Here is a 57,671-nt window from a genome sequence, read left to right as displayed (position 1 = left end):
TTAGATATTGCTATGGAGAACCCTGATGTCTAATCTCAATCCTTGAGGTTGTTATTGTGTTGCAACGGATACCGTTTAACATCAATCTTTAGCCAATTCACCATATTAAGTGTTATCAAAATACTATCTAACGAGATAAAGCTTATACATAAATGACTATCCATCATTTATGTATATAAAGGCTATCGACCTAAGTTGAATATACTTGAAATTTTTCTAATGTATTAGTTTCTTTATCAGTTATTGATAAACTGCTAATCCATGCGGTGAAAAGTTACTAGGGCTCGCTTATCTTTCAAGATGATTTTTGAGGTGCAGAGTGTGGGATTTCATGCAAGACAGAGCTTATGACATGCAGCGCGATCCTACATAAGATATTTATAACGAAATATAAATACGTCACAAGCGCTACCCAAAGAGTTCTGTTAAACGGTCTTTAATTTATTTTGTTGAATCGGTTTGTTGCAAATTAATAGCGTATTTAGAGGCTTCTTCTATAACGCTTTAGTCCATTTTATTATATAAAAAACCAAACTATTTATATTGAACGGATTTTAACCACGGAAGAAAAGCTGGCCCTGATAAATATACAAAAAATAGCCGGCAAAATGCAGACTATTTTTATTCGGTGAGTTTACAAAAACTCTAATATAACGAGTCTTACAATTCTTACGCAGCTTTTACATCAGTCTCTTCTGAGTGTCTAATTAAGTAATCAAACGCCCCCAATGATGCCGTTGCACCACTCCCCATAGCAATAATAATTTGCTTAAACGGAGTATTTGTTACATCACCAGCTGCAAATACGCCAGGGATAGAAGTTTGGCCTCGTTCATCGACAATGATTTCGCCGCGAGGAGTCATATCAACAACCCCTTTTAACCACTCGGTATTTGGTACTAAACCAATTTGCACAAAGATACCTGTTAACTCAACTTTATGATTGTCGCCTGTTGCACGATCGGTGTAAGTTAAGCTAGTAACACGTGTACCGTCACCTTGAACTTCTGTGGTCATAGCTTGAGTAATAATAGTGATATTACCCATTGATTTAGCTTTTCGCTGTAATACTTCGTCAGCACGTAACTTACTATCAAACTCAAGTACAGTAACGTGTTCAACAATGTTTGCAAGATCGATAGCGGCTTCAATACCTGAGTTACCGCCGCCAATTACCGCTACGCGTTTGCCTTTAAATAGTGGCCCATCACAGTGCGGGCAATATGCTACGCCTTTACCGCGATACTCTTGCTCACCTGGGACGTTCATTTCTCTCCAACGTGCACCTGTGGCCAATACTATCGTTTTACTACTTAAGGTGGCGCCACTTTCCAAGGTCACATCAAACAGACCATTTTTAGCGAGACTCAGAGCGCGCTGATTTTGCATAATATCGACGTCATAATCGTTAACGTGGGCTTCTAAATTGGCAACCAATTTAGGGCCTTCGGTTTTAGACACTGAGATAAAGTTTTCAATACCGACAGTCTCAGCAACTTGACCGCCAAACTTATCGGCCACAATACCGGTATTTAAGCCTTTACGGGCAGAGTAAATTGCCGCCGCCGCGCCAGCAGGGCCACCACCAACCACTAACATATCAAAAACTGACTTTTGGTTTAATTGCTCGGCTTGTCTGCCCGCGGCATTTTTATCTAATTTATTCAGTACTTCAACAACGCTAATGGCACCTACAGAGAAGGCTTCGCCATTTAAAAATACTGATGGAACTGACATGATGTTGCGATCGCTCACTTCCTGTTGGAAAAGCGCACCGTCGATCATCACGTTAGTAATATTGGGGTTAATAGCTGCCATCATATTCAGTGCTTGGATCACTTCGGGACAGGTTTGGCAACTCAACGAAATATAGGTTTCAAAATGGAATTCACCAGGCAATTGACGGATTTGTTCAATGATATCCGCATCCAACTTAATAGGATGTCCGCCGCTGTGTAATAACGCCAACACCAGTGAAGTGAATTCATGGCCCATTGGCAATCCAGCAAAAGTAATGTTGGTTACTGCTTGTGGGTTAATCACACTCATGCTTGGTGTACGCTGGCCTTGTTGATACGTAACTGACACTAAGTCTGATGAGTCAACAATGTCTTGGGCTAGGCTGGTTAGTTCTTTGCCTTTGTTTGAGTCATCTGCAGATACGACAAGTTCAACTGGGCGCTTGAGGTTTTGCAGATAGGTTTTCAGTTGATTTTTTACATTCGCATCTAACATAACAACTCCTAATAGGGAAAATGGTGAATAAGTGTGGGAAGTGTTAGTCGGTGCAGGGGGAGCGCCGACCAACTGGAGATGATATTACTAACCTAAGGGTGAGCTTAGTGGTTAGATTTTACCGACTAGGTCAATTGAAGGAGCGAGAGTTTCTTCACCTGGTTGCCATTTAGCTGGACATACTTCACCATCGTGTGTAGCAACATATTGTGCGGCTTGAATTTTACGAACAAGTTCTGAAGCGCTACGACCAATACCTAGATCATGGATTTCAGCAACCTTAACTTCGCCTTCAGGGTTCATCACGAAAGTACCACGAAGTGCTAAACCGTCTTCTTCAATCATCACACCGAAGTTACGAGTGATTGCGCCAGTTGGGTCACCAATCATTGGGTAAGTAATTTTACTGATAGTGTCTGAACTTGAATGCCAAGCTTTGTGTGTAAAATGCGTGTCAGTTGATACTGAGTACACTTCAACGCCCATTGCTTGTAGCTTTTCGTAATGGTCAGCCATGTCACCTAATTCAGTAGGACAAACAAAAGTGAAGTCTGCTGGGTAGAAAAAGACTACTGACCACTTACCTAATAAATCTTGCTCGGTAACGTCAACGAATGCACCGTTGTGAAATGCAGTTGCTTTGAATGGCTTGATAGTACTGTTGATGATAGATTGTGTCATGTCATGCTCCATTGATATTAAGATTAACGTTTAACCCGAAACCAATATGGTGTCGGTGATGTTGAACAATGTGTTCGTCATCTGATGTGAATCATAATAGCGATGGAGTGACATTAAGTATAACGGATAAAAACTATCATCCTAATCGGTTTTTTATATTAATCAATTTAATCGAACGCCGGCCTTAAGCTTTCACTCATACATCGAGTAATCGGATTAACTCATTAAGGTTATTCCCACGCACCAAACCGTGTTAATACACGGCTAATGTTGGTATCAAGCTTTTGCGATAACGCTTGTAATGCTTGTTTATTGTTAGCCGCGCCAAAGCTATTAATGCCATTGGTGGCATAAACAACCCAGTTACCGCCTCCGGTTAAACAAGCATAAACATGAGTAAAGTGACTATAAAGTGTGTCTCGAAGTTGTATATCGCGACTGTGTTCTTTCCAACAATTAAGCACTAAAAAACCATCAGCTTTAAGCAGTTGCTTTGCTTGACCAATAAATAATGTCGATAACTGCTGCTTGTCTACACCTTTGTTGCTGTATATATCGGCAAAAATCACATCGACTTTTTTGTGCTCTGCTCGTTGTAAAAATTCATTGGCATCTTGATGAACTAAGTTTAGCTTTTTACTCAAGGGTAATTGAAAAAACCGCTTGGCTACTTCTATTACGCGTTCACGTAATTCAACTGCAGTAATTTTAATTGCAGCATCAACATGTCGAAGCGAATGCACTAATGCTCCGCCACCTAAGCCTAAAATAATCACACTTTTGGGTTGAGTAAATAACAATACCGCAAGCATGGCTTGAACATAAGTATGTTGCGGCACGTGTGGTTGTGCTTTATACATTTTGCTTTGCTCGTCGTTATCACCAAAGGACAATAGTCTAAAATCACCATCGTCGAGCACACAAAAATCACCAACACTATCACTGTCGACATGCAATACTTTATAATCGGACATACTTTACTCTACGGGGAGGCTTGGCTAATTAAGTTAACCAACAACAAAACCGTATTGTACCCCAAATGAAAGTATCAAGTCTGGGCGTAATTACACCAATTAGCGCTATCGACTCGAATATTTCTATTCATTATCTGGCAGGGAATTAACATGTTTTATCAGTTGCTGATGTGTGTTTTATATTTAGCGGTATTCTTATTTGCACAGCGCCAAGTCAAAAATTGGATAAAACTGCATGCGCAAAAAAAGCAAGTTAACGAGGTACGCAGTCGTTTAGTCACTCGGCTTATTTCTTACTTTATGTTTTTTGTTACGCTGTCGCTTATGGCTGTATCACTGGGGTTAGGTTACCAAGACGTCTCACTATTTGTATCATCTGCTTTTGCCGTATTAGGTGTGGCCTTGTTCGCCCAATGGTCAATTCTCAGTAATATTACTGCTGGAGTGTTGATCTTTTTTGTCTTCCCGTATCGCATTGGTGACCGAATTAGAATTGTCGAAAAAGACGAGGATATGTCTGGAGTGATTGTTGAAATCGCATTATTTCACATTTTAATTAAACGCGAGTCTGGTGACGTGATGACATACCCAAACAGCCTTTTATTGCAAAAAGGCGTGGTCAAACTATCTAATGACCAACCGTTAAAGAAAAAGCCACTTGTAAGACGGGTAATACCTAAACGCCATAACTAATGTAAAGAATTAATGTAAATAGCTAATATAAATAACAAGCATAAGCCATTAAATTAAAGGGTTTTAGGCATAAAAAAGGCGCAACATGCGCCTTTGGGGATCATATCTTGGTTGTAAGAATCAATTAAGTACCCGATGAAAAAATGCCACCGCCTGTAAATACATTTGCAAGGCTAAAGCGGCATCGTAACGTTCACCTTCATCTCGCATAAACGCATGCTGAGCATTCACCTCAAGCCAAGTAAAGTTTGCATTGGCCTGTTCAAGCTTTTGGTAAATAAGTTGACGTCCTTCTTTGCTGACATGTGGGTCTTGTTTGCCAAATACCATCACTAATTCACTTTTCATATTATTAGTACAAGTAAGAGAGTCATTACCTACATCACAAGGTAAAGTATTTGAATGAATATCTGTGGGATATAAACAAAAAGCGCCACTAATGTCTGGATTAAGTGCCGCTCGATAAGCTAAATGCCCACCAATACATACACCCATTGCACCTAATTTATCACTGCAAAATGGCTGTGCACGAGCAAAATCAACTAACGCGCAAGTATCACTGTCATGATGCTCTAAAGGCTTAGCCCACTTGTCGGCATTTCCTTTATCTTTACCTGCATCATCATACGCCAACACGGTGCCGATAGGATTGAGTTCATGAAACACTTCTGGCACTAATACTACAAAGCCATGGCTTGCTAAAATAGCAGCTGAACGAGCTATTGGTGCGGTTTGCTGGAATATTTCTGAGTAAAAAATGATTGTTGCAAATTGACCTCTAATATCCGGACGATAAAGCGTGGTTCGCATTAAGCCTGTGGCCGTTTTAACATCGTGGATCTCAGTTGTTGTAATCATAATATTCCATTTATGTTTCACTAAATCTCAAACTTTTTAAGTTAGACCATAGTGTAGCGATTGTTTGTGCATAAGCACCCGTCTCAATATATATGATTTAAATTAGTTCATTTTTACAAGCTTGCCCAGTAGTCAATTGAGTTACATTAGTTAATGTGGTCAAGGCAATTGCGTTTAACGCTTCTTCCGTTAAAAAGGCTTGGTGACCAGTAAAAATTACATTGTGACAAGCTGACAAGCGACGGAAAACATCATCTTGAATAATTTCATTTGATTTATCTTCGAAAAATAACCCTTTTTCATTTTCATACACGTCTAAACCTAATGAACCAATTTGGCCGTCTTTTAACGCTTCCATGGCATCAAATGCATTTAATAATCCACCTCGACTGGTATTAATTACCATCACGCCAGGCTTCATTTTATGAAAGCTGATTTGATTGAGTAAATGTTGGTTATCTTTGGTTTGCGGGCAATGTAAGCTAATGATGTCGCATTGAGGATACATAGTCTCCAATGAAACATATTCAATGCCAAGATCAATAACCGCTTTGTTTGGATAAGGATCATACGCGAGCACTTTACAGCCAAAACCTAATAGAATTTTAATGGTTGCCAAGCCAATTTTACCTGTACCTATCACCCCCACTGTTTTACCAAACATGTTAAAGCCAACTAACCCTGTTAATGAAAAATTGGCGTCACGAGTACGTTGATACGCTTTATGAATTTTACGATTAAGCGTTAACATTAAAGCCACGGTATGTTCAGCAACTGATTCTGGCGAGTAAGCGGGCACATTCACCACTTTTAACCCTAACCGTTTTGCGGCAACTAAGTCGACATTATTAAAACCAGCACAACGCATGGCAATAATTTTTGTCCCGCCTTTTGCGAGCTCGACTAACACCTCTTCACATAAGGAGTCATTTACGAATGCACAGACAATTTCATAACCTTCGGCTAGTTTTACGTTTTGCATGCAAAGGCGATAATCAAAGTATTCAATACCAGCATTAAAGCTTTCATTCATACGATTAAAGTGACGGATGTCATAAGGCTTTGCACTAAAAAATCCAATTTTCATAAGTATCCAAATTTGTTAATAACGGATTGATGAGCAAATCATCATGATCAGCCCGTATATAGATTAATTGTATGTGAATTAACAGATATTGTCGCCAATATCACCTTGGATAAAGATGAAATTTCGATCTAATTTGATTCTGATCAATACCTATTTAGATAGATTACTTGGAGGATAAAAAATAAGCCTTTTGACTAAAACACATCACTATAAAGAACTCAAATCATCTTAAATATTGAGCTTAAATGACATTTTTATAGTGACATGTACTATCTTTGTGATAAAACCCAATATTGCCAAAGCAAACACAAATTTGGCTGGTGTGTTGATTAGCAGATTATCACCTCTCGCGGCTAAAAAAATAAAGCAACCCTAAAGAATAAACGATAAGCAAAACTCTTCAATAAAAATCTTTGATATCACATAGCGTGAACATTACTCAATGCCTAATCAATATTGTCGAAGGTATAAATAAAGAAAAACTGTTGTACACATCACTGTTTGCACACACTAAAATTGTTAATTTAATGTAATTTCATCGACGAGTAAAAGTATGAATAATCAAAAGCAATCATCGGTATCAACCCGTCGATTTTGGATTGAACGACTAAGCAAAACCTCACTTAGAGCATTACATATTATCGGTGTTGTCGGCAGTGGTGGTGGTATTATCTTTAACCTAGACATGTCTATTTGGTTAAATTATTGGATTATAGCAATATGTTCAGGGGTGCTATTGATGAGTTGGGAGATAGTGCGAGACTGGCGCTGGCTTATCCAACTAAAGGGCGTACTCACTCTATTAAAAGTCATATTATTAGGTTCATTTATTCAAATAAGTGAATATAACTCTGAATTAGTCATCTTTATTATTTTATTATCTGTTATGGTGTCCCACGGACCGGCTGGATTACGCCATTACTCTGTAGTACATCGTAAAGTGATTCAAAGCCGAAAAGAAGTAAAAGGCTAACATGCCTTAGTAGATGATTTTAAGGATATTGGATGTTCCCTTACCCAGAACAATATCGCGTTGCATTACCCCCTATAACCACTGGATTTATGGTTATTTGGGCCATTCTAAGTCACGCTATATTTGTAGACGCAAGTCCTTTTGCTTTATACCCGTTACTTTGCTTATTCCCTGCCGCCATTGGGGTACATTTATATTTAATTTTAATCGCTAAAGGTATGAGTCGCCTTGACCAATGCTTTTATGCATTGGTCCATATTCCTCTCGCGTTTGTGGTGTGGACATTCACCATAATGCACGTCAACGGCCACGCTTTCTCTTAACCGCATATACCAACACTTGCACATCGTTATCCCTAGCGGTATCGTTGCCGCAAATTGACACACGAAAGTAACCATGGCTGATTTTATTTACAACCCACCGACCACTCCTTGGCTTGATATTTTGTATCAAGACAAAGATATTATTGTACTCAATAAGCCATCAGGATTACTGTCGGTCCCTGGAAGGGAAGCCATTTACCATGACAGTATCTATTCTCGAGTATTAGCTCAGCACCCTAATGCACAAATAGTGCATCGTTTAGACATGGCGACATCAGGGGTTATTGTGGTCGCGTTAAGGCGCAATGCTGAGCGGGAATTAAAACGCCAATTTCGTGAGCGTGAAACCGCTAAAACCTATTTTGCTCGCGTAGCAGGTCATATGAAATCAACCGTATCAAAAGTCGATTTACCCCTGATTTGCGATTGGCCAAATAGACCTAAACAAAAAGTCGACCATACTGTAGGCAAACCTTCGGTGACATTAATTGAAGTGGTTAGTTATGGTTCTAAATCAACGCTAGTTAAACTCACTCCAATTACTGGGCGTTCACATCAGCTCCGAGTCCACATGATGGCGTTAGGGCACCCTATCCTTGGTGATGGATTTTATGCTGACCCTTTAGCAAAAAGTTTATCACCGCGATTGTTATTACATGCAGCGGCATTATCGATAACGCACCCATACTCACAACAAGCAATGCACTTTGAATCTCCAGCCACATTTATGACCCCAATAATCGGACAGTAATGAAAAATTAAACATTGTTAATAGCCATGCTAATTTTAGTAGCTATTATGCAATGAAAGTCGTAGATTTATGGTCAATTACTGGTTTGGTAGGTTTAATATTGTGGATAGCTCATTTCAACGCGATGATTTAGATAATCAAATTCTTACTGCACTGATGCAAGACGCCAGAACACCTTTTGCCGAATTAGCTAAACGCTTTAGTGTGAGTGCTGGCACTATTCACGTTCGCGTTGAAAAAATGAAACAAGCCGGCATTATTACCGGCGCGCAGATCACTGTGAATCCAAAAGCACTCGGTTATGATGTTTGCTGTTTTATCGGCATTAATTTAAAAAGTGCAGGCGATTATCCAGCTGCTATTGCCAAGTTAAATGAATTAGAAGAAGTAGTGGAAGCGTATTACACCACTGGCAATTACTCAGTATTTGTAAAGGTAATGTGCCAATCTATCGATGGATTGCAGCATGTGTTGATTAACCGCATCCAATCTATTGATGAAATCCAGTCCACTGAAACACTTATTAGCCTACAAAATCCCATCGTAAGATCGGTAAAACCCTAAGCTATGGAGGGCTAAATAGCCCTCTAATTCAGTATCCGCTTAAGAATTATAAACGCCCACCACTATCTCTTACGACATAAGTCACAAACCCGCACATACTTATTAACAATTAATTGCAATTATTTTAAATTTTAGTGTTACTTTTGTTAACTACCTGTGCTAAAAATGTTTGTGACGCACCGTAGAGTGCAACATAAAAGCAAAAAACAATTCAAACACCATCACTCAACATTCATCGCATAAGCGATGCCCCTACATTATTGGGTGGTTTTTAAAAACAAGGAAGAAGTTGTGAAGACAAAAATAGCTCTAGCCATTTCGGCTGCATTACTAACTAGCAATGCATATGCCCAAAACAATAACACTATCAATCAGGTTTCTATTCAACCAACAAGTGCAAAAAACCAAGTTAATCAAATGAGCTCTATCAGCGGTCTACAAGACCAACAAGATAGCGTTACGGGTAAAACTACGTTTCAATGGGCTAAGCATGATCGAATTACACCAGATGTAGGACCTTTAGAAGCTAAATACAAACTCAGTTTTGCTGCTGACTTTTATTTAAATCAAGTTGCCGGCATTTCTACTAACAAAAATACTAATCTAAAGCCTGTACTCGCTAGCGTACACGAAAACCGTTCTGGTACATTCATTGCGAAATATCAACAAGAATATCAAGGTGTTGAAGTATTTAACCAATCCATGAATATTTTAATGGATAGAGATTACAATTTAGTAGCCTCTTCAGGTCGATTCGCTTCGGCCAATAGTAATCAACTTATCAGTGAAAATTTTGGATCTGCATCTAGTGCCGTAAAGTCGGCATTTTCTGCGATGGGTGGTAACGACCTTTCAGTATTAGAAAATGACACCAATTTTAAATACACCAGCTTTACCGTTACAAATACTGATGACAAAAAATTCGTCAAAGGAACGCCGCGAACTAAAAAAGTCTTCTTTGAGCATAAAGGTAAATTAGTTCCATCATATTATGTTGAACTTGAAGTAGCTGATGCTGAAACGGTTGATTCTGAATATTACAGCTTCGTCATTAACAGCGAAACAAACGAAGTACTATTTAAAAACAATTTAACCGCGCAAGACTCTGCCTTTAATTATCGAGTTTATGCCGATGAGACTGGTGTCCCTTGGGATGGTCCTTTAGGTAATGTTGTTCCGGCAACAAGTAAAGATCAAGTTGATACAACTACTTATCTAGATGCACCAATGGTTACAATCAGCTCTGGTCCTATCAGTACAGAAGATCCATGGCTCGCTGAAGATGCGATGACAACATCGGGAAATAACGTCTTTGCTTATGTGGATGCTATCGCACCGGATGGATTTACGAATGGCGACTACACAGCTGAAACCACTGCCGCAATGACTTTTGATTACAAGTACAACACTAACGAACTTGAAAGCTCTGTCAATAATCGCAAAGCAGCAATTGTAAACTTGTTTTACATCAACAACTACTTACATGATGTATTTTACGATCACGGATTTGATGAAGCATCAGGTAATGCACAAGCGCTTAACTACGATCGCGGTGGGGAAGAAGGTGATGCAATAAAAGCAGAAGTTCAAGATAACTCAGGCTTTAACAATGCCAACATGAGCACTCCTGCAGATGGTAGTTCTCCTCGTATGCAAATGTATTTGTGGGATAGTAAAGATGCTGTCAACGGCGAAGACTATGGTGTAACTATTACATCTGATGCGAGTATCGGTTTATTAGACTCAACACAACGTGCAAGCTTTGGGCAAGGTCAGTTTGATGTTGCTGGTGATGTTGTTCGCTTAATAGATGATACAGCACCATTAAATGATGGTTGTACTGCTGCAACAAATCCTGCTGACTTAGCGGGCAAGATTGTTATTATTGACCGCGGAGTGTGTGCATTTACAGACAAAGCTCTTGCAGCACAAGATGCGGGTGCAATTGCTGTACTGGTAGCTAATAACTCAGGTACAACTGAGCCTGCTCCTATGGGGGGTACTGATGAGGATGTGAAAATCCCAAGTATGGGATTATCAAAAGATGACGGTGACAAGATTTATGCTCAATTAGACGCAGATGTAGCAGTATCTATCTCTATGTTTAACAACAAGCCATACAAAGCAAGCTCTTGGGATAACGCCATTGTTGCTCATGAATGGGGACATTATATTAGTAACCGTTTAATCGGCAATGGTTCAGGTCTTAGCAACCAACAAGGCCGATCAATGGGCGAAGGTTGGGGAGATTTCCACGCATTATTGTTAATATCTGAAGCAGATGACGCAATGATTGCTGGTAATGAGATGTTCCAAAAACCCTATGCAGCAATTACCTACGTAGCGTCATTCTATGAAGGCATTCGTAACTATCCATATAGTACTGATATGGAAATTAACCCTTTAACATTTGCCAATGTAGAGCTAGGTAATGGCACTAGTGAAGATCAATATGGTGCTGCAGAGGTGCATGATGCAGGTGAGCCTTGGGCCGCAATGCTTTGGGATAGCTATGTTGGCTTAATTAATGATGAGCGCCACACGTTTGAAGAAGCGCGTAGCCTAATGATGGATTATTTAGTTGCTGGCTATAAATTAACACCTAATGCACCAACTTATACAGAAGCTAGAGATGCACTTCTTGCGGCAGCATATGCTAATGATGTTGAAGATTATCAAATTATCTTAAACGCATTCGCTCGTCGAGGTATGGGACTTGGTGCAGTGTCACCAGAACGTTCTAGCACCAAACATGAAGGTGTTGTTGAATCATATGAAACTACACTGGCAACATTTGCTGTAACTAAGAGTGTACTTGATACTGATTACGAAGGTATGACCGTTGGGTATTGTTCTCGTGATGGTATCATCGATAAAGGTGAAACAGGTACTGTTAGTTTTACCGTGATGAACAAAGGCAGCGAAGCATTTGAATCAATTGAAGCTTTAGTCGAGGTCACCAGCGGACAAGATGTGACATTGGCAAATGACGGGAAGATTACATTTGAAGCTGTCAGCTTATATGCAGAAGCAACCAGCTCTCCTATTGAGTTCACACTAAATGAAGCTGCTATAGCAGATACTCTAGAATTTAAAATTTCATTCCCTGATTTAGCCGAAGACGTCCAAGCAAGTGAATATTCGTTCTCAACAGTTGTTAATATGGACTTTAATACCAAAGCCCCAGTCGGTAATAGTTCAACCAGCGATATGGAAGATCAGTCTGGTGCTAAAGACTTTGTGGAAACTATCTACTCAGGTGGTGATTTAGCTATAAACACAGGTAATTTAGAATCACAATATATCGATTATTTTGATGTAGGCAGTCAATATCTTCGTATTAACAACAATGGATTTGAATCTGATGTTGCTTACGAAACAAAAGCTGTCACTGTCGGTTATGCGGGTGATTTTGTCGTAAGCTGGTTCCAATATTTCGAAATCGAAGAAAATTGGGATGGTGGAGTTGTCGAAATCAGCGTTAACGGTGGCGATTGGGCCGATGTTACAGAGATGGGGGGAACCTTCGAAGGTGATGGTTACTCTGGCGAACTAGAAAATTTACTTCCTGGTCGTGAAGCATTTACAGGCTTTAGTCCATGGCCTGGTGGGATGGAAGCGGTAAACTTTGGCACTGCACTTAATGGTAATGAAGTACGCTTTAGATTCCGCATGGTAACTGATACTAATAGTAACGAGTTTGGGTGGATTGTAGATAATATTAAACTATCAAACATTGCTACTCCTGTATTTCACGAACAAGTAGCTGGTGATACTTTTGCATGTGACAACAGACTACCAAGCGTATCTATTGAAGCTAATGCAACCGAAGTTGAACAAGGTGACACGGTTAGTTTCTCTGCAACTGCCGTTGATGCAAATGCAACCGACACGCTAACCTATATGTGGTCTCAAACATCTGGAACAGCAGTAACGTTAGCAGGTGCAGAGAGTGCAACGGTAAGCTTCACAGCTCCAACCATTAGCACGTCTTCTGAAACATTAGAGTTCTCGTTAACAGTGAATGATGGTGTAGATGATGTGGTTACACCTATGTCAGTGCTAGTGAATGGCACACCAGCAGAAGTAGCACAACCAAAACCTGGTTCTGGTGGTTCAATGGGTTGGTTAGGATTACTATTATTACCAATAGCAGCACTTCGTCGCCGTAAGTAATAATTAGTAAATTTTAAATTAAAAAGCCACAGTAATTAATACTGTGGCTTTTTCTTTCTATACAGTTTCAAACGAAAAATTAATATGTTTGGAGACTATTCTTAGGGCTGTAATCAAGTTCTAATTCAACGACACTATACTGAGAATCACCAGATAATTTTTTATACCAGTAATAAAGATCTTGGTCAGAAGATTTTATCGTTAATTTATAAGTGTCTTTAGCAATTTTATTAATATCAAAATCTTGCACTAAACCCTTGGGGTTAGTTGATGAAACAATAACAATTGAACCTTTTACCACAGCAAAACTATTAATATCCACATTATAAATAGACTGATTAACTTTTAAGACTAAATATTTTGTTATGAACTTATGATTATTTAATTGGATTGTATATTTAGATGAATTAATACTATTCATATTTTTTTCAGGTTTAGTTTTAATAAAATCATCACTATCATTGTTCATCCCGTGAGATTTATTAGTATCATCAACAGCTAAGGTTGCCAATACAGGTTTGACTAAAGCTTTATCATTATCAGCTGACTTTACAGTCTCATCAGCACTGCATCCGTTTAGTGTCATAAAAAAACTTAACATAATAATTTTTTTCATGTTACTCCTTTAAAAGTAAATAAATTAATTTTATATAAATCATAGTATTACACTACCAAATTTTCAACCAAACAAGGTTTGTTTACCAAGTGATAGTGGATTTAACAAAGACACAATTCCACCCTCCCCTAATTCAGTTCGAAAGTTGGACATTATAGAGCCTCATGTTATCCAGGACTCGATACCTGTTCTAGTCAGCGATATGTTCAACATTCACCAAATCACTCTATAATTAACTACGTGAATCGTTTTTATTATAACGAATAATGTTAAAAATATCCCCGTCAGCGTAATTATATTTTTAAAATATTCATGTTGATATGTAAAATATTAGTGAGGAATAAATACCTATTAAATTTAATAAAAGATTATTAATATGTAATTAAGGCTAAATTATAGCGTCAACACCAAAGTGTTAACCAAACTTAGTTTCAATTAATTTATATACTACATAACATCATCAGATTATATACTACATAACATCATCAGAGCTAACTAAGTTCATTATTTATACCTATAAATTTGAAGTGCCAACTAATATGCAGGAACGACTCGAACTTTATCATTTTCCATACGTAACAGTTTAAACAACTACATATAAATAACTTAAATATTCGCCGAGTTACGATCAATAATAATTTTTTTGTGACCCCTAACGCTTCAACACTTCAACACTTCAACACTTCAGATAACATTATTGATTGTTATCCTAATATAAATCAATAACATAATGTCATTAACATTAGCTTTCTGGTACTTAGCTCTGGTCATTTCAAGGGCTAAAGCTGGCCAGAGAGTAATGAACTCGAAACATTTAACCTGAAGTGACCCTGCTAACATCGCCTTTTTAGCAATAATATTCAAAGTTAGCAGAGTTTTTAGGGGGTTTTCAAACTATGTCGACTTGATGCACTGGTGAATTAGGCTAATGAGCAACGAATTAGAATAGGAACATCTTCCATAGTCATCGACGAAATAAAAGAGTGAGCCAAAGCTCTCTCAAAAACGACTCACATCTTTAGATTTAAAATAGGAGTGACTGACATTTAACGCGCTTCGCATTCAAACACAAACACTTGTTTATACAATAAAAGAAGGTGGTGATTGGATTTTACAAGTCATAAAAATCCTCCCAAACTCTACAAGACTTTACAGGCATCATTTGCTCACAACAAAAATGCCATTCGCTTTAAGTGATTGCTACTAGTTATTATCAGCACTTTTTGGCTAAATAAATGAAACGTGATGAGCTTAATTATTCATTTTCATCTGACTCATCAGCATGAGCAGAGGCTTCAAATTGCTCTACATCGGCTAACTTTCCGAACCAAAAATCTGAGCTGATCATCTTAAACTGACGAGATAAGCCTTCACTTGATACTGATTCTAATTGCCACAAAATCCCTGTGGCTTCAGGAAATTGGGTACCTGTAAGTTGATCTTCATACAATCGATGTAATAATGAATCTGGAGATAACCCTGAGGCCAAAAGACGCACCATCGATGCATGCAATGACTCGTCAAAAATAGTTAAATCATCTCCATCTGTTGCAGTTACATTAACCGTAAATTCAATCCCAGTAGGCTCGGCAAAAACACCATTAAATGCTTCTCTCAATAATGCATAAGCGCTAAAAAAACCTTCATGAAGTAGGCAATCAGAATATTCTTCCCATAACCTATCTCCAACCATATCGTTACTTACTTGATCAATTTTACCCTCTGTTAATTCTGTAAATAAATGAGTCAAAACGATTTTAGCAGCTTCATTTACCTCTAAATCATTAAGGGACATCATGCACATCTCTCTAAGCTCAGCAGCATCCATGCCTTCTAAACCATCATCTAAGCCCATAATTGCCATCAATTGAAGGTAATCTTCATTTGACCAAGCATTAGGGATCTTATTGATTTTACGAAAAGAACCAATTTGCACATTAAATTGCGTTTGCATGGAAACTCCTTCTTATAAGCGTCAAAACATGACTAATACAGATAAACCTAATTCCTCACTTATACAATCGCAATACTGTATAAGCGTGAAAACGGTATGTAATACATTACACCACCCCAAAATAATATTAATGGGTTGATAAATATAAATTTATTTAAAACATATAATATTAATAATTACATTAAACTTTGTTTACATAATATGAATCTAGTCTACACATCAAACAAATCATATTTTGAATGACAACCGCTGACAGAGTCGCCACTCTGCACATGCTGAAACTGCAATGATCCCCTAAGCAATTATTATGAACTTTTATTTTAAAGGTGTGTTTACCAATGTAGGTTTTATAAATTGTGTTGCCTAAAATCACTTCACACATAAATTGCCAATATAGTATGTGATACCAATGCCAATAATTAACTGGTCATTCAGCGGGAGTTCTGCGCTTTCTAGGCAAATATAAGATTGTAGGCATAGTTGTTCTCGACACAGCTCCTGCGTTGCTTTATCTCCTGCATCTGACTGCCATAGATGATGAGAATGTCTTACTTTTTATGGAAAAAATAGACCATGCAGTCGTACGTCAAAATAATATTAAGCATCCTAGAATACTGCAGAAACCCGCCCTTCGGGAGCGACTCAGGCTTACCATTTCGTTGTCGCATTGTTTTACAAGGGAACTACCATTCTTGCAACAATGTGCCGCAAACTGAAATACCTGAGTAACTCTGATTGAACACCTAATTAATGGAATTGATATAAGATCGGCTTACTTGAAACTATTACCCGTTTGCATCGTAGCTAGAACACAACGCGCAGTAGACAAAGATTTTAACTCGTTGTAGTTTGAGGTCAGCCATTTTCTGTTAATTGATTAATCTTATGGCGGCCTATAATGATAGGTTGAGATCGTATTGATAAAGCTAGTAGACACAGAATCAATAAATTAGAGACATAAAAAAACCCCGTTCAATTAAGAACAGGGCTTTCAAATAATGGTACCGGTGGTCGGACTTGAACCGACACGACTTTCGTCAACGGATTTTGAATCCGTCGTGTATACCAATTTCACCACACCGGCAAAGACTTATTAAGCTATATTTAACTTTGCAAAGTAATCTGATTTAGCCAAATATCTTTGCAAACGTATAGTACAATTACTTAATTTACATTGTCACAATTAAGTGGTGGCGATTATACCTTTGCATGTAATAATCGCAAGCCCTTTACCTATTCTTTTCTTTAAAAAACACTCAATTGCTCAAAAGTTATTCATAGGAACGAATTAAAGTAGGGTAAAGACTTTTTGTGAGCTAATAGACAATTTTACAGAAAGATAACATTACCAAGGCCGAAAATTGATCGAGATCAGTATTGCCCCCTAAATACCCATTTACTATGACCTCGGTTTTACAATAACAGAGGATATACATCATGGCATTTTGGTTAGATTTAATGTTTGGAAATCCAATCGGTTTACTGTCCATGATCGTTATTTTCAGCACGATAGGTATTATGTCTTACTTATCGTGGATGTTTATTGTGAAATCTGCACCTACTAAGTGAGTCTCTTATTAGGCCAAGTTATTTTACTGCTTATTATTCATAGTTAATATGAAAACTTCCTTGCGAAATATACAAAGGCGACTAAACACTACGGTGTTTTTATAGCCAGATTTGGGGGGCTACTTTATTTGCCCCCAATTTTTTATTCACATCAACTTAAATTCAAAATACAGCTAAAAATACTGCTAAGGGTGACTAATCGCACCTTATACACCGCTATATTGCATGCTTACGCGATTGAACCAATCCATTAATAAAATGTGGTCGCGTCTTTATCAGATAACTCATTTCTTCTGCACTCGGCTCACCTGCTGGTAAACGTAATACATCACGATTTAAATAATTACGTGCTTGCATGGAGATTTTGTATTCCGCTGTTGGTCCTTGTATAGCATAGTGACGCTCATTACCTAGCATTTCTAGGATGCTTGTCTGGACTAAATTCTTAACCGCTAATTCGTTTTGTGGCAGCGTTAGTATTGTTTGCCCTTGCAAAAAGAATTCTCGTAGCAAGGCTCTTTCAGCAGGATCAAGCAACTTCACTTTGGCTTCAATGGTTTCTACGGTACGTTTTTGACGTAAATAAATGATGGATTCATCGACAACAAAGGCGATAATTTGGCTTAAAAAATATGCCACACCAATAATTAACCCTAAGCCAATAAACTGACTGTATTGATTAACAAGTTGGTCTAACGATAAAACCGCCAATAAATGTTTGGGCACAAAGAGCAAACTTGTACATGTTACTACAATCCACGACATTACACTTACAAACAAGTGTTTTCTATTCAATAACTTGATAGATCTAATTTTCATTTTCATTATAACTTACCCGCAGTGTCAGATTTTTGAACCTACTACGATAAAGCAATATATATGCCAGAAAAATAATAGATACATCCAACTTTATTGATGTTCATTCCTCTTTATCGGGTTTATCTGACTACGCCTGCACGTAAAAGTATTCCGTTGGAAATAAAGTCATATATTTAACATCTGTACTAAGGGTATTTAAGCCGACTTAGCGGCTAATTTGGTCAGCACACGACTGACCGCAACAAAAGCAAATGTGCCTGTAACCATTGTTATTGCACCAAAACCAGAAGCACAGTCCATCCGCATGCTACCTTCTGCCGTAGCTTTGGTGTTGCATACACTGCCGTCTGCTTGTGGATATACTAGATGTTGACTCGAAAACACCGCATCTACAGCAAAGCGACGTTGGAGGTTTTTGGTAAAATGATAATCACGACGAAGTATATTGCGCACTTTAGCCAATAAAGGATCTTGGACCGTTTTCGCTAAGTCAGTAACTTGAATTAAGGTTGGATCAGTTTGCCCACCAGCACCACCAATTGTCACTAATGGGATTTTATTGCGTTTACACCAAGCGATTAATCCCGCTTTAGGCTTTACGGCATCAATACAGTCAATCACATAATCGATGTTGCCGTCTTGTGAGACTGGCTTAAAATACTCAGCAAGATTATCTAAGGTAATAAAGTCTTCAATTTCATTAACTATGCATTCTGGATTTATGTCACGAATACGATTTGCCATAACTTCAACCTTCGACTGACCAATGGTTGAGGTTAATGCATGGATTTGACGATTGGTATTAGTGACACAGATATCATCTAAATCAATGAGGGTGATTTGACCAATACCACTTCGCGCTAACGCTTCAGCAGCCCAAGTACCGACACCACCAATACCAACAACAACAACATGAGCTTTAGAAAATGTCGTCAATGCAGCTTGACCATATAAACGGCCGATACCAGCAAAACGATGAGTATAAGATTCTGACAACATTTGGTTACGCCCTAGATTAACAACTATTTTCGCGGCCAATTTTATACGATTTATCACCAAAGCTAAATGCTTGTCACAACAGGTTTTATATGAATCTTGTTATTGTTAGTTTTAACTCAATGAGCTGCACCAAATCATCACAGTTTTTGATTAGATTGATATTGATATTAATATTGATAATAAAACATTTATTGTCACAATAATCTCAAGCAAAATTCATTTATCAAAAAACGTTCCAAATATGTACAATTTACGGCTTAATTAGACTAAAGATATGTAATTAATCATAAAAAATTCACAAAAGTTAAATTAACATGCGCTAAAATAGTGCGATATAACTCACTTAGAGATAGGAAGCTTATTTAAAGCAAAATAGGAACCCCCCTAAAGAGGTATATGCAACCCACATTGTCTCTTAATTATACAAATGGTCGCTGTTATCACAGATTTAAATACAAATTTCTAAGTAGGGCCAATTTATTTGATCTAGGCCACACTTTGAAGGTGCCAAATCTGTGAAAATCTGCACCAGATTGTTGCAGAATTTAATCTGCAATCAACTTCACTAACTAAAACCATGAAAAATGGAATATAGAACATAACGTTCTAGGGAGCATGAAAGATGAAAAAGACATTAATCTCTGCATCGGTAGCATCTGTACTTACATTAGTTTCTTTCGCTACACTTGCTGAAGGCCCAAGTTTCTATGGTCGTTTAGATTTATCAGTAACTAACTCTGATGAAGGCACTACGACTCAAAACGGTAAAGACGGTACTGTATTAGAAAACAACTTTTCTAACTTAGGTGTGAAAGGTAGTGAAAAAATCAGCAACGGTATTGAGCTTTTATACCAAATGGAATTCCAAGTTGAAAACACTACTCAAACTAAAGATAAGAGTGGCGATGATGTGGTATTTAAAGCACGTAACACATTCTTAGGTTTGAAATCTGATATTGGTACAGTGTTAGTGGGTCGTAATGACACTGTATTTAAACAAACCGAAGGTGGCGTTGATTTATTTGGTAACTCAAATGCCGATATGGACCGTTTAGTTGATGACCAAGACCGTGTTGCTGATGGTGTTTGGTACTACTCTCCTATGATTGGTGGTTTAGTGACATTAAATGCGACTTATTTAATGGATGACAACTACGAAGGTTCTGATGAAGACCAATATGCATTAAGTGCAACTATTGGTGATAAAAAATTCAAAGCACACAACTACTACTTAGCTGCTGGCTACAACACCATTAATGGAACAGATTCTTACCGTGGTGTTGCACAAGCTAAATTTGGTGACTTTAAAGTAGGTGGTTTATTCCAAAATACTGAAAGCCAAACAACTGACCAAGAAGGTGATTCTTTCTTCGTTAACGTATCTTACAACCTAAATGGCGTAAATTTAAAAGCTGAATATGGTCAAGATGATGCAGGTTTTGGTAAATACTTCACAAATAGCGTAGACACTATTGGTACTGACATTAATGTTACCCAAATTACTGTAGGTGCTGATTACCGTGTATCTAAGTCAACATTAGTTTATGGCCACTATGCTATGTATGAAGGCGACCATAAAGTTGAGTTAGCAAAAATTGATTTAGAAGATGACAACATCTTCACTGTTGGCGTACGTTACGACTTCTAATCATTTAGGTATAAGCTTCAGCTTAACACCTTAAATGAATAAAAAATGCCAGTCTTTATAGACTGGCATTTTTGTATTTATCATTTTTTTGTTATTGTTATTACTATCATCAATTTGAATATGTTGGCTCAATACTGCTTAAGCAATGACTTGATTAAACACTTCAACATGATGTGATTCAACTAACTCAGGCATCACATTATGAAAATAGTGTTCAATGGCATCTTTGGCACAATGTTGATCAAAAGCAGCCCTATCAACAAACTTTTCTACAAAGGCAACTTTATTATCATCTTCAATACTGACATTTAATTCATAACGAATGCAGCCAGGTTCGCGATGGGTGTCGGGGAGCAAACTCGCCAATGCTGCCACTAAGGCATCACGCTTGCCCGCCTTTGCCACAAATTGGGCCACACAAACAATCTGTTGGGTGTTAATGGTGTAATCTGACATTATTTTTCCTTAAATGGTCAACCTCAATACATATCAATAAGTAATCGACTCAGAGTATAAGATCTCCGCTGAATTAGGTCTTACCGATGCACATTAGTTATTATAAATTAATAACATATCAAGATGCTCAATACCGTCTTCAAGGTATACATCTGAATTGACAACAAAACCAAGTTGTTGATAAAACTGGCGCAAATAATCTTGCGCCCCAATTTGGATATGGTCTTCAGGCCAGCGATGTTTAGCAATAGCTATTGCTCGTTGCATTAATTGATTTGCAACCCCCTGACCTCGCGCAGATTTAGCAACAGCAACACGGCCAATACTCGCTTGAGGGTAACTCATATCGGGTGCTAACACGCGGCTATAAGCCTCTATACTGCCTAGTTCATTCACCCCCAATATGTGCCTTGTTTGCAGGTGCTTATCTTTGCCATCTAATTCAGGATACGGACAATTCTGCTCCACCACAAAAACCTCGACTCGTAATTGTAATAACCCGTAAAGCTGTTCAAGCGTCAATTCAGAAAAACCAACGTCTAACCATTGTAATATCATCAAAAACCTTATTTATATCTCCCAGACTTAGGGCATATTAACATGATTAATCCACTTCATTTAGTTCATCAGATGGGCTTTTTTCAGGTGATTTTCGGATAAATAAAACCGCGATGACAGCAGTAAAAAGAAAACACGCCATGATAAAAAATACATCATTGTAGGCTTGAATATACGCTTGCTGTGACATATTTTTAGCAAGCAAGGCATAAGCTTGAGAATTAGCACTGACTGCATCAGAACCCGCAATTTGCAATAGGGAACTGGTATGCTCTATATAGTTATAGGCTTGTGCGCTAACGGCGGGCAACGTTTCTTTAATATGTGCCAAATGTCCCCGAGCCAAGTTGTCTGTAAGGGTTGCCACCATAGCAATACCAAACGCCCCTCCTAAGTTACGCATGACATTTAATACCGTCGAAGCAGAGGCATTTTCGTGCGGTTTAAGGTGCATAGTTGCTAAAATACCAATAGGAACCAAAATAAACGGTTGTCCTAAAGCACGCACAATTTGCGACGCAATCATTTGATCACCCGCGTAATCAATAGTCATATGGCTATTCATATAATAGCTCGTCGCAAATAACGCAAAACCAAGCGCTGCAAGATAGCGCGGATCAAATTTTTGCATTAACTTTGGCACAAAGGGCAATACCAATAATTGTGGAAATCCCATCCACATAATCACCTTACCAATTTCTAACGGGGTATAATCATGAATTTGGGATAAGTACAGTGGGATCATGTAAATAGCACCAAATAGAGCCATACCCAATAAAAAGTAAGCCACTGTGGACAACGCAAAGTCGCGCTGAGCAAGCAAACGGATATTCACTAATGGCTGCGCTTTACGTAACTGGATCCAAATAAATAAACTGATATTAATCGCGGCAATTATGGCGAGATTGCGAATAAGATCAGACCCAAACCAATCCTTACGATTGCCCTCTTCTAACACGACTTCTAAACAGCCCATGCCCAATGCCATGGTGACAATGCCAGAGTAATCGGCATCTCTTAACTTATCCCAAATAATCGATTGGCGCTCTAAACCATAAGCCAACATCGCCATCACTAATAAACCTGGCGGAACATTGATGTAGAATAAATAATGCCAGCTAAATTGTTCGGTAAGCCAGCCTCCTAATGTTGGGCCAATAGACGGTGCAAATGTGGCCGTCACCCCAAACAACGCCATCCCCATGGCGCGCTTATTGTCAGGTAAAAACTCAAGGATCAGTCTAAATGCCAATGGAATTAATGCCCCGCCAAAGAACCCTTGCAAAGCCCGAAAAGCGATCATCGATTCAAGGTTCCAGGACATTGAACATAATACCGATGCGACAATAAAAGCTGCTGTGGTCCACAGTAAATAACGACGAGTAGATAATCCTGTACTCAACCAACCTGAGAGCGGGATAGCGATCATTTCAGCCACTAAATAAGCCGTGGCAATCCAACTACTTTCTTCTAGCGTCGCCCCCAAGCTGCCCTGAATCTCTTTCATCGACGCGTTGGTGATTTGAATATCCAAAATAGCCATAAACGCACCAATTAATCCACCAATAACCGCTACCCAAGATCGAAAACTTCCCCGCTGATAACCTGTCGGTTTGTTATCTAAGGTATTATTAGGATGAACTTCAGAAGTATTTACCTCTGCAGCTGACTGGCTCATATTTAGTGTCCTGCTGTCACAGGTGCTTGCAGGCCAACTGATGACTTAGCTAGTACGTGTGATTGGGTCGCAGATTCAGTATCAACTTTAACCACGGCACTTAATCCAGGCAAAATACGCCCAACAGTTGATAATGGTTGATCGCGCTCAAGACGAATACGGACCGGAATACGCTGAACAATTTTAGTGAAATTACCGGTAGCATTCTCAGTGGGTAACAAACTAAATTTAGAACCTGACGCAGGTGCTAAACTGTCAATAAAACCATTAAAAACATCATCAGGATAAGCATCTAAACTGACTTTCACATGTTGACCAGGTTGCATATGCTCTATTTGAGTTTCTTTAAAGTTAGCCGTTATCCACACTTGTGAGTCTGGTACTAAACTGAACAGGGCTTGTCCTGGCTGTACATATTGGCCCACTAAGGCACCACGTTTACCAATAATGCCGGAAAATGGTGCCGTAATACGTGTATCAGCTAACTGAATATTAGCCAGCTCTACACTGGCTTGGGCTTGATCAACATCAGCATGAACTTCCAACAACTGGGCATTAAATACCGACAATTCACGCTGCTTCGCCACAAGTGCAGCTTGCGCTTCGTCTACATGAGCAGAAGCCGAGTCAAAGTTGGCTTGCAGTTGATCAACATCATTTTGCGAGCTGTAATTACTGGCTTTTAGTTTTTGTGAACGAGCAAGTTGCTGTTTGGCAATTAATTGTTCAGACTGAGATGCCACAACAGCTGCCTTAGCTTGGTTAATTAATGCTTGTTGCAAATCAACTTTAGCTGCCAGAGTTTGTAAGTTAGCTTTCGAGCTGGCTAGCACCGCTTGGCTTTGTGCTAGCTTGGTGACAAACTGGCTGTCTTCCAGCTGTGCTAATAATTCACCTGCATTGACATGCTGATTATCAACCACAGTAGACTGCACAATATAGCCTGGTACTTTGACACTAATGTTAGAAATGTCTGTCTCGACATAGGCGTTATCCGTTGACTCGATATAACGAACTTGTGACCACCAATAAACGCCTGCAACAACTAACGCTAAAATAATACTTGGTACTAACACTAACCGCTTATTGATAGACATGTTTGACTCCTAATTTATTCTGCTCTAGTTTACTACTGTTTCCTCTATTTTATTAGATAGTAAAAATTCAACCTACTGTTCCACAGGTGTAACAATATGGATCTCAATCGTGTTCAAATATTCTCGCAAGTTGTAGAGCAAGGCAGCTTTACTGGTGCAGCTAAAGCACTTGGGATAACCAAAGCGACGGTAAGCCGTAAGGTGGCAGACTTAGAAGCCGATGCAGGTGTACAGTTGTTGTTTAGAACGACAAGGGCGTTAAAGCTCACTGAAGCTGGGTCGAGTTATTACCATCGCATCAATAAAATTTTGCAAGATTTACAAAATGCTCAAGATCTTCTCAGTGCTAGCCAACAAGACATTAAAGGCAATTTAAAAGTGATTTGTCCTATCGAGTTAGGCCAATTATTTTTAGGTCGTATTTTTGCTCGGTTTCTGGCGGCTTACCCCAACATTACCATTGATGCTGAACTGACAAATCGAAAGGTAGATGTAATTGAAGAAGGGGTCGATTTTCTGTTTCAAATTACTGAGCAACAAGACTCAAGGTTGCAAAGTTATTCACTTGTTACGGCCAGTCGAGTATTGATGGCAAGCCCGAATTACCTACAGAAACATGGCACGCCATTGGTTCCACAAGATTTAATACACCACACAGCAATAAAATTACAATCCGCCCATATTGATGGCGGTTGGCGTATTTTTGATGGAACTCATTGGCTTGACCTTGATCCGCCCGCACAGCTTAAAGTCAATAATGTCACTTTTGCCAGAGAAGCCGCTAGTGAAGGATTAGGCATTACGGCCGTACCCGTTTTTATTGCACAAGAAGCCATAGCTAATCAACAACTAGTGCCAATTTTGGAAGACTTCCCAATGATGCAAACTAAAGTAACATTGAGTTTTCCTCAACGAGTATATTTACCTAGAAAATACCGCGTTTTTGTAGAGTTTTTATATGCTGCATTGTTTGATCGTTGGAATGAAGGAGTGCTTGAGGTTCCAGATTTTGTAACTCGCAAATCTCATAATTAAAAAAACGTTTTTAAGCATAAAATAATCTATAGGATATATAGATATTTTTAACTAACTAGGTGCTATTATCAAATGTGTCGGGTGATCAATGTTCATCTTCTGGATAGGTTATTTCACCCCAGTATTCGCAATATCAATGATAAGTTTGGTTCAATAAATTGTTCAAATTCTAAGTGAGTATCAGGTGAGTGATTAATAAGCACATTTGGTACTGATAACAAGAATTTCATTAAGTTAGTTACGCATTATGCATACTAGGAGTCATACAAATGAGCAAAGAACGTAATAATTCAAAAGAAGCGAAGAAGAAACCGGCAATGTCTTTAAAAGAGAAACGTGCAGCCAAGCACGCTAAACATGTTCCTGAAAATATTGCTAGTAATATCAAGTAGTTCATAAATAGTTTTTATAAAGATATTTATTTATAAAAAGCTTCATTTACACATTATAGCAACATAAAAATACCGAGCATTTGCTCGGTATTTTTGTTCGTACACCATTCAACAGTGATTAATTAACCAATATTAAAACTTGTACTTCACACCTACTTTAAGTTGCCAAGCAGACTGATTGATATCATAAGTGTTGTGATTACTGGTTTCGATACCATCTTGACCATAGGGTACTGAATATGTATAAACACCAGTATCAGCATTATAGTCATGATCAACCAATTTAGCCGTATTGTAGCTTTGGTATTCAACCACGCCCCAATCATCATTCACTAGGTTAAGCACATTTTTGATATCAAAGTATAAAATACCTTTATGCTCATCAGTAAACCCTGGTAATTCTTGAGTAAAACGGAAGTCCAACTGGTGGATCCATGGTTGGTTGTCAGTACCTTTGGGAGCAATACTTCCTGCATATTCACTTAAACCAATTTCATCAATGGCCGCTTTAAATTCCTCATAAGTCAATCCACCAGCATACTCGACATTGGCATCATCAGCCCCTGTTGGAATATAAGGTAAGTAATATGATGAACTAGAAAAATAGCTTTGGTCACCTAAATTACCATCACGATATGAACCTAGTGCCCATGTTACTGGACTACCTTCTCTCGCCTCATAGAATAAATTAAAGCTTGAGTTGTAACCTGCTACAAATTCCACGTCATAACCTAAGCTGAACGTGAAACGATGTGGTGTTTCATAATACCCAGTTCCCATGGTTGTGCCATTACGATCGTATTGCACTGGAGTATATTGGTAGTTAGATGTTGCTGTAGAAGATGAACCTTGGTTGCCTTCTTTAACTGAGTTATAAGCATAACCAGCACGCATGCTAAGGCCCATATCCCACTCTTTAGCAATAGAGAAGCTCAATGTTTTACTTGAACCATCATCTTCAGCATTGGTTAACATTAGGTCATAACGTTCAGTATTACCGCCAGCACCATTATTAGCTAATGGGTCCCATGTTTCATACACAACACGCCCAGTACCATCAACATTGACTTCGCGACGGGCTAAGTCAACCCACGCTAAGTCATTTTCTTTTTGGATATATAAAAATTCACCGCCTACAAACCAATCATCACCTAAGGCACCTAAATCCCACGTACTGTCAAAACCAATACTTGCACGCCAATCAGAAGGTAATTCAAAGTTAGGATCAATAGCATTGACGTTACCATCACCACCCACTAAACCCGTTTGAGCCTCAGTTGGAACATTAGCAAAATCAGGCGTTCCCCAAGTGTCATTCCAACCTTCGTTATAACTTAATAAGCTATTGCCATCATTTGAAAAACTATTTGAAATCCATACTGACGGAGAACCACCACTGTATCGACCCACACCACCGTATAAGGTCACATCATCGCTTAATAAATATTTAAGTCCCACACGCGGTAACCAAATATCTTGGCCATCTAAGGTTTCGTTGTTAGAAAATCCATATCGACTAACAAAATTATCATTTAACGTAGGTGCGTCAGACATACTAATTGTTTCATAACGCATGCCGAACGTAAGCTCTAAATCTTCAGTAATATCCCATGAATCTTCAACAAACAACGCTAAAGTGTCCATGTTATAACTAGCACTTAAATCATTCACATTAGCAGAAATGGCATTTTGATAATTAAAATCACCTACCGCGCCATTTTCAAAGTCGTCAATAGAATCAAACTCCCAAGTACCTAGTACATCTTGAGCAAACAAGTTAAATACTTCAACGCTATTATATTGCACACCAAAGCCAATATCATGGTCACCTAAATAGTAGTCACCTACAAAACGTAGCTCAAGATTTTGATTATTTAATTCATTTGCTTGGCGAGATCTATCGGTGCCAAAAATTATGTTGTCACCTGAATCTTCGTAGGTTTGCACTGTCACCATACCAATGCCTAAATCATCAATTGTTTTCGATTTAGTGGTCGTATCTTTGTAAGCAATTTTGATTTCTGTACTAAAATCGTCAGTCCAATCGCTGTATAAATTTGCTGCGTAAGTCTCTAAGGTTTCTTCTTTGTCATACCAAGTACTTGATAATTTTAATGACGAATCACTCGATGACATGTTGTTAGTTAAATTACCTATGGTCGATTGGTAAGTAAAACTGGCACGATGTTGGTCATTAATGTTCCAATCTATTTTAGCTAAGATCTTTTCATCTTTTTCTTGTGGTGAGGTGGTATAACCGCCAATGCTTTCAAGACCATAAACAGACTGAGCGATTTGTTGAACCTGAGTAAGTTCTTCTGACGTTATATCTGACTCATTGGCAAAACCGCCGCCTTGTGGTCCCCATTCTGCCGACTTTGGCGCATCAAAATTCTCATATGAACCAAAGAAAAATAACGTATCTTTAATTAAAGGAAAGCCAACTGTTCCGCCAAATGTGGTTTCTTCAAAATCTTGGGTTAATGATTCGCCAGTGTCTTGATCTTTACCATCACCCGCCATGCTGTCATTGGTAGTTTCCCAAAAAACGGTACCGGATAAATCATTGGTACCCGACTTAGTTACCGCATTAATTTGTGCACCGGTAAAACCACCACTGCGAGCAGAATAAGGTGATACATTAAGCGCAACACTCTCTACTGCATCAATAGAAATAGGTGAACGCTGAGTTGGATAGCCATTTGAATTAAGTCCAAAATCATCGTTTTGAGAAATACCATCTACAACAAAAGTGTTAAACCGTGGGTTCATGCCCGCCACGCTCATTGAAATACCATCTGTACCCACAACCGCCATTGGGTTTTGGCGCAACACATCTTTTAAATCACGGTTAATACCAGGCGCGTTAGCGATATCTTGCTCACCAAAATCACTGTTACCGCCAGCGCTGCGGTGAAAAATTGCACTGCCAACGACGCCAACACGTTCCATATTGGTCACATTTTCTAGCGTCCGGTTAAAACGGAATGTTTCGCCCAATCCAAGGTATACATTACCCTCCTCGGTATCTGCAAATGCATCAGAGTCGACTTTAATAATGTAAGGACCGCCAACACGTAATCCTCGAGCGGTAAATTGACCCGAAGCACTTACTGGCACTTCAGTAACTGTGCCTGTTGGTTGGTGGATAATAGTAATTTTTGCATCGGTAACGGCATTGCCCGCAGGCCCAACAATATGACCTCGGATATCAGATGCGGTATCAGCCGCCATTGCTGGTAAAGCAATTCCCATAGCAAAACATGTCGCTAGCGCGAGACGACTCATCTTATGATTAAACAACATTTCAGACCCCTGAATATTTTAGTGTTTAGTTACCCTTTTATCGGGCTTAGTAAATCAATAGAGCAAAAACTTCAGGGCGAAGCTTAGAGAGAATATGTTGCATTTTAATGTCATTTTTAAACGAAGTAAGTAACAGTAAAACAACCTTGGAGTAACACATAAATGTCATATAGTTGCTATATAGTCGCGACTTAAGTCTGTGTCACGGAACAAAAATCATTTTGTAAGCTGGCACATTAAAGACGCAGCTTTTGCCTTGAAACAACAATGAATTGGGAAGTTTTATGAAATCGTCTGTTTTACTGAATAACATGTTACTGCTTGCTGGCAGTGTATTTATCAGCCTAACACTCAGCACTCCAGCTGAAGCATTTGGTCAATTAGGCCATAGAATTGTGGGCCAAATCGCTCAAGACAATTTAATCCCAAAAGCCCAACAGAGAATAAACCAACTAACTGATGGCGAAAGCTTAGCGCAGATATCGACTTGGGCAGATGAAATTCGCTCCGATAAGACTTGGGATCGTGCCGCGCCATGGCATTATATTTCAATTGAAGACGACGAGACTTGGCAAAGCGTCAAACGCAATCCTGATGGCGATATCATCGAAAGTTTGCAGCGTTTTGAAAAAGTATTAAAAAACCCTAAAGCAAGTCAGCAAGATAAGTGGCAAGCATTAGCATTTTACGTCCACTTTGTTGGTGATATTCACCAACCTCTTCATGTTGGCCACAGCCATGATAAAGGTGGAAATACAATAAAAATCAAATGGTTTGGTGATGACACTAATCTACATACTGTGTGGGACAGCAAACTAATTGAACAGCAACAATTAAGTTACACAGAATACAGCCATTTTTTAAACCGCATTACAGATAAACAACGCATTTTGTGGGTAGGGAAAAGCTATTTTCAATGGGCTGATGAGTCTAAACAACTAAGAGAAAATACCTACCAATTAGAAAAGAATTATCAAGGCGAAGATGACTTACGTTTTCACTATGTATTTATTAATACGCCGATTATCGAACAACGTTTACAGCAGGCAGGCATCAGATTAGCAGAAAAACTTAACGCGATTTTTGGCTAGACAAGGTTTGGTAAGGCTATATTATCGTTAGAGAATAATAACTCAACAAAAAAGCCAGTGAGGTTTATCACTGGCTTTTTTGTTGGTGAGCACATATTGGTTAATCTATTTTGACTCATTCATTATGAGCAACAACTTTTTTCTTTATTACCTTTTGGGATCATGTCCCACAAGACTTTGGCCATTAACACAGCAAGCACGATGCCAGAAACGGCCACTACACCAGCTGGCAATAAAGCATGTTCTTCACCTATTTGCGGCATGACTTCAAAACCAAACGTGTCGACTAAGTAATTGACCAACACACCAAACACCAGTGACACCCCAATCACGCCCCCTAAATAGCCATACAATGCGCGTTTACCTAATTCTTTAGTTACCACGCCTAAGGTGGCAATATTGGTCGCGGGCCCTGCCATCATAAAGACTAATACCGCACCAGGCGACACACCTGCTAATAGCAAACCAGCAGCAATAGGCGTTGAGGCAGTAGCGCAGATATACATAGGAATCGACACTAATACCATCACTAACATCGCCAAAATACCATCGCCCCATTTAACCAAAAAGTCAGTTGGCACATACGTTTGTACTAGTGCAGCAAAAAATAGTCCCACTAATAACCACAACGTTGTGTCTCTAACCAAATCGGTGGCTGCATAATGTAAGCCAGATAATACTCGACTAAACACGCTGTTGTGCTTCAGTTCTGTTGCCAAATCTTGAGTTGAAGCGCAGCAACTGGCTTCGTCATTACTTTCGCTCGGTGCATGGCTTACCACTTTAGCGGCACAACAGCTACTTGTGGGTGCCACTTCAGCTTGTGAGTCGGTTTTGCTACTGCAACACGCTGAAGGTGTAGATTCAATAGGTTTATCAGTTGCTTTGCTGCTACAACAGCTACTCTGTTTCGCTTCTAAAACATTGCCAGTTAGCGAACTCGCTGGCGCCATTGGGCTCAACACCGATTCATGCTTAACTGCTTCTGGTTTAATCGCAGTCATTTTTACGCTAGCATTTTGCATGTTGCTAGTGGCTGTTTTACATGTTGATTTTATTTCAGAGCCGCTATCAGAGCTAGTAGTTGATTTGGACCCACAGCATGATGAAACCGGTTTGGCACTCGTTGTTGAATCATTTGCCGTTTGTGCTTTAACAGATGTTGACGCAGGAATACCATCATCGTCATCACGCCCCACCAATAAACCCGCTACTATGGCACTGGTAATAGCTGCAATAGGTCGCACTATGGCCATAAAAGGTCCAAGTAATACATACGACACAGTAATTGAATCAACTCCCGTTTCTGGTGTCGACACTAAAAACGAAGTCGTTGCCGCTTTTGAAGCTCCAGCGCGACGCAAACCTACTGCGGCTGGAATAACGCCACACGAGCATAAAGGTAAAGGTGCGCCTAATAATGCAGCTTTCACTACGGTTTTCATTCCATGCCCACCAAGTTGCTTTTGCATCCATGCCATAGGCACAAACACTTTAAGCAACCCAGCTAGCACCAAACCCAGTAATAACCATGGTGCGGATTCTAAAAATAAGTGCATAAAATTGGTCAATAACATAATTAGTCCTTATGACCTGATGAGGCAAAATGATGATGTTCTTTTTTGGCAATAATATGCTTATCTGACGACTCTAACGCTTCGAGTATTGAGCAATGCTCAGCACTATCAGGGCCGCCACAACAGGTATTCGATAAACTTTTCAGCGAAGTCGCAAAATGTTGCAACTCAGCTAATTTGGCTTCTACTTGCTCAAGCTTGGTATCGACTACACCTTTTACTTCAGCGCAGGCACGGTTAGACCTATCAACTTCAATAGACAATAACTCGGTAATATCGTTAAGTGAAAAACCGACAGCCTTGGCACGTAATATAAATTTAAGTCGTTCAGAATCGCTGTGGTTATACAATCGATATCCGGCATCAGATCGGCTTGATGGCGACAGCAAACCGTGCTTTTCGTAAAACCGTAATGTGTCAGCCTTAATGTCGTACAAGGCAGACAGTTCACCTATTCGGTACATATTTCAACCTCAGATAGAGATAAATTTTAGCATTAGGTACTCCAAATTATACATAAGTATAAACCTTAGAGTTACATCCAAGGTCAAGGGTTGTTCAACGATTATCTTTATGTATCTTTGTTCTTATTTCAATATTGTGAAATCACACAGAAAAAACACCCAATAGAAGCGGTTTACGATAAAATACGCCCGCCAGAATCACAATGCAATCAGTCTAGAAGGTGTTAAACAATCAAAACACACCATGAGGGACTTTGGTAAAGCGGATTTTTGATGACTCTGTTTTACGAAAGATCCTTAAAATCTAACTAGTGGACCCTGTACCTACATGAATAATGTCAGACCAATTCGTCGCGCGCTATTAAGCGTATCAGATAAAACTGGAATCCTTGAATTTGCACAAGCGCTGCATGCACAAGGTGTTGAACTCCTATCTACGGGCGGTACTGCAAAATTACTTGCAGACAATAACATCCCGGTAATTGAGGTTTCTGACTACACTGGTCATCCAGAAATTATGGATGGTCGTGTTAAAACCCTACATCCAAAAATCCACGGCGGCATTTTAGCCCGTCGCGGTATTGACGAAATCGTCATGGAACAAAATGCCATTAACCCAATCGATTTGGTTGCGGTTAACCTATACCCATTTGCTGAAACTGTAGCAAAACCAGGTTGCACTTTAGCGGATGCAGTCGAGAACATCGACATTGGCGGCCCTACCATGGTTCGTTCTACAGCTAAAAACCACAAAGACACCACAATTGTGGTTAATGCTAAAGACTACAGCCGCGTCATCACAGAGATGCAAGCCAACAACGGCAGCACTACACTCGCAACACGTTTTGACTTAGCCATTGCAGCCTTTGAACACACCGCTGCATATGACGGTATGATTGCTAATTATTTTGGCACCATGGTTCCTGCACACAGCACTGACGAATGTCATGATGATTCAACATTTCCACGTACTTTCAATAGTCAGTTTGTAAAAAAACAAGACTTACGTTACGGTGAAAACAGTCATCAAAAAGCGGCATTTTACGTCGACACGCAAATTGATGAAGCCTCTGTTGCCAGTGCTATTCAGCTACAAGGTAAGGCTTTGTCTTACAACAATATCGCCGATACCGATTCAGCTCTTGAATGTGTAAAAGAATTCGAAGGCCCAGCCTGCGTTATTGTTAAGCATGCCAACCCTTGTGGTGTGGCATTAGGCGCTAACTTGTTAGAAGCTTATGACCGCGCATTTAAAACTGACCCAACATCAGCATTTGGTGGCATCATCGCCTTTAACCAAGAGTTAGATGCTCAAACGGCACAAGCGATTGTTGACCGTCAGTTTGTTGAAGTCATCATTGCCCCTAAAGTCAGCCAAGCCGCACGCGATATCATTGCAGCAAAAGCTAACGTGCGTTTATTAGAATGTGGTGAATGGAACACTAAAACAACTTCACTTGACTACAAACGCGTTAACGGTGGTTTGTTAGTACAAGACCGCGATCAAGGTATGGTGAGTTTAACCGACGTTAAAGTGGTATCGAAGCGTCAACCAACCGCTGAACAATTAAAAGACTTAATGTTCTGCTGGAAAGTGGCTAAGTTTGTTAAATCTAACGCCATTGTTTACGCCAAAGATGGTATGACCATTGGTGTCGGCGCAGGCCAAATGAGCCGCGTTTATTCTGCTAAGATTGCGGGCATTAAAGCTGCCGATGAAGGCTTAGTGGTTGAAAACTCAGTAATGGCATCAGATGCGTTTTTCCCATTCCGTGATGGTATTGACGCAGCTGCAGCAGCGGGTATTAGTTGTATCATCCAACCGGGTGGTTCAATCCGCGATGAAGAAATCATCGCCGCAGCAGACGAGCACGGTATGGCCATGGTGTTTACTGGCATGCGTCACTTCCGCCACTAATAAACGCTAATATCAAATATAGGTATCGCTTATCAATCATGTTTTTGCTAAATGCTTTTGCAAACATAGATAACAAGCGATACTTTTTAAATTTTGTTTAACGAATTAGAGCATAGCTATAAAAGGATTAAAGATGCAGGTACTTATAATTGGTGGTGGCGGTCGTGAACATGCTCTAGCTTGGAAAGCGGCTCAGTCCGCTCAAGTTGAAAAAGTGTTTGTTGCACCCGGTAATGCTGGTACGTCTTTAGAACCTAAGTTAGAAAACGTTGCAATTGATGTCGAGCAAATTGACGCACTTGTCGCCTTTGCCAAAGATAATGCCATCGCGATTACTATTGTCGGCCCAGAAGTACCATTATCGCTAGGCCTAGTTGATGCTTTTAATGCAGCTGGTTTAGCCATTTTTGGCCCAACCAAAGGCGCGGCACAGCTTGAGTCTTCAAAAGCTTTTACTAAAGACTTTTTGGCTCGTCATCATATTCCAACAGCTGAATATTCAAACTTCACCGACATCGTTCCAGCTAAAGCGTACGTTACCGAACTCACAAACAAAACAGGCTTTCCGGTTGTAATTAAAGCCGACGGTTTAGCTGCGGGTAAAGGTGTCATCATCGCTGCGGACCAAGCAGAAGCCGATGCAGCCATTGACGATATGCTAGCAGGCAATAAGTTTGGTGATGCCGGTTCACGTGTGGTAATTGAAGAATTCTTGAAGGGTGAAGAAGCCAGCTTTATTGTCATGGTAGACGGTAAGAATATTCTTGCTATGGCCACCAGCCAAGACCATAAAGCCCGCGATAATGGCGACTATGGCCCTAACACTGGCGGCATGGGAGCCTATTCTCCTGCACCCGTTGTGACTCAAGCGGTACACGATTGGACTATCGCTAATGTTATCCGTCCAACGGTAGATGGCATGGCAGCTGAAGGTAACGTTTATACCGGCTTCTTATACGCAGGTTTAATGATTTCACCAGACGGTAGCGCGAAAGTGCTTGAATACAACTGCCGCTTTGGCGACCCAGAAACTCAACCGATTATGATGCGCTTGCAGTCTGATATTGTAGAACTTTGTTTAGCCGCAACTCGTGGTGAATTAGACAAAGTAACTGCAGAGTTTGACTCGCGTGCAGCGGTAGGCGTTGTGTTAGCCGCTGGCGGTTATCCAGATGCTTATCACAAAGGTGATGTCATTGACGGCTTAACTCTTGGCAATTCCAACGGTAAAGTGTTCCATGCTGGTACTAGTATTAAAGACGGCCATGTTGTTACTAATGGCGGCCGAGTATTATGTGCTACCGCATTAGGTAACACGGTGACCGAAGCGCAAAAGTCGGCTTACGCATTAGTAGATACCATTCATTGGGATGATGTGTATTTTCGTACTGATATTGCCTATCGCGCCATTGCACGCGAGCAAACTAAAAGCTAATAACCTAATAGTTAATTTAGTTCGCTAAAAACCTGTGATGGCAACATCACAGGTTTTTTACAATCTATATATGTATCAAAGATTAATTACAGTTTACCTTAGCTATAATTAACAACTTCTATGATTTAGATCACAAAAATAACACACATCAAAGAGCAATCTAATAATTAGAAAGGAGTTTGGTTAGTTTTAATGCTTCGAACTCCTGTACTTTAGATAACATAATCGAAATGATTATTGGAGGATTTAATGAGATTTAATAACAGCGACCTGATTTATCAAGGCGAAAAATCAGGGCTTCATAATTGGCACACCGCCAATGGCAACTCTTTCTATTGGCATACTGATTGGTTAAATATTGCAGAAGATATGACAGGCCATAAAGCCTTAGAAAAAGTTGATATCCCTAAAGGTAAAGCCACTAAAGCTGATGCAGAAAAAGCCATCTTGAAACATTTAAATAAATAATTGTTACGGCGTATTAAGTAATATTGACCTATAAATGCTAAAAAAGTCGCCCCTTTTAATGAGGATATCTCTGGTTACAGCGGATATCCTCAACCGTGTTTTTTCAAACTTATTCATACGATCTAGCTTCTTACGCATATATAACCAATAGAAATAACTAACTAATCACACAGTTCCATAATAGTCACAATATCCTTTCAAAAGTTCTCCCCTCAAAGCTAACAATGTTCGACTTATCACATCTTTTTATGTCAGGATGTGTGTCTGTTACAAATAAGTTATCAACTTATAAACAAAAAATCTCAGGTAGAGATATTCGACAGTGAACCATTCTCACTTTCAAATATTTACTTCATCTCTAGACCTGATTTGAAATCAACAACAATTAATTAATAACAACTAACACCAAATCGCTTTATCGATATTGGTCAATAATAATGATAATAAAGGACCTTTCATGTCTCAAACGACAACCTCTGAGCACAAGCAACCCAGCTTGCTTGATGCACTAATCCCCGTTTTTGCACTTATTCTTATGCTCGCGGCAGCGGTTTATCTGTTTTCTTCAGACAGCTCATCAGGCGCCAATCAAATCGCATTAGTGTTAGCGGCATGTATTGCCATGATCATCGGTTATAAAAATGGTTATAGCTGGAATCAAATGGAACGGGGTATCGTCAAAAGTATTGGTGTTGCGACCGGTGCTTTATTGATTCTATTCAGCGTAGGTTCGCTCATTGGTACGTGGATTTTAGCCGGTACAGTTCCGACGATGATTTATTATGGTATGCAAATCCTTAACCCAGACTACTTTTATACTGCCTGCTGTTTATTGTGTGCGGTGGTTGCACTGAGTATTGGTAGCTCGTGGACCGTTGCAGGTACCTTAGGTATTGCCTTAGTGGGTATTTCGTCTGCAATGGGATTAGATGTCAATATTACTGCTGGTGCCATCATCAGTGGCGCGTATTTTGGTGATAAAATGTCACCAATGTCAGACACCACAAACCTTGCCCCTGCTGTTGCGGGTACAGACATTTTTAGCCATATCCGCCACATGACATGGACCACAGTACCCAGCATTATCATTGCCCTGATTGGTTTTACTTTTTTAGGCCTTACAGCAGAGGCTGCCCCGATAGAAAACCAACTCGCAGATACCTTGGCTTTATTGGATAAGACCTATAGCCCAGGAATACATTTATTGATCCCGTTATTAGTGGTGTTGTATTTAGCTAACCGCAAAATGCCAGCATTTCCAACGGTCATATTAGGTACCTTAGCTGGTGCGGTGTGCGCGGCATTGTTTCAGTTTGATAACGTGATAGCCTTTGTACACGACGACACGCTAGTGCCGATTGTGGCGTTAGTAAAAGGTTTATGGATAGCCATGTTTGACGGCTATGTCGCTAACACAGGCGATGAGGTATTAGATAATTTATTAAGCCGTGGTGGCATGAGCAGCATGGTCACGACAGTGTGGTTAATTCTGTGTGCTATGGCATTTGGTGGCGTAATGGAAGTCACTGGATTATTGAATCGTATTTTAGAAAGTATTCTCACCGTAGTAACGGGTTCCGCTAGCTTGATTATTACCACCCTTGGGGTGTGTATTGGCGCTAACATCATTACTGCGGACCAATACATAGCCATTGTACTGCCAGGTCGAATGTTAAAAGTGGAATACACTCGCCGTAAATTGGCGGCGGTTAATTTAAGCCGTTCACTAGAAGACTCAGCAACCGTAACCAGTCCGCTAGTGCCATGGAATACCTGTGGTGCCTTTATGGCCAGTACACTTGGGGTTGCGACTGTCGCTTACCTGCCCTACGCCTTCTTTAACTTAGTGTGTCCGTTTATTAGTGCATCTTATGCTTATTTCAATTTCAAAATTGAGCCATTAGACGAAACTAAAATAAGCACTGGTGAAGTAATAGGTTAACTAAGAAGCCGCCTATTAACCTAGAAATGGGCGGTTAACCAAAACGATCTTTCAACCAACCATAATGATAATAACCCCATTGCCCAAGCCGTCTTGCTTGGGTGAAGGGGAACTTAGGCAAAGGTTGTTGATACAAAGGTAAATTGGGTAATGTTTCCCCCGCAATACTTTGCGCTAAGCGATACGCAGCTTGGCTACTAAAAGACACTCCTGCACCACAATATCCTAAACTGTACCCTACACCATCTTTGCTATACACATGGGGCATATCATCCATTGCAGCAGCAATCCAACCCGTCCAATTATAAGCAATCGCTTTATTGGTTAAGCTTGGAAAGCACTTATTTAATGCCATTTTTAAGCGCTCGCCATAAACGGGATTAGCAGCATCTTTGCCCCACACCGCACCACGGCCACCAAACAATAAACGATTGTCAGGTAATAAACGGTAATAGTATTTTAAAATACGGGTGTCCATGGTCACTTGATGAGTATGTAAACCGGCCTCTGCAAGCTCTTGAGCGGTAAGCGGCTCGGTTACAATCACATTGCTTAATATAGGCAAAAATTTATCGTCTATACGCTGATTAAACCGTTTAGGGGTATAAGCATTACCCGCCATAATCACTTTATTGGCAATCAGCTCACCACTTTCGGTAATCAAACGATGCTTGCCGCCCTCTTCAATCCAATCTAATACGCAAGATTGCTCAGAAATAGTCACGCCTTGGTTTTGTACCATCGACTTATAACCCAGTAGTAATTTAAGCGGATTGAGACCAAAACCGTCTTTTAAACGCAGCGCGCCATAGGCCTGATGATGATCTAAATACTGAGCCCGAAAATCTTGGCTTGAGATAAACTCGGCATCTGAGTCTTGGCTATCGGCTAAATTTTGTTGAATGTAGTTAGCAGCATTTTGCAGCGTAACTAATGCTTTAGAATTATGCGCTACCTTCAAGTAACCCGCTTCTTGCGGTTCACAATCAATATTGTATTGTTTTATCAGCCCATCAACTCTAGCTACCGCTTGAGTGAATTCATCGTATATACCCTTGGTCGTTGCTAAGTCCCAACGCTGAGTCATGGCGGCGTACCCTAAACGACCCGAACCTTTTAACACAAAACCGGCATTACGGGCGCTGGCACCAAAACCGACTTGGTTGGCCTCTAGCACATGACAATCGATATTGAATTCGGTTGCCAAATAATAGGCAGTTAACAGGCCGGTGAAGCCACCACCCACAATGGCGACATCGGTTTGTTGGCGGCCAGACAAGGCTGCTGTTGGTGTGGGTAAGACTTGAGTGCTTGCCCAATAGCTAGGGGCAAACGTTTGATTATTAGGATGAGTGTTAATCAGCGGATCGTACATATTCATCTTCTTGTTATTATTGATTTAGAGAGCAGACATTAAAATAACAGTAGCATTTCACAGGCAACGCAATGGCAGTCTTCATCGCATATTACGCAAATGTAATCATCACCCATATAACGTTGATGCCAGCGTTGTGGGTGTTGAGCAATCAATTTCCCTCCCGCCTTAGTAAAGTAACGCACCGCAGCATTATTAGGACTTTGCTGCCATAAATGGCTGACCCCCGCTTTAGCCCCTTGAGCAATAACCGCAGCTTTAGAGGCGGCTAATAGCTCCCCACCAAGCCCTTGACCACGGGCAGATTCTGCAATGGTGTTTGATTTGAAATAACACACATCTTCAAATTTCACGTACCACTTATCAACAGTACACCATTGATCTTGTGGCCATTGACCTGCGGCATACGTTAACCGAAAACCAATAAGTTGTTCATTTTCAAGCGCAACAAAATTGGCATTAATGCCATTTTTAATGCCTTTGTGATAAATCGCGGTGAGTTCCGCGGTGTCCATATAACCACTACCATGGACAATTTCACCGAGTGTGATTACCGCATCAAAGTCAGCGGGAGTCAGTTGTCTAATCATAATCATTGTTATTTTTGTTGGTTTGAACTCACTTTATCACACGTTATTATAGTCAAGTTAACGATGTTAACCTTTTGTGATAATTTGGCGATAAGTAGGTGAGATCACTTGTGCATACTGGCTGCAATTAAACAAAGGAGCTCGGTTATGAAACGTACACTAGTGACTGCAAGTCTTATGGCTGCTGGATTATTCAGCCTACCAACCTTAGCCGCTGATATTGAAGTCAGTGTGACCAATTTAACTCACGGAAATCACTTTACCCCTATTTTGATCGCAGCCCACGACGCTGACAGCCACCTATTTCAAGTCGGAACTGAAGCATCCGCAGCCTTACAAAAAATGGCTGAAGGCGGCGACATTGCCGACTTAGATGCTGCGGTAACCGGCAATGCAGGCGTCACATCAGCAAATCCTGCAACGGGGTTACTTGCCGCAGGTGCAAATGTTAGTGGCGTAATGCTTGATACTGGCGACAACACCCATTTATCTATCGTAGCTATGGTGTTACCCACTAACGATGCTTTTATGGGGCTAGATGGTTGGAAAATCCCTACTGAAGCGGGCACGTACACTATGTACGTCAATGCTTATGATGCTGGCACAGAAGCCAATGATGAAATCATTAATGGCGGCGGAATGTCAGGCGTACCGGGTATTCCGGCAGCCCCTGGTGGTGACGGTGGAGCTAATGGCACTGGCGTGATGGATAATTCTGACAATAGTAATGTACACACTCACCCTGGCGTTTTAGGTGACATGGACCCTGCTGGTGGAATGAGTGATTTAGACAGTCGCGTTCATCGCTGGTTGAACCCTGTAGCCAAAGTTGTGGTGACAGTAAAATAAGGAGGTAGCCCATGAAACGCACTGACTTTACACTTAAGCCCAGCTTAATTGCCATGCTGGCTGCTGCAACACTACTTACTGCCTGTGGTGATGACGATGATGATAATGCTGTTGTTATACCGCCAGCTCCAGTGATGCAAACTTTCACGGTGACCGTGACTAACCTGACGGCTAACCAACCAATGTCGCCGGTTATCTTAGCCTCTCATGCTAGTGATGCCATGTTATGGAACGCCGGTGAAATGGCCAGCGAAGCACTCGAGAAACTGGCTGAAGGTGGTGATACTACCGACATAGCTGCACTAAGCGTGATCGAAAGTAGCATTAACGGCACAGGTTTATTAATGCCTGGTATGTCAGAAACGCTGACTCTGAGCTTAGATGAAGCCGACGTAGCTAGCATCAGTTTAGCCACCATGTTGGTTAACACTAACGATGCCTTTACCGGTATTAACAGTTACACCATTGCCGGAATGGAAGTGGATGCAACAACCGCGATGAAGTTTATGGCTTATGATGCTGGCACCGAAGCCAACAGCGAAGCCAAAGGCACTATGCCAGGACCTGCTGATGGCGGCGAAGGTTTTAACGCCAGCCGTGATGATGTCGACTTTGTGCATATTCATCCTGGTGTTATTTCAATGTACGACGGCTTAGCCGATTCAGTACTGGGTGCGTCGCACCGTTTTGATAACCCGGTGTTAGCTGTCACTATTATGCGTACTGAATAATCTTAATCGGTCGTGTCGACTGAATGAATTTCAACCCGATTGAAATTTATTCTCCTCAAAGCGGGTCTAAGTATTAATGCAATTACTGGATTTGCTTTGAGGAAGTCACCATGAATGGAACCGCGAAACATAATGGCCATGTTTGTCCGCAACATATTTTGCTAGTCGAAGACGAACAAGACTTGGCTAAGTTAATCATACTTAACCTCAAAGCACTCAACTACAGCGTCGACCACGCCACCACCTTGAAGCAAGCCATGCACATAATCGAGCATAAAAGGCTCGACCTCATATTAATGGACCGCATGCTCCCCGATGGTGATGGCATTATGCTGTGTGAGCAACTACGCCAAGACGGTAAGGAAGTCCCGCTGATGCTATTAACCGCCAAAGATTCAGAAGCAGATGTGGTACTAGGTCTTGAAGCTGGGGCAGATGATTATCTCGTCAAACCCTTTAGCGTATTAGAACTGCGCGCACGAGTAAAAGCACTATTAAGACGCGGAAAAGCCCAACATGAACAAACCCAACAAATTGAATTTAACAGCGTAACCATTAACTCCAGTACCCGTGAAGTTACCGCGTTTAATAAAGCGTTAACCCTCACCGCCCGCGAGTTTGATTTACTGCTATTTTTAGCCAAGCACCCGCAACAAGTCTTTAGCCGCATGCAACTGTTAGAAGCAGTATGGGGTTATCACTACGACGGCTATGAGCACACAGTAAACAGTCACATCAACCGTTTGCGTAACAAGCTTTCTTTGTGCTCACCTGAACATGATCTTGTCAAAACCGTGTGGGGCGTAGGCTACAAATTTTCACCACCAGAGGTGCAAGCCCACTAATGAATCGCTTATTTAATCGGTTGTTTTTAGCATCAACAATAATCGTGTTATTACTGTTTGTAGCGTTATGGCAATGGTTGCAACTTAACCATGAATTCAGCCGTAATCAAATTCAGCAATCACTGCACCTACAACTTGCTGAACATATGGCACACATCAACCCTTTATTATCGCAAGGGATCACGTCAGACGCCGCGCTTAAAGAAGCCTTTCACGACTTTATGTTGTTAGGGCCAAGCTTTGAAATTTATACCTTAGACCCAGATGGTAAAGTGATTGCCTATGACGCCAAAGAAGAAAAAATTAAAACTCACCGAGTCGATACTACAATTATTCAACAGTTTTTAAATGGCGACAGCCTGCCAGTGCTTGGCACAGATCCGCGCAGCGAAGATACCCACAAGATTTTTTCCGCCAGTAAACTCATCACCGAAGACGGGCTTCATAGCGGTTATTTATATGTGATTATTGGCGGTGAAGATTACGACAGCTGGCAGGCACTTATTAATGCCGAAAACCAACTTAAAATCTGGGGCGCTACAATCGGTTTTTGGATCATTTTTGCTTTAGTGCTATTTGTGATTTTATTGCGCTATTTTACCCGCCCAATCCAAAAGCTCGCTCAAGACTTAACCGAACTTAAAAACACCCCGATGTCAGACAAACTGATGCTCCCCCAGCGCTATCGTGGCAGCTTAGAAATAAGCCAGCTCAGCCATCATATCAATCATTTATTGCAAGAAATCCAATTGCAGCAACAGCAAGTGAAACGCCAACAACAGGCCAAACACGACTTTTTACTGCATTTATCACATGACTTAAAAACCCCACTTACCGCATTGTTAGGTTATATCGATACTTGGTTGATATTACCCAAGCACGAACGGGACGAGGCGCTAATCCAATATGCTGCAAACTCAGGCCAAACCTTACAACAGCTACTGGCACAGTTATTAGAATTGGCCGCCCTAGAAAATGGTCAAATCGATGCACAACTGCAACAAGTCAACCTAAGCGAACTGCTTAGCGATATTGAACAAACCTTTACTCCTCGAGCAAAAAAGCTCGGGGTTCAATTAGATTTCGACATCAATCATGCCAGCCAAATCTATACCGACCCCGCACTAATGCGCCGCATACTGAACAACTTGGTCGATAACGCCCTGCGCTACACCCCCGCCGGTGGCAAGATTCAAATCATCAACGCACAACACAATGGTCAACAATGGTTAACCGTGCGCGACACCGGCGCAGGCATGCACAAGCATGAAGTTGACGCCCTGAAACAATTATCGATGACGACACTGTCGTTTGAGACTAATCAAAGTCTGCCACAACTCGGCGTCGGACTCGCCATCGTCAGGCAGTTATTAGGCTTATTGAAATGCAGAATTGAAATAGACAGCCAACCGGGCGTAGGAAGTGAATTTAAGATAGAGCTTGTAACGCAGAGTTAATCTCATTTTTGAATCGCAAATGATCAGCGATTTGATTCATGACCTCAGTAGTACTGACTCAGTTTTGTTTATCATTAAACTTCATGATAAACAAAATCAATGATATCTAAACAGAAGAATTAGAACTAAGTTCTAACAAAAAAATTGAGCTACTGTGAGTTAAAAGTATGGCCGCAGGCCATATCTATAAAATGACAGTCTAAGCACCATACTTCACATATCAATCCATTCAGCCGTTTACAACTTCCGCAACATCGAAAAACCTTAAACTGTTTTGTATCCAACTATTTGCACAACGGCACTGTCTCCTTGATGATATTTTCCTTCAGAAATATGTCTTTCTACTTCATTACCAATAACAAACTCTAACCCTTTAAGCTCAGTTTCCAATTCTTCCAAAGACATAAATAATTCTTTGTTAGACGCTGGTGGCCCGCCGACTCCTGCCATATGAATATGACGTTCAGTAAATGCTTCTAAAATAAATACGCCGTTATTTTTAAGCGCACTAACAGCTTGTCGATGGAGAGATTTACGCAATAAAGGAGGAACATGTGCAGATATTGATACTATGCCATCCCAGACATTCAAACCTACGTCATAGTGACTCAAGTCCGCTACAACTGTTGATATTTCTACGCCACATTTAGCGGCTAGGCTTTCTGCCTTTTTAAGACCCACAGCAGATTGATCGACAGCGGTAACTATGTATCCTTGTTTAGCCAAAAAAACTGCATTTCTACCTTCTCCTTCCGCCAAACAAAGTACTCGACCACCCTTTGGTATTCGGCAATACTCAGATTTTAAGAAATCATTAGGCTCGGTTCCATACACAAACCCGTCTTCGTTATACCTTTGATCCCACATCTGGGCTCCTATACTTGAAATGGTTCACAAGATTGTAGAATGGCTAAAAATGAACACTTAGTCTAATGCTTGGTTTAGAAGATGGTCATCAGTATGTGAATAATTGATAGGTATCACTCTGCAAACTTATTATGTACAACATAACTTACTGATAAAATTTACAATATAACGCCATACATCGAATGTTATGTGGGGGCGTAGCCACAATATTGTGGCTAAACGTCCCACTCGAGCATCTAACTAAACAGGATTATTTCTCGGTTTTACAACTTGATATACCAAAAGGTACATAAGCAGGGCACCATCCAATTGCAGCCGTAAGAATAGGAATAATCCCAACAGCTCCCCACCATGACTGATAGTAAACGCCAACTGCAATAACACATACTCCGAGTATGACCCTGATTATCCGATCTGTTTTACCTATATTACATTTCATATAAACCTCCATTTTGTGGTTTATGGTTATGACTAAAAACTAGCGCCGCAATGAGCTACCTTGCTTCAGTATGGTATTTCAACGATGCGGCTCACTTTTCTCGCTATCGTATTTGATCATCTACTAATGGCTTTAAGTGCCTCAAGTAGATATTTTGGATTATGAGTCGATTCGTACATAAGATGCACCTCCTTAACGGTATCAAACAAGCCATAAACTGCCATTTGAGCAGTTCTGACAGAATATTCAACGGTAAAAACACAATCTTTAGGGGCTTCTGCAAATTGGCCTAAAAAGGCAAAGTTTGTAGCCCCTTTGGGTATCACATCTGGTCTGTCACCCACATTTCTCGGCATAAACAAGCTATCAACAAACGGCATAGCAACAGGGATACAATTTACCTTTCCGGCTTTTGTTACTGGCTTCATCAACTCTTGAATATTCAAATGATAATAAAGCTCTTCTAACATTTCGGCACCAGTACACTCCGCCATTGTTTTATTAATATAATTACCTTTTCTATCAGGATAGAGCCCATAGCCCCAAAAAATCTTCACATCATCAGGTTGATTAGGAAAGTGAGGTTGGCGTGCTATTACAATTGACATCAGCCAGTTAGAATCGGTCATGGTGACAAGCCCGCCAGTTCCATCTACATTACCCGAGAAGTTCTCCATGTAATCGAGAAAGGTGCTGTCTTTCATTGTTGCCGTAAATGAGTACCATTTTTGCAAATCAATGTTGTCGCAAAATGGGCTTGGATTACCAAAAGACGGATCTTTTTTAGCTATTTTTTTCCACAACATCCAAGAACCAGATTCTTGCACGCCCTTTAATTTTGCGGGAGCATCCCAGCTGCCATTATCGGTACTTTCTGTTATTGACCCATTGGTGAAAAACACAAAATCATTTTCCCCAAGTATAATTTCAGTATTGTCTTTGAAATAAAGCATCGTAGCCGTTTTTTTGTCTGCCGTTAAGTCGAAATCAATATCTACGACCTCTTTGCCCATTTCAAATTTCACCCCTTTTGCTTCGAGGTATGTTTTCATCGGCCTAACCACTGAGTCATATTGGTTATATTTAGTCCGCATGACCCCACCCAAACGGGGCAAGCCATCCACAAGGTGCATGAAGCGTTTCATATAACGCCTCATTTCAGCAAGACTGCTCCATTTTTGGAATGCAAACATGGAAGACCAGATAAACCAAAATGTAGTATCGAAGAAGCTTTGATCAAACCAATCTTCTATTCGTTTATCTCCTAAGGAGTTTTCTGAAACATAGGTCAACTTGATAAAATCCATTTGTTGCTCAAAGGACAATCCATATGATGACACATCCAATTTTTTGCCTTGTTTTAATAAACGGGCTTGTCCATTTGACACAAACCGTTGATTAAACTCATACGACTCATCTCTTACTGAAATATTTGGGTCTTCCAATGAAGGAATGTGCGAAAGCAATTCCCAATAACACTCATAGTGGATTTCGTGCATTCTGCCACCGCGAACAACATAACCATTTTCAGGATCGCCAGCGCCATCGGTAGCACCACCAGCAATGAAGTCTTTTTCTATAATATGAATATTCTTGCCAGCAACACCAGCATCTTTTTCTAGGTATACCGCACTCGCGAGTCCCGCCATTCCACTACCAATAATGTACACTTTTGCATCTTTTTGGTTTTGCCAATTGTGCTTGTTCATGTCTTTACCCCCTTTCTGAATACTTCTTTGAAAACAGCCTCAATATTCACGTTGAGTGATTTCTTCTGGTGGGCGATTGGCGGGATATCAAGGTCGATTTAAGTCGTTGGTAGGCAGCTATTTAAGCTACACGTACCGAATATTCCAACGGCGCTTCAAATCCTACTACCAACTATCAGCGATTTTCTGGTTAATAAACATAATGTCTTCCTGCTTAGTTAACTTTATGCCTTTATGATTAAAAAAACAGCAAAAAAATACACTTTGAACAATTAATTTATCATTCGATATTGAGTTGTGGGTATGAGGCAGAATAAATACAATAAAAAGTTTTGATATCAATAAAGTAGAACAGGAATGGCTCGTGTTAAACATTCACGCTTAAGCACACAATCAATATTAGCGACTTGAGCTCTTTTGATGAAAATATCGACATTACCAGCCATTGTTCAACAAAAGAGCTCAAGTGCAATTACAAAGACCTAGCTCGCTCGATGTCAGGTTAATAAAACGTAGCCCTAAATGAACCAATAGATAAAAATAACCTTTTTAAGCTTTTTCATGTCATCAATTAATATTGTCTTTTGTTTCAATATCACTATGAGTACACCGCAGGATGACGCCTGCCTCTCTATATTGGTTATTTTTTCCATCTAACAAAGTCGATGATGTAGCTCCGAATTCTTACATCATCCATCTCAATAACGCCAATATTGCTCCATCGTTGATAAATGCACTCATCATGCAGTGATCCATCATCAATTTTTTATGCCTTCGCCATTAAATATTACAGTTGTTTAATTTAATTGACTTATATTAACCATCTGTTCAATATAAAGGTTAATCGAACTGGGGTAGATATGAACGAAAATAGAGAGAAAAAAGTAAATAAACGTTCTGAGCAAGGACGATCACAAGAGACGAAATCCAAAATTCTTAATGCGGCATTAATCGAATTTGCCTCTGCTGGATTCGAGGGTGTGTCTACCCGTGTAATTGCTGGCCGAGCAGGTGTAAATCACACTCTTATTTCTCATCACTTCGGCAGCAAAGAAGCACTGTGGAAAGCAACTGCAGAATGGTTATTTGGAGCTTATAATCAACGATTTATTGAACGCAATGAGGCGCTAAAAAGTGTCGAAGCGAGTGACATGCCCCGTGTGTTCTTGGCTGACTTCATCTTATTTAGCGCAAAAAACCCAGACTTCCACCGTTTCATGATGCAGGCAAACCTAAATGACTCTGAACGATTGAACTGGCTTACTGATCGATTTTTGCGTTCAGGTTCTGAAGCAGAACTAGGGGTTTTTCAACAAGCGCAAACACTAGGGTTAATGCCTAAAGGCGACTGCCTACACATACGCTATCTTTTCATTGGCGCGGCAACGTCTATCTTTACCTTTGCACCTGAATTTACTCGGTTGTCGGGTAAGGACCCATTTTCTGATGCTATTTTAGATCGACATATTGACTATCTTACTCGGCTATTTAGTGAAAATAATAGCCTATAAACCTCGATACCAAATAGAAAAACATGCCTATGCATCTGAGTCAGTTTTGGCCTATTCTTATAGTATAAATCAAGACTAGAAGTGAGCTTTGCTATGAAAATGCCTGAAACGAGTTTTTTTGAATGGCAACGTCAATTCAGCTCTGAAACTGATTGCTTAAATCACATTAAGAAAATGAGATGGCCTAATGGCTTTGTTTGTCCTAGATGCTCTTGTGAGCATGCTTATGAGCTTACAACCCGCAATGTATATGAATGCAGTCAATGTCATAAACAAACATCGGTCACAGCAGACACATTATTCCACGGTAGCCGTATTCCTATCACTAAGTGGTTTTGGGCTATCTACTTTTTAGGCTCAGATAAAGGCAGTATTTCAGCATTAAGACTGAGCAAGCACATTGAAGTTCATTGGCGAACGGCACGTTTGATATTAAGTAAGCTGAGAACGGCTATGGGCCATAGAGACAGCTTATATAGACTGTCAGGCGTCCTTGAAATTGATGATGCGTTAGTAGGTGGCAGAAGGAAGGGCAAGCGTGGACGTGGAGCAGAAGGTAAAACACCTGTTTTAGTTGCCGTTGAAAGCAAAGGAAAAAGAGCAGGATTTATTGCTATGCAGGCTGTGAATAGCGTTTGCCATGATAGTGTTGAAAAGTTCGTTGCCAAACACTTAACGAGACAGCAAGAAGTGCATACAGACGGCTTACCTGCGTTGAACATTATAGATAAGACTCAACAACATGAAGCGAGGGTTACCCCCAGTGAGCTTGTTGATGAATGGCTGCCTTGGGTTCATATTGCCATTGGTAACTTAAAGGCATTTTTACTTGGGACATTTCATGGTGTTTCAGGAAAGTACCTGCAAGAATACCTGAGTGAGTTCTGTTATCGGTTCAATCGTAGACAAATGGAAAGAGAAATACCTAACAGATTGTTAAATTTGGCAATAATTCACACGCCAATACATTCTTACTGAGCCAAGTGCATAGGCATGTAGAAAAATCATTAGCACCTTCACTCACAACAAGGTGCTATCAAACCAATTGTTTAAGTGCACTAACTTAAAAGAGATATGAATATGACTAATAACACCACAAATTACGTTAAGGCAGATGCAACACATATTGATTTCCCCGTTACTAATAGAGAAGAACATTTTGAGTGGTGGTACTTCGATGCTCACCTTGATAATGGTGACTACCTTGTTGTTATGTACTCATTAAATGATACAAGATTAAAGCCTAGACAACCTTCTGTCCGACTCAACATCTACACAAAAGGTCAAGCTGAAATATCTAAAATAACAAAGTACACAGAAGCAGATGTATCAACGAGCTATGAAAAGTGTGATGTGAAATTAGGTGAGCAATACTGTAAAGATTGCGGCGATTATTACGAACTTTATACCTTAATAGAAGGGGTTGGCGCCAAATTAAAATTATATAAACAAAATCATCCGTATACCTCTGAAGGAACACCAAGTCCTATGCCATGGACCGTGGCGGTTCCTTCTGCTGATATAGAAGGTGAGCTTTATAAAGATGGCAAAATCATCCAAGTAAAAGGTACTGGTTATCATGATCATAACTGGGGCGAAAAAAGTGTCGCTGGAATAATGAAAAATTGGTACTGGGGCAAAGTACATTCTCCTGACATTTCCATCGATTACTCCGTCATTATGGACTTTGAAGGCAACATAATTCCAACCGGTGCATTGGTCACTGACCGTGAAAACTTAATAATATCTCCAACTGAATTTTTGACCGACCCTGAGCACGTTAAAGCTACAGCAGTCATTAACGAGACCATGACAGAAGAATCAATGGGCTACACCTTCGCAAAAAGTTTGACACTAAAAGGCTCAAAAGGTGATCTAAGTTATATAGCAAATATCGTTCTTGAAGAGTTAGTTATGATTGAAAAAGGTCAACTGCTGCCAGGTGAAGATGCTTATCGATATACCGCCAAGGAAGAGTTAATTGTTACCCGAAATGGTGTCAGCAAAACCTACCATTCGGTTGGTTTACATGAAATTGTTTATCCCAAAAAATAATAGGATTTAAAGCATGACAAAAAAATTATTAATAGTTGGTGGCGGCTACTTGGGCGCTGAACTCGCTAAATCGTTAGATAATGATCTAGATGTAACGCTAATAGATCAACGTGATGTATTTGTTCATGCTCCAGCAATGATACGAGCGCTTGTAAAACCGTCTTTGTTAGACCGCGTGTTATTACCTTATGACTCGCTGCTTGCAAAAGGAAAGTTTGTTAAAGCTAAAGTAATCAAGGTGAACGAAAACAGTGTCACTCTTGAAGATGGCACACAATTGGACGCTGACTTTATTGTTATTGCCACCGGCTCTACTAATGGTGTGGCCTTTAAGCCTGCAGGTGACAGCATTGATGATTTCCGTGCTGTTATCACTGAAATACACGCAAAACTGCAAACCGCTAAATCGGTTGCTATCGTTGGCGCAGGTGCTGTAGGAACTGAAATGGCCGGTGAAATCAATTCTGCCATGCCAGATAAAAACATCACCTTGATATCCAGCGAATCAAGTCTGTTTGCGCAAATGCCAAGCAAGTTTGGCACGGCCATTACATCAAAACTCAAACAGGCAGGCGTTGACATTAAGTTCGGCGTTAGAGTTAACGACCTTAAGAGCTTAACAGAACCTTACTCTGGCTCTCTTAGTTTATCGGATGGGTCGACTATAACAGCCGATCTGATCATCCCAGCAATAGGTTCTAGAGCCGTATCTGAACTAGTTGACGAATTGCCTAACGTGAGCAAAGAAAACAACGGTCGAGTGACGGTCGATAAATACTTACGCCCCTCTTCTTATGCCAACGTCTTTGCCGCTGGCGATGTTGCGAGTAACGGTGATGCTATGACAATTGTTGCTGTAGGGCGACAAGTACCTTGGCTCACTAATACGCTAAAAGCACTAGCTGCTGGAACAAGCCTCGACCAACTAAAGCCTTATACTCCTTGGAAGAAAGCACCTCTATTTCTGCCACTAGGACCTAATAAAGGAAACTCATATATGGTCATTGCCACCTTTGGCAATTGGGTCACTAGCAAAATTAAAGGTAAGGATTTGTTCATCACTAAGTATCGTAAACTCTTTGGACTAAAGCACTGAGAATTTAGTAAGCAGTGAACACATTTTCAGCTCGCTTAGGTTGAAAACGAGTTGTTAAAATCAATTGTATGTATATCTATTTATGACATTTGGTGTTGATAAATCGAGGTATCGACCGAACTAATATACCGCTTCAAGCAATTAATAATATTTAAGATACTGGGGAAAGTTGATCTTTCGAGGTCAAAATTTGTCTGGGGAAAACCGTTTTTAATCACGGTGCAAGGTGTGATGCCTAGTCTTCTAAGCGAATATCTTGCAACAAAGAGAAAAATAAGTTTAGCCGACTCCTTCGGGTTGCATTTGTAGCTACTGCAAAATTCATTTCGAAAAATCAACGGCGCCTAATTAATGCAAACCTTAAGAATCAATAATCCCATGGACATAACTGTTTTTATATAAGTAACTTAATAACATATGATTGCAAACTAAAAACAAAAAAGCGAACCCGAAGGCTCGCTTTTTTTCAGCAAATACTGTTGGTTACTTGTGGTATTTACCCGATAACTCATGCACAGAATTGATAAATGCACCGGCATGTTCAGGATCAACATGTTGATGAATACCATGGCCTAAGTTAAATACATGGCCAGTACCTTCACCATAACTTGCTAGAATTTGATCCACTTCTTGATGGATACGCTCTGGCGTAGCATATAACATTGATGGGTCCATGTTACCTTGCAGCGCCACTTTATGGCCTACACGACGACGAGCATCACCAATATCAACAGTCCAGTCTAAACCTAACGCATCACAACCTGTTTCAGCCATAGACTCTAACCATAATCCGCCACCTTTAGTAAATAAGGTAACAGGTACTTTACGGCCGTCTGCAAAACGGGTTAAACCATCAACAATTTTTTGCATATAACGTAATGAGAATTCACGATAAGCGTGATGCGATAACGCACCGCCCCATGAATCGAATATCATTAACGATTGCGCACCGTTAGCCACTTGAGCATTAAGATATAACACTACTGAGTCAGCTAACTTGTCTAATAGCATGTGCAATGCAGCTGGTTCGGCATAAGCCATACGCTTAATTTTTTCGAATGTTTTGCTTGAACCGCCTTCAACCATGTAAGTGGCTAAAGTCCAAGGTGAACCAGAAAAACCGATTAATGGAACTTCGCCATTTAGTTCGCGGCGAATGGTGCTCACAGCACGCATTACATAACCTAATTCATCTTCTGGATCAGGAATTGATAACTTTTTAATTGCATCGATGGTGTCAGTCGGACGTTCAAAACGAGGACCTTCGCCAGCTTCGAAATACAAACCAAGGCCCATTGCATCAGGCACTGTCAGGATATCTGAGAATAAAATTGCGGCATCTAAATCATAACGACGTAATGGCTGTAATGTCACTTCGCAAGCAAGCTCAGCATTACGACACAACGACATAAAGTCACCCGCTTGAGCGCGAACTTCTTTATATTCAGGTAAATAACGTCCAGCTTGACGCATCATCCATACTGGTGTGACATCAACTGGTTGCTTTAACAACGCACGTAAATAACGATCGTTTTTTAATTCTGCCATGTGGGCTTTCTTCCTAGACTGTTATGATTTCTGCTGGCGGGTAGTTTAGCACTTACGCGATTAATGTAACCTCTCATGGGATATTTATGTGAGCTATTCCTAAATCTTGCAGTTATTTTTCTAACATCTTGACTATCTTGCTCACAAAATACACAGGACTGGCGTATAAATCGCAAATTATTAGATTAAACGTTGCGTCAAGGTAAGTGGTTTGGTATAAAAAGTGTGCGCTAGCAAGAACAATCAAGAAGCCCGACATATCGAGCCTTTGAAAACTTAGTTACCCCGTGATGGTTCAGCCATCACGGGGTTTTTTATTGCTCTATTTCCTACCAGTTGTTCTTTTGCCTCTAAAGCTGATGGCTATATAAGCAAATAAAAATAAAACAGTTGATCACAATACACTTTGTCCAATACATTAGTTGATACATACAGACTGCCAATTAGGATAATACATGCTAACAAAACTCGAAAAAGCAGAAAAACGTTGGGGCGGTGCTAATAATTTAATCGATCAATGGCTTGATAACCGCCGAAAATTACTGGTTCAATATTTTATTGTTGCTGGATTAGCACCTTATTCACGTAGCGAAAAATCACTGCCAAGCATGGATCAAGTAAAACAATTTTGCGATCAATTAGTCGACTATGTCTCTGAAGGCCATTTTGAGGTGTACAACAATGTACTCAAAGCTTGTGAAAAGTTTGGTGAATCGAGCATCGAAACTAGCAACGCGTTGTTGCCGCTCATCAGTGAAAGCACCGACATAGCATTAGATTTCCACGATAAATATACCGATACAGCAGATGAACAAGTGTTGTATCAACTTGATAATGATTTATCTCATTTGGCACAAGCGATGGAATCACGATTCGAATTAGAAGATCAACTTCTTGAGATTCTTTACAAGCGTAATGCTTAAATGACAATACCCGATTAAAGAGTGTGATGTTGTTGCACACTTTTTATTCAAAGCAATAAAATACTTATTTCAAATCCTATTGCCGTTTATGCCAATTTTCAGGCAGTTCTACTTGTGACCATAAACGTTTACATAAATCTTGCGGTTGATGCCAATCACCCATTGTTAGCCACTCCACCAATGCATCACCTACTTGTGGATAAGCAATGGGTTTAGGTGATGGACTTTTCAACCAACGTTTAAGTACCATAGTATCTAAAGTCTGCATGCTTTCTGCTGCGGCCAATAATTGCAACGCTGCCACATTAGCAGATTGCTCAAACTGCCCCTGTAAAGGTTTAACCAATAATTTCTTACCTAGCGTCATCGCCTCACTAGCTAACTCGAAACCGGCATTGCCGATCACCCCGCCACATTGCGCCATGCGCTGTTTAAAACCTTCACGATTAAAGCCATGCCAATGAATATGGTCCGCTAATTTTTTCAAAGGCTTGGCGCTGTGATAAACAAAGAAATGGTATTGATCAAAAGGCGCTAAAAACGCCGCTATACGGTCGGCATCTTCAAAGGGCAAATAGACTAAAATCTGATGGCTATGATCCCCCTTATTGGACGACACCTCGACAAAAGGCGGTAAAATAGGAAAACCAAAGTGATGCCAATGACAACCTAAACCAATGTCGACAGGCGCAAAATGATTAAGCAAGAACTCGTTAAACCAGCTATTGCCTTGTTTAGGAACAGGATGCTGTAATGCTGCTTGATGACTAATGGCTATCGATGGCACATTTTGTTGTTTAGCAGCCCAGGCGCTAACGGGTTCAAAGTCATTTATCACTAAGTCATAACCCGTTAAATCTAATTGTTTAATCTCTGATAAAATGGGTGTTTTTAAATTACATTGGGCCGTTTTAACGGTATTCACCCGACCATTTTCAGTCACAAAAGTCATACCGTTACGTGTCTGATAATCGCCAAAACATTGCATATCAAAATAATGTTGCGGTGTACGGCCTGAAAATAAAAAATCGACATCGACATTTTGATGTTTAAGCGCCTTAGACATTACCCGCGCGCGACTGATATGGCCATTACCTGTACCTTGGACTCCATACAAAATTTTCATATTGCTTTCATCCCTTTACAGCTGAATTAACACAATTAAACACACTAGATTTATTGCTTCATGAGTTGTCAAAAGATGAGTTATCACGACATGAGTTGCTCAACAAGTAATACCGATCCCATTCCTAAGCCTGCTCCTGCAATAATATCCAATGGATAATGCACTCCAAGAGCAATCCGCGATGAACCGACAAAACAAGCCCAAGCAAATGCTATTGGTGCTAAAGTCGGAAATACCACATTCACCACGCTGGCAAACACAAAGGCCCCAGCGGTGTGTCCTGACGGTAAGCTAAATTTATCTGAAGGTTCAAAACTAGATTCAAACCCTGCTAAAGCGTGACAAGGACGATGACGTCGAATGCTGTTTTTCAGCAGTAAATATAAAGGAAACTCAACCAAGAAACTGCCAAGAACTAAATTAAAAAAATGCTGCCCATTGGGATGAAAAAACAATAATGCGACCGATAAATAAACATAATAGTGACCATCACCGGTTGCAGACACGCGCTTAGCAGCTTGGTTCAGAGTATTCTCTCGGCTAAATTGTACGATCCAATAAAACACATATTTATCTAACTGGCTGATACTTATCTTCATGCTTGACTCCATGCCAAACGCCGGGAAAATCATTAACCCGATCAAAGTTATGTATTTGTTAACAGATTAAATAATAGTGAACTGGAATGAACGCGAGGTGACAGTTAGCCTAAAGTTTTATGACAGCCGAAATGAATTAATGATTACACATCAGAAATGAGCTATAGAATCGAAATGGCTAAGACGGTTAATCTTCCCTAGTTAATATATATTGAGCGATCAGTAGATACCAATGAATGCCCCATAAAAAATCCCCTCATACAGGTATGAAGGGATTTTTTAAATGTTGATTATCGTAAATTAATCAAACTGATTCCACAAACGTTATGCCGTTTCAGGCTGTACGCCTTTATTACGATAAATCTTAATTAAGTGAAAAATGTTAATGCATGCGACAAAGGCATTCATGCCCGCTACTGGCCAAGCTTCGATTGCATATCCATATGCAACAAAAAAAGAACAGCCGATAAAATTTAACCATCTTAGTAAAATGATGTCTTTCATCATCAGTGAAATGGCGACCATAACTGATGCGGCATAACCTAAGATTTCAATAATATTGATATTTTCCATAAGAACCTCTATTCAGACCCTCTGCCTTCCGTGTGCGTAATGAGGGTTCCGTGCCCCTAAAGTTAGTATTTTTTTGTAAACTAACATTAATAAATCTACCAATATGCTAACAAACTGTTGAACAAAAATGTAATTAAAAAACGTATTAGGATGACTTAAATCAACATATATCAACTAATTAGTTAAATTTGAAAGAAAATTACTTCCAAATCTGATCTCTGTTCTGTATTTAGGTCAATGGCCATTTAGGGATAAAACGCAGCGTAAGTTGATTTATAACAATCCGGTGATTGATAAGGCTTTTATTTTCACAAAAAGCTCATATAATTCATTTAACTTTGCTTTACCCAGCAATTTACCGTTGCTGTCCAACAGGAGTGAATTATGGAATATAACACCTCAGAACTGTGCGACATGTATATAGATGTAGTCGATGTCGTCGAGCCGATGTTCAGTAACTACGGTGGTTGCAGCTCCTTCGGTGGCTCAATCAGTACCATTAAGTGTTTTGAAGACAACGGCCTGATTGCTGATGCCTTAGAAGAAGACGGTGAAGGTAAAGTGTTATTAGTCGATGGTGGTGGTTCACTTAGACGCGCTCTACTGGATGCTAGAATCGTGGAACTTGCCGTTGCCAACAATTGGGAAGGCATTATTATTTACGGATCTGTGCGTGATGTCGACGCCCTTGAAGAACTTGATATCGGTATTCAAGCGCTGGCTTCAATTCCTGTTGGTGCTGAAGGTAATGGTATTGGAGAAGTTGAAATTCCGGTGAATTTTGGCGGCGTAACCTTCCTACCTGGCGATCACATTTATGCCGATAATACCGGTGTTATTTTATCTCCAGAACCATTAGATATTGATTAACTATAGCCAAGCCTGTGTCAGCTTATAAATGCCGGCACACTCGCCATAAAAAAACCAGCTATGCTGGTTTTTTTATGGCTGTAATATAGAGAACTATTATGCAGATTATATTGGCAAGCATTGTTCATGGCGTTACGCTCATTTATCTGAGTAATCCCCTGCATGATGCTA

At 40.1% G+C, this 57,671-nt stretch carries 50 protein-coding genes, 1 tRNA gene and 1 pseudogene; 26 read left to right on the top strand and 26 right to left on the bottom strand.

Annotation, left to right across the window (positions count from 1 at the left end; translation table 11 throughout):
• Nucleotides 1-669: 669 nt before the first annotated feature.
• The 3 genes from ahpF to ABIS04_RS02495 all read right to left on the bottom strand — a co-directional run bounded on the left by ahpF (nucleotide 670) and on the right by ABIS04_RS02495 (nucleotide 3,890).
• Nucleotides 670-2,235, bottom strand: coding sequence for an alkyl hydroperoxide reductase subunit F (ahpF, locus tag ABIS04_RS02505; RefSeq protein WP_350432488.1), 1,566 nt, complete (start codon nucleotides 2,233-2,235; stop codon nucleotides 670-672).
• A gap of 111 nt (nucleotides 2,236-2,346) precedes the next feature.
• Nucleotides 2,347-2,916, bottom strand: coding sequence for an alkyl hydroperoxide reductase subunit C (gene ahpC, locus ABIS04_RS02500; RefSeq protein ID WP_137223199.1), 570 nt, complete (start codon nucleotides 2,914-2,916; stop codon nucleotides 2,347-2,349).
• A gap of 230 nt (nucleotides 2,917-3,146) precedes the next feature.
• Entirely contained in the window at nucleotides 3,147-3,890 is a 744-nt protein-coding gene (locus ABIS04_RS02495; RefSeq protein WP_137223200.1) for a spermidine synthase, read from the bottom strand.
• Between the two features lie 150 nt (nucleotides 3,891-4,040).
• Here ABIS04_RS02495 and ABIS04_RS02490 point away from each other — a divergent pair, with 150 nt between their 5' ends.
• On the top strand, nucleotides 4,041-4,583 hold the full coding sequence (locus ABIS04_RS02490; protein WP_137223201.1) for a mechanosensitive ion channel family protein: 543 nt from the start codon (nucleotides 4,041-4,043) through the stop codon (nucleotides 4,581-4,583).
• A 120-nt stretch (nucleotides 4,584-4,703) separates the two neighbouring features.
• Here ABIS04_RS02490 and ABIS04_RS02485 read toward each other — a convergent pair whose 3' ends face one another.
• Complete coding sequence (locus tag ABIS04_RS02485; RefSeq protein WP_350432487.1) at nucleotides 4,704-5,441, bottom strand: dienelactone hydrolase family protein; 738 nt, start codon at nucleotides 5,439-5,441, stop codon at nucleotides 4,704-4,706.
• Between the two features lie 97 nt (nucleotides 5,442-5,538).
• The gene (locus ABIS04_RS02480; protein WP_140233220.1) at nucleotides 5,539-6,528 is read right to left on the bottom strand and encodes a 2-hydroxyacid dehydrogenase; all 990 of its coding nucleotides are present in this window, start codon (nucleotides 6,526-6,528) and stop codon (nucleotides 5,539-5,541) included.
• Nucleotides 6,529-7,081: 553 nt separating this feature from the next.
• Between ABIS04_RS02480 and ABIS04_RS02475 the strand changes: the two genes are divergently transcribed.
• From ABIS04_RS02475 to ABIS04_RS02455, 5 genes are all read left to right on the top strand, one after another.
• On the top strand, nucleotides 7,082-7,501 hold the full coding sequence (locus tag ABIS04_RS02475) for a hypothetical protein (RefSeq protein ID WP_137223206.1): 420 nt from the start codon (nucleotides 7,082-7,084) through the stop codon (nucleotides 7,499-7,501).
• Between the two features lie 32 nt (nucleotides 7,502-7,533).
• Nucleotides 7,534-7,824: a hypothetical protein gene (locus ABIS04_RS02470; protein ID WP_137223208.1), complete on the top strand. Its 291-nt coding sequence runs from the start codon at nucleotides 7,534-7,536 to the stop codon at nucleotides 7,822-7,824.
• A gap of 73 nt (nucleotides 7,825-7,897) precedes the next feature.
• Nucleotides 7,898-8,575: a bifunctional tRNA pseudouridine(32) synthase/23S rRNA pseudouridine(746) synthase RluA gene (rluA, locus tag ABIS04_RS02465; RefSeq protein WP_137223210.1), complete on the top strand. Its 678-nt coding sequence runs from the start codon at nucleotides 7,898-7,900 to the stop codon at nucleotides 8,573-8,575.
• Between the two features lie 102 nt (nucleotides 8,576-8,677).
• Entirely contained in the window at nucleotides 8,678-9,139 is a 462-nt protein-coding gene (gene asnC / locus ABIS04_RS02460; RefSeq protein ID WP_137223212.1) for a transcriptional regulator AsnC, read from the top strand.
• A gap of 291 nt (nucleotides 9,140-9,430) precedes the next feature.
• Complete coding sequence (locus ABIS04_RS02455) at nucleotides 9,431-13,315, top strand: rhombosortase-dependent M36 family metallopeptidase (protein WP_350432486.1); 3,885 nt, start codon at nucleotides 9,431-9,433, stop codon at nucleotides 13,313-13,315.
• 79 nt (nucleotides 13,316-13,394) lie between these two features.
• Here ABIS04_RS02455 and ABIS04_RS02450 read toward each other — a convergent pair whose 3' ends face one another.
• Complete coding sequence (locus ABIS04_RS02450; RefSeq protein ID WP_350432485.1) at nucleotides 13,395-13,931, bottom strand: hypothetical protein; 537 nt, start codon at nucleotides 13,929-13,931, stop codon at nucleotides 13,395-13,397.
• Nucleotides 13,932-14,910: 979 nt separating this feature from the next.
• On the opposite strand from ABIS04_RS02450, the pseudogene ABIS04_RS19645 reads away from it, so the two are divergent.
• Nucleotides 14,911-15,095 (top strand): annotated as a pseudogene (locus ABIS04_RS19645) (ISAs1 family transposase); the annotation flags it as partial.
• A 91-nt stretch (nucleotides 15,096-15,186) separates the two neighbouring features.
• On the opposite strand, the gene ABIS04_RS02445 reads toward ABIS04_RS19645, so the two are convergent.
• Both ABIS04_RS02445 and ABIS04_RS02440 read right to left on the bottom strand, forming a co-directional pair.
• Nucleotides 15,187-15,885, bottom strand: coding sequence for a hypothetical protein (locus tag ABIS04_RS02445; RefSeq protein WP_350432484.1), 699 nt, complete (start codon nucleotides 15,883-15,885; stop codon nucleotides 15,187-15,189).
• A gap of 999 nt (nucleotides 15,886-16,884) precedes the next feature.
• A tRNA-Leu gene (locus ABIS04_RS02440) sits at nucleotides 16,885-16,969 on the bottom strand.
• A gap of 353 nt (nucleotides 16,970-17,322) precedes the next feature.
• Here ABIS04_RS02440 and ABIS04_RS02435 point away from each other — a divergent pair.
• Nucleotides 17,323-17,454 carry a DUF3149 domain-containing protein gene (locus tag ABIS04_RS02435; protein ID WP_137223265.1) on the top strand — a complete coding sequence of 44 codons (132 nt, stop codon included), beginning with the start codon at nucleotides 17,323-17,325 and terminating at the stop codon, nucleotides 17,452-17,454.
• A 216-nt stretch (nucleotides 17,455-17,670) separates the two neighbouring features.
• On the opposite strand, the gene ABIS04_RS02430 is transcribed toward ABIS04_RS02435, so the two are convergent.
• Entirely contained in the window at nucleotides 17,671-18,282 is a 612-nt protein-coding gene (locus tag ABIS04_RS02430; RefSeq protein WP_350433371.1) for a superinfection exclusion B family protein, read from the bottom strand.
• A gap of 186 nt (nucleotides 18,283-18,468) precedes the next feature.
• Nucleotides 18,469-19,272: a tRNA cyclic N6-threonylcarbamoyladenosine(37) synthase TcdA gene (tcdA, locus tag ABIS04_RS02425; RefSeq protein ID WP_371833614.1), complete on the bottom strand. Its 804-nt coding sequence runs from the start codon at nucleotides 19,270-19,272 to the stop codon at nucleotides 18,469-18,471.
• 622 nt (nucleotides 19,273-19,894) lie between these two features.
• On the opposite strand from tcdA, the gene ABIS04_RS02420 reads away from it, so the two are divergent.
• Nucleotides 19,895-20,920, top strand: coding sequence for a porin (locus ABIS04_RS02420; RefSeq protein ID WP_350432483.1), 1,026 nt, complete (start codon nucleotides 19,895-19,897; stop codon nucleotides 20,918-20,920).
• A gap of 138 nt (nucleotides 20,921-21,058) precedes the next feature.
• On the opposite strand, the gene ABIS04_RS02415 is transcribed toward ABIS04_RS02420, so the two are convergent.
• The 4 genes from ABIS04_RS02415 to ABIS04_RS02400 form a co-directional block, all read right to left on the bottom strand.
• Complete coding sequence (locus ABIS04_RS02415) at nucleotides 21,059-21,376, bottom strand: antibiotic biosynthesis monooxygenase (RefSeq protein WP_350432482.1); 318 nt, start codon at nucleotides 21,374-21,376, stop codon at nucleotides 21,059-21,061.
• A gap of 93 nt (nucleotides 21,377-21,469) precedes the next feature.
• Complete coding sequence (locus ABIS04_RS02410; RefSeq protein ID WP_350432481.1) at nucleotides 21,470-21,934, bottom strand: GNAT family N-acetyltransferase; 465 nt, start codon at nucleotides 21,932-21,934, stop codon at nucleotides 21,470-21,472.
• A gap of 46 nt (nucleotides 21,935-21,980) precedes the next feature.
• Entirely contained in the window at nucleotides 21,981-23,612 is a 1,632-nt protein-coding gene (locus ABIS04_RS02405) for a DHA2 family efflux MFS transporter permease subunit (protein ID WP_350432480.1), read from the bottom strand.
• A 2-nt stretch (nucleotides 23,613-23,614) separates the two neighbouring features.
• The gene (locus ABIS04_RS02400) at nucleotides 23,615-24,709 is read right to left on the bottom strand and encodes an HlyD family secretion protein (protein WP_350432479.1); all 1,095 of its coding nucleotides are present in this window, start codon (nucleotides 24,707-24,709) and stop codon (nucleotides 23,615-23,617) included.
• Nucleotides 24,710-24,805: 96 nt separating this feature from the next.
• On the opposite strand from ABIS04_RS02400, the gene ABIS04_RS02395 reads away from it, so the two are divergent.
• Nucleotides 24,806-25,744, top strand: a complete 939-nt coding sequence (locus ABIS04_RS02395; RefSeq protein WP_350432478.1) for a LysR family transcriptional regulator — start codon at nucleotides 24,806-24,808, stop codon at nucleotides 25,742-25,744.
• A 269-nt stretch (nucleotides 25,745-26,013) separates the two neighbouring features.
• A complete protein-coding gene (locus tag ABIS04_RS02390; RefSeq protein WP_276611788.1) occupies nucleotides 26,014-26,136 on the top strand; it encodes a hypothetical protein in 123 nt (40 codons plus the stop codon).
• Between the two features lie 132 nt (nucleotides 26,137-26,268).
• On the opposite strand, the gene ABIS04_RS02385 is transcribed toward ABIS04_RS02390, so the two are convergent.
• On the bottom strand, nucleotides 26,269-29,442 hold the full coding sequence (locus ABIS04_RS02385) for a TonB-dependent receptor (RefSeq protein ID WP_140233210.1): 3,174 nt from the start codon (nucleotides 29,440-29,442) through the stop codon (nucleotides 26,269-26,271).
• 284 nt (nucleotides 29,443-29,726) lie between these two features.
• Between ABIS04_RS02385 and ABIS04_RS02380 the strand changes: the two genes are divergently transcribed.
• Nucleotides 29,727-30,533, top strand: coding sequence for a S1/P1 nuclease (locus ABIS04_RS02380; protein WP_350432477.1), 807 nt, complete (start codon nucleotides 29,727-29,729; stop codon nucleotides 30,531-30,533).
• Nucleotides 30,534-30,655: 122 nt separating this feature from the next.
• On the opposite strand, the gene ABIS04_RS02375 is transcribed toward ABIS04_RS02380, so the two are convergent.
• Nucleotides 30,656-32,110, bottom strand: coding sequence for a permease (locus ABIS04_RS02375; protein ID WP_350432476.1), 1,455 nt, complete (start codon nucleotides 32,108-32,110; stop codon nucleotides 30,656-30,658).
• A gap of 2 nt (nucleotides 32,111-32,112) precedes the next feature.
• Nucleotides 32,113-32,574, bottom strand: a complete 462-nt coding sequence (zntR, locus tag ABIS04_RS02370) for a Zn(2+)-responsive transcriptional regulator (RefSeq protein ID WP_140233207.1) — start codon at nucleotides 32,572-32,574, stop codon at nucleotides 32,113-32,115.
• A gap of 328 nt (nucleotides 32,575-32,902) precedes the next feature.
• Between zntR and purH the strand changes: the two genes are divergently transcribed.
• The 4 genes from purH (at nucleotide 32,903) to nhaC (ending at nucleotide 38,337) form a co-directional block, all read left to right on the top strand.
• Complete coding sequence (gene purH / locus ABIS04_RS02365; protein ID WP_137223291.1) at nucleotides 32,903-34,492, top strand: bifunctional phosphoribosylaminoimidazolecarboxamide formyltransferase/IMP cyclohydrolase; 1,590 nt, start codon at nucleotides 32,903-32,905, stop codon at nucleotides 34,490-34,492.
• 133 nt (nucleotides 34,493-34,625) lie between these two features.
• A complete protein-coding gene (gene purD, locus ABIS04_RS02360) occupies nucleotides 34,626-35,927 on the top strand; it encodes a phosphoribosylamine--glycine ligase (protein ID WP_350432475.1) in 1,302 nt (433 codons plus the stop codon).
• A 249-nt stretch (nucleotides 35,928-36,176) separates the two neighbouring features.
• Nucleotides 36,177-36,395, top strand: coding sequence for a hypothetical protein (locus ABIS04_RS02355; RefSeq protein WP_137223295.1), 219 nt, complete (start codon nucleotides 36,177-36,179; stop codon nucleotides 36,393-36,395).
• 457 nt (nucleotides 36,396-36,852) lie between these two features.
• Entirely contained in the window at nucleotides 36,853-38,337 is a 1,485-nt protein-coding gene (nhaC, locus tag ABIS04_RS02350) for a Na+/H+ antiporter NhaC (RefSeq protein ID WP_350432474.1), read from the top strand.
• 34 nt (nucleotides 38,338-38,371) lie between these two features.
• Here the strand turns inward: nhaC and ABIS04_RS02345 are convergent, their stop codons facing one another.
• Nucleotides 38,372-39,712 (bottom strand): FAD-binding oxidoreductase, encoded by a 1,341-nt coding sequence (locus tag ABIS04_RS02345; protein ID WP_350432473.1) that lies wholly within the window; start codon nucleotides 39,710-39,712, stop codon nucleotides 38,372-38,374.
• Nucleotides 39,713-39,750: 38 nt separating this feature from the next.
• A complete protein-coding gene (locus ABIS04_RS02340; protein ID WP_350432472.1) occupies nucleotides 39,751-40,308 on the bottom strand; it encodes a GNAT family N-acetyltransferase in 558 nt (185 codons plus the stop codon).
• A 141-nt stretch (nucleotides 40,309-40,449) separates the two neighbouring features.
• Between ABIS04_RS02340 and ABIS04_RS02335 the strand changes: the two genes are divergently transcribed.
• The 4 genes from ABIS04_RS02335 (at nucleotide 40,450) to ABIS04_RS02320 (ending at nucleotide 44,184) form a co-directional block, all read left to right on the top strand.
• On the top strand, nucleotides 40,450-41,151 hold the full coding sequence (locus tag ABIS04_RS02335) for a spondin domain-containing protein (RefSeq protein ID WP_350432471.1): 702 nt from the start codon (nucleotides 40,450-40,452) through the stop codon (nucleotides 41,149-41,151).
• A gap of 11 nt (nucleotides 41,152-41,162) precedes the next feature.
• Nucleotides 41,163-41,882, top strand: coding sequence for a spondin domain-containing protein (locus ABIS04_RS02330; protein WP_350432470.1), 720 nt, complete (start codon nucleotides 41,163-41,165; stop codon nucleotides 41,880-41,882).
• Between the two features lie 110 nt (nucleotides 41,883-41,992).
• On the top strand, nucleotides 41,993-42,727 hold the full coding sequence (locus ABIS04_RS02325; RefSeq protein WP_137223307.1) for a response regulator transcription factor: 735 nt from the start codon (nucleotides 41,993-41,995) through the stop codon (nucleotides 42,725-42,727).
• Complete coding sequence (locus tag ABIS04_RS02320) at nucleotides 42,727-44,184, top strand: HAMP domain-containing sensor histidine kinase (protein ID WP_350432469.1); 1,458 nt, start codon at nucleotides 42,727-42,729, stop codon at nucleotides 44,182-44,184. The genes ABIS04_RS02325 and ABIS04_RS02320 overlap by 1 nt, the downstream gene beginning before the upstream one ends.
• A gap of 264 nt (nucleotides 44,185-44,448) precedes the next feature.
• On the opposite strand, the gene ABIS04_RS02315 is transcribed toward ABIS04_RS02320, so the two are convergent.
• From ABIS04_RS02315 to ABIS04_RS02305, 3 genes are all read right to left on the bottom strand, one after another.
• On the bottom strand, nucleotides 44,449-45,051 hold the full coding sequence (locus tag ABIS04_RS02315) for a class I SAM-dependent methyltransferase (RefSeq protein WP_350432468.1): 603 nt from the start codon (nucleotides 45,049-45,051) through the stop codon (nucleotides 44,449-44,451).
• A gap of 250 nt (nucleotides 45,052-45,301) precedes the next feature.
• Nucleotides 45,302-45,490, bottom strand: a complete 189-nt coding sequence (locus tag ABIS04_RS02310; RefSeq protein WP_137223313.1) for a DUF2892 domain-containing protein — start codon at nucleotides 45,488-45,490, stop codon at nucleotides 45,302-45,304.
• 116 nt (nucleotides 45,491-45,606) lie between these two features.
• Complete coding sequence (locus ABIS04_RS02305) at nucleotides 45,607-47,199, bottom strand: oleate hydratase (RefSeq protein ID WP_350432467.1); 1,593 nt, start codon at nucleotides 47,197-47,199, stop codon at nucleotides 45,607-45,609.
• A gap of 860 nt (nucleotides 47,200-48,059) precedes the next feature.
• On the opposite strand from ABIS04_RS02305, the gene ABIS04_RS02300 reads away from it, so the two are divergent.
• The 4 genes from ABIS04_RS02300 (at nucleotide 48,060) to ABIS04_RS02285 (ending at nucleotide 51,861) form a co-directional block, all read left to right on the top strand.
• Nucleotides 48,060-48,710, top strand: a complete 651-nt coding sequence (locus ABIS04_RS02300; protein WP_350432466.1) for a TetR/AcrR family transcriptional regulator — start codon at nucleotides 48,060-48,062, stop codon at nucleotides 48,708-48,710.
• 93 nt (nucleotides 48,711-48,803) lie between these two features.
• On the top strand, nucleotides 48,804-49,688 hold the full coding sequence (locus ABIS04_RS02295) for an IS1595 family transposase (RefSeq protein WP_350432465.1): 885 nt from the start codon (nucleotides 48,804-48,806) through the stop codon (nucleotides 49,686-49,688).
• Between the two features lie 102 nt (nucleotides 49,689-49,790).
• Nucleotides 49,791-50,765: a hypothetical protein gene (locus tag ABIS04_RS02290; protein WP_350432464.1), complete on the top strand. Its 975-nt coding sequence runs from the start codon at nucleotides 49,791-49,793 to the stop codon at nucleotides 50,763-50,765.
• Between the two features lie 13 nt (nucleotides 50,766-50,778).
• The gene (locus ABIS04_RS02285; protein ID WP_350432463.1) at nucleotides 50,779-51,861 is read left to right on the top strand and encodes an FAD-dependent oxidoreductase; all 1,083 of its coding nucleotides are present in this window, start codon (nucleotides 50,779-50,781) and stop codon (nucleotides 51,859-51,861) included.
• 483 nt (nucleotides 51,862-52,344) lie between these two features.
• Here the strand turns inward: ABIS04_RS02285 and hemE are convergent, their stop codons facing one another.
• Entirely contained in the window at nucleotides 52,345-53,409 is a 1,065-nt protein-coding gene (hemE, locus tag ABIS04_RS02280; protein ID WP_137223317.1) for a uroporphyrinogen decarboxylase, read from the bottom strand.
• Between the two features lie 455 nt (nucleotides 53,410-53,864).
• On the opposite strand from hemE, the gene rsd reads away from it, so the two are divergent.
• Entirely contained in the window at nucleotides 53,865-54,332 is a 468-nt protein-coding gene (rsd, locus tag ABIS04_RS02275; protein ID WP_137223319.1) for a sigma D regulator, read from the top strand.
• 76 nt (nucleotides 54,333-54,408) lie between these two features.
• On the opposite strand, the gene ABIS04_RS02270 is transcribed toward rsd, so the two are convergent.
• From ABIS04_RS02270 to ABIS04_RS02260, 3 genes are all read right to left on the bottom strand, one after another.
• The gene (locus ABIS04_RS02270) at nucleotides 54,409-55,458 is read right to left on the bottom strand and encodes an MJ1255/VC2487 family glycosyltransferase (protein ID WP_350432462.1); all 1,050 of its coding nucleotides are present in this window, start codon (nucleotides 55,456-55,458) and stop codon (nucleotides 54,409-54,411) included.
• Between the two features lie 83 nt (nucleotides 55,459-55,541).
• Complete coding sequence (locus ABIS04_RS02265; RefSeq protein ID WP_137223323.1) at nucleotides 55,542-56,057, bottom strand: phosphatase PAP2 family protein; 516 nt, start codon at nucleotides 56,055-56,057, stop codon at nucleotides 55,542-55,544.
• 324 nt (nucleotides 56,058-56,381) lie between these two features.
• Nucleotides 56,382-56,630 (bottom strand): YgjV family protein, encoded by a 249-nt coding sequence (locus ABIS04_RS02260; RefSeq protein ID WP_137223325.1) that lies wholly within the window; start codon nucleotides 56,628-56,630, stop codon nucleotides 56,382-56,384.
• Between the two features lie 384 nt (nucleotides 56,631-57,014).
• Between ABIS04_RS02260 and rraA the strand changes: the two genes are divergently transcribed.
• Nucleotides 57,015-57,500 (top strand): ribonuclease E activity regulator RraA, encoded by a 486-nt coding sequence (gene rraA, locus ABIS04_RS02255; protein WP_137223327.1) that lies wholly within the window; start codon nucleotides 57,015-57,017, stop codon nucleotides 57,498-57,500.
• Nucleotides 57,501-57,671: the final 171 nt, after the last annotated feature.

The sequence above is a fragment of the Shewanella sp. H8 genome (assembly GCF_040285065.1).
GTDB lineage: Bacteria > Pseudomonadota > Gammaproteobacteria > Enterobacterales > Shewanellaceae > Shewanella > Shewanella polaris.
The sequence above is the reverse complement of the archived record's forward strand: the minus strand, read 5'-3'. Positions and strand labels throughout refer to the sequence as shown.

What these genes read in the sequence shown, in the direction of transcription:
- ahpF (WP_350432488.1), bottom strand. Translation starts at nt 2,235, where the DNA reads ATGTTAGATGCGAATGTAAAAAATCAACTGAAAACCTATCTGCAAAAC.
- ahpC (WP_137223199.1), bottom strand. Translation starts at nt 2,916, where the DNA reads ATGACACAATCTATCATCAACAGTACTATCAAGCCATTCAAAGCAACT.
- ABIS04_RS02495 (WP_137223200.1), bottom strand. Translation starts at nt 3,890, where the DNA reads ATGTCCGATTATAAAGTATTGCATGTCGACAGTGATAGTGTTGGTGAT.
- ABIS04_RS02490 (WP_137223201.1), top strand. Translation starts at nt 4,041, where the DNA reads ATGTTTTATCAGTTGCTGATGTGTGTTTTATATTTAGCGGTATTCTTA.
- ABIS04_RS02485 (WP_350432487.1), bottom strand. Translation starts at nt 5,441, where the DNA reads ATGATTACAACAACTGAGATCCACGATGTTAAAACGGCCACAGGCTTA.
- ABIS04_RS02480 (WP_140233220.1), bottom strand. Translation starts at nt 6,528, where the DNA reads ATGAAAATTGGATTTTTTAGTGCAAAGCCTTATGACATCCGTCACTTT.
- ABIS04_RS02475 (WP_137223206.1), top strand. Translation starts at nt 7,082, where the DNA reads ATGAATAATCAAAAGCAATCATCGGTATCAACCCGTCGATTTTGGATT.
- ABIS04_RS02470 (WP_137223208.1), top strand. Translation starts at nt 7,534, where the DNA reads ATGTTCCCTTACCCAGAACAATATCGCGTTGCATTACCCCCTATAACC.
- rluA (WP_137223210.1), top strand. Translation starts at nt 7,898, where the DNA reads ATGGCTGATTTTATTTACAACCCACCGACCACTCCTTGGCTTGATATT.
- ABIS04_RS02450 (WP_350432485.1), bottom strand. Translation starts at nt 13,931, where the DNA reads ATGAAAAAAATTATTATGTTAAGTTTTTTTATGACACTAAACGGATGC.
- ABIS04_RS02445 (WP_350432484.1), bottom strand. Translation starts at nt 15,885, where the DNA reads ATGCAAACGCAATTTAATGTGCAAATTGGTTCTTTTCGTAAAATCAAT.
- ABIS04_RS02435 (WP_137223265.1), top strand. Translation starts at nt 17,323, where the DNA reads ATGGCATTTTGGTTAGATTTAATGTTTGGAAATCCAATCGGTTTACTG.
- tcdA (WP_371833614.1), bottom strand. Translation starts at nt 19,272, where the DNA reads ATGTTGTCAGAATCTTATACTCATCGTTTTGCTGGTATCGGCCGTTTA.
- ABIS04_RS02420 (WP_350432483.1), top strand. Translation starts at nt 19,895, where the DNA reads ATGAAAAAGACATTAATCTCTGCATCGGTAGCATCTGTACTTACATTA.
- ABIS04_RS02415 (WP_350432482.1), bottom strand. Translation starts at nt 21,376, where the DNA reads ATGTCAGATTACACCATTAACACCCAACAGATTGTTTGTGTGGCCCAA.
- ABIS04_RS02410 (WP_350432481.1), bottom strand. Translation starts at nt 21,934, where the DNA reads ATGATATTACAATGGTTAGACGTTGGTTTTTCTGAATTGACGCTTGAA.
- ABIS04_RS02405 (WP_350432480.1), bottom strand. Translation starts at nt 23,612, where the DNA reads ATGAGCCAGTCAGCTGCAGAGGTAAATACTTCTGAAGTTCATCCTAAT.
- ABIS04_RS02400 (WP_350432479.1), bottom strand. Translation starts at nt 24,709, where the DNA reads ATGTCTATCAATAAGCGGTTAGTGTTAGTACCAAGTATTATTTTAGCG.
- ABIS04_RS02395 (WP_350432478.1), top strand. Translation starts at nt 24,806, where the DNA reads ATGGATCTCAATCGTGTTCAAATATTCTCGCAAGTTGTAGAGCAAGGC.
- ABIS04_RS02390 (WP_276611788.1), top strand. Translation starts at nt 26,014, where the DNA reads ATGAGCAAAGAACGTAATAATTCAAAAGAAGCGAAGAAGAAACCGGCA.
- ABIS04_RS02385 (WP_140233210.1), bottom strand. Translation starts at nt 29,442, where the DNA reads ATGTTGTTTAATCATAAGATGAGTCGTCTCGCGCTAGCGACATGTTTT.
- ABIS04_RS02380 (WP_350432477.1), top strand. Translation starts at nt 29,727, where the DNA reads ATGAAATCGTCTGTTTTACTGAATAACATGTTACTGCTTGCTGGCAGT.
- ABIS04_RS02375 (WP_350432476.1), bottom strand. Translation starts at nt 32,110, where the DNA reads ATGTTATTGACCAATTTTATGCACTTATTTTTAGAATCCGCACCATGG.
- zntR (WP_140233207.1), bottom strand. Translation starts at nt 32,574, where the DNA reads ATGTACCGAATAGGTGAACTGTCTGCCTTGTACGACATTAAGGCTGAC.
- purH (WP_137223291.1), top strand. Translation starts at nt 32,903, where the DNA reads ATGAATAATGTCAGACCAATTCGTCGCGCGCTATTAAGCGTATCAGAT.
- purD (WP_350432475.1), top strand. Translation starts at nt 34,626, where the DNA reads ATGCAGGTACTTATAATTGGTGGTGGCGGTCGTGAACATGCTCTAGCT.
- ABIS04_RS02355 (WP_137223295.1), top strand. Translation starts at nt 36,177, where the DNA reads ATGAGATTTAATAACAGCGACCTGATTTATCAAGGCGAAAAATCAGGG.
- nhaC (WP_350432474.1), top strand. Translation starts at nt 36,853, where the DNA reads ATGTCTCAAACGACAACCTCTGAGCACAAGCAACCCAGCTTGCTTGAT.
- ABIS04_RS02345 (WP_350432473.1), bottom strand. Translation starts at nt 39,712, where the DNA reads ATGTACGATCCGCTGATTAACACTCATCCTAATAATCAAACGTTTGCC.
- ABIS04_RS02340 (WP_350432472.1), bottom strand. Translation starts at nt 40,308, where the DNA reads ATGATTATGATTAGACAACTGACTCCCGCTGACTTTGATGCGGTAATC.
- ABIS04_RS02335 (WP_350432471.1), top strand. Translation starts at nt 40,450, where the DNA reads ATGAAACGTACACTAGTGACTGCAAGTCTTATGGCTGCTGGATTATTC.
- ABIS04_RS02330 (WP_350432470.1), top strand. Translation starts at nt 41,163, where the DNA reads ATGAAACGCACTGACTTTACACTTAAGCCCAGCTTAATTGCCATGCTG.
- ABIS04_RS02325 (WP_137223307.1), top strand. Translation starts at nt 41,993, where the DNA reads ATGAATGGAACCGCGAAACATAATGGCCATGTTTGTCCGCAACATATT.
- ABIS04_RS02320 (WP_350432469.1), top strand. Translation starts at nt 42,727, where the DNA reads ATGAATCGCTTATTTAATCGGTTGTTTTTAGCATCAACAATAATCGTG.
- ABIS04_RS02315 (WP_350432468.1), bottom strand. Translation starts at nt 45,051, where the DNA reads ATGTGGGATCAAAGGTATAACGAAGACGGGTTTGTGTATGGAACCGAG.
- ABIS04_RS02310 (WP_137223313.1), bottom strand. Translation starts at nt 45,490, where the DNA reads ATGAAATGTAATATAGGTAAAACAGATCGGATAATCAGGGTCATACTC.
- ABIS04_RS02305 (WP_350432467.1), bottom strand. Translation starts at nt 47,199, where the DNA reads ATGAACAAGCACAATTGGCAAAACCAAAAAGATGCAAAAGTGTACATT.
- ABIS04_RS02300 (WP_350432466.1), top strand. Translation starts at nt 48,060, where the DNA reads ATGAACGAAAATAGAGAGAAAAAAGTAAATAAACGTTCTGAGCAAGGA.
- ABIS04_RS02295 (WP_350432465.1), top strand. Translation starts at nt 48,804, where the DNA reads ATGAAAATGCCTGAAACGAGTTTTTTTGAATGGCAACGTCAATTCAGC.
- ABIS04_RS02290 (WP_350432464.1), top strand. Translation starts at nt 49,791, where the DNA reads ATGACTAATAACACCACAAATTACGTTAAGGCAGATGCAACACATATT.
- ABIS04_RS02285 (WP_350432463.1), top strand. Translation starts at nt 50,779, where the DNA reads ATGACAAAAAAATTATTAATAGTTGGTGGCGGCTACTTGGGCGCTGAA.
- hemE (WP_137223317.1), bottom strand. Translation starts at nt 53,409, where the DNA reads ATGGCAGAATTAAAAAACGATCGTTATTTACGTGCGTTGTTAAAGCAA.
- rsd (WP_137223319.1), top strand. Translation starts at nt 53,865, where the DNA reads ATGCTAACAAAACTCGAAAAAGCAGAAAAACGTTGGGGCGGTGCTAAT.
- ABIS04_RS02270 (WP_350432462.1), bottom strand. Translation starts at nt 55,458, where the DNA reads ATGAAAATTTTGTATGGAGTCCAAGGTACAGGTAATGGCCATATCAGT.
- ABIS04_RS02265 (WP_137223323.1), bottom strand. Translation starts at nt 56,057, where the DNA reads ATGAAGATAAGTATCAGCCAGTTAGATAAATATGTGTTTTATTGGATC.
- ABIS04_RS02260 (WP_137223325.1), bottom strand. Translation starts at nt 56,630, where the DNA reads ATGGAAAATATCAATATTATTGAAATCTTAGGTTATGCCGCATCAGTT.
- rraA (WP_137223327.1), top strand. Translation starts at nt 57,015, where the DNA reads ATGGAATATAACACCTCAGAACTGTGCGACATGTATATAGATGTAGTC.